This window comes from Psychrobacter alimentarius (genome assembly GCF_001606025.1).
Taxonomy (GTDB): Bacteria; Pseudomonadota; Gammaproteobacteria; order Pseudomonadales; family Moraxellaceae; genus Psychrobacter; species Psychrobacter alimentarius.
This window is the reverse complement of sequence record NZ_CP014945.1, coordinates 519,042-576,712: the sequence shown is the minus strand read 5'-3', so window position 1 is coordinate 576,712 and position 57,671 is coordinate 519,042. Positions and strand designations below refer to the sequence as shown.

General features: G+C 42.6%; 48 protein-coding genes (2 of these 48 cut by a window edge). 26 read left to right on the top strand and 22 right to left on the bottom strand.

What is annotated here, in order from left to right; translation table 11 throughout:
- From polA to A3K91_RS02420, 3 genes are all read left to right on the top strand, one after another.
- On the top strand, positions 1-867 hold the end of the coding sequence (gene polA / locus A3K91_RS02430; RefSeq protein WP_062843859.1) for a DNA polymerase I. 2,112 nt of this gene lie to the left of the window's left edge; the window shows 867 of its 2,979 coding nt (coding positions 2,113-2,979); its start codon lies off the left edge, out of view; its stop codon occupies positions 865-867.
- Positions 868-1,088: 221 nt separating this feature from the next.
- Positions 1,089-1,610: a hypothetical protein gene (locus A3K91_RS02425; RefSeq protein WP_062843858.1), complete on the top strand. Its 522-nt coding sequence runs from the start codon at positions 1,089-1,091 to the stop codon at positions 1,608-1,610.
- A 181-nt stretch (positions 1,611-1,791) separates the two neighbouring features.
- Positions 1,792-2,580, top strand: a complete 789-nt coding sequence (locus A3K91_RS02420; protein WP_062843857.1) for an SDR family NAD(P)-dependent oxidoreductase — start codon at positions 1,792-1,794, stop codon at positions 2,578-2,580.
- A 69-nt stretch (positions 2,581-2,649) separates the two neighbouring features.
- Here A3K91_RS02420 and A3K91_RS02415 read toward each other — a convergent pair whose 3' ends face one another.
- Positions 2,650-3,936: a right-handed parallel beta-helix repeat-containing protein gene (locus tag A3K91_RS02415; RefSeq protein WP_062843856.1), complete on the bottom strand. Its 1,287-nt coding sequence runs from the start codon at positions 3,934-3,936 to the stop codon at positions 2,650-2,652.
- A gap of 163 nt (positions 3,937-4,099) precedes the next feature.
- On the opposite strand from A3K91_RS02415, the gene A3K91_RS02410 reads away from it, so the two are divergent.
- A complete protein-coding gene (locus A3K91_RS02410) occupies positions 4,100-4,447 on the top strand; it encodes a hypothetical protein (RefSeq protein ID WP_062843855.1) in 348 nt (115 codons plus the stop codon).
- Positions 4,448-4,560: 113 nt separating this feature from the next.
- Here the strand turns inward: A3K91_RS02410 and A3K91_RS02405 are convergent, their stop codons facing one another.
- Positions 4,561-5,412, bottom strand: a complete 852-nt coding sequence (locus tag A3K91_RS02405) for a BPSS1780 family membrane protein (RefSeq protein WP_062843854.1) — start codon at positions 5,410-5,412, stop codon at positions 4,561-4,563.
- Positions 5,413-5,595: 183 nt separating this feature from the next.
- Entirely contained in the window at positions 5,596-6,615 is a 1,020-nt protein-coding gene (hemH, locus tag A3K91_RS02400; protein ID WP_062843853.1) for a ferrochelatase, read from the bottom strand.
- A gap of 474 nt (positions 6,616-7,089) precedes the next feature.
- On the opposite strand from hemH, the gene metX reads away from it, so the two are divergent.
- The 4 genes from metX to trhO all read left to right on the top strand — a co-directional run bounded on the left by metX (position 7,090) and on the right by trhO (position 11,363).
- Complete coding sequence (gene metX / locus A3K91_RS02395) at positions 7,090-8,448, top strand: homoserine O-acetyltransferase MetX (protein WP_062845823.1); 1,359 nt, start codon at positions 7,090-7,092, stop codon at positions 8,446-8,448.
- Positions 8,445-9,062, top strand: coding sequence for a methionine biosynthesis protein MetW (metW, locus tag A3K91_RS02390; protein ID WP_062843852.1), 618 nt, complete (start codon positions 8,445-8,447; stop codon positions 9,060-9,062). The genes metX and metW overlap by 4 nt, the downstream gene beginning before the upstream one ends.
- A gap of 403 nt (positions 9,063-9,465) precedes the next feature.
- Positions 9,466-10,047 carry a tetratricopeptide repeat protein gene (locus A3K91_RS02385; RefSeq protein ID WP_062843851.1) on the top strand — a complete coding sequence of 194 codons (582 nt, stop codon included), beginning with the start codon at positions 9,466-9,468 and terminating at the stop codon, positions 10,045-10,047.
- 281 nt (positions 10,048-10,328) lie between these two features.
- Positions 10,329-11,363: an oxygen-dependent tRNA uridine(34) hydroxylase TrhO gene (trhO, locus tag A3K91_RS02380; protein WP_167541805.1), complete on the top strand. Its 1,035-nt coding sequence runs from the start codon at positions 10,329-10,331 to the stop codon at positions 11,361-11,363.
- Between the two features lie 86 nt (positions 11,364-11,449).
- Here the strand turns inward: trhO and uraH are convergent, their stop codons facing one another.
- The gene (gene uraH, locus A3K91_RS02375) at positions 11,450-11,881 is read right to left on the bottom strand and encodes a hydroxyisourate hydrolase (RefSeq protein ID WP_084387230.1); all 432 of its coding nucleotides are present in this window, start codon (positions 11,879-11,881) and stop codon (positions 11,450-11,452) included.
- 391 nt (positions 11,882-12,272) lie between these two features.
- Positions 12,273-13,499: a phosphoglycerate dehydrogenase gene (serA, locus tag A3K91_RS02370; protein ID WP_062843849.1), complete on the bottom strand. Its 1,227-nt coding sequence runs from the start codon at positions 13,497-13,499 to the stop codon at positions 12,273-12,275.
- Positions 13,500-13,876: 377 nt separating this feature from the next.
- On the opposite strand from serA, the gene A3K91_RS02365 reads away from it, so the two are divergent.
- Positions 13,877-15,319: an FAD-binding oxidoreductase gene (locus A3K91_RS02365; RefSeq protein ID WP_062843848.1), complete on the top strand. Its 1,443-nt coding sequence runs from the start codon at positions 13,877-13,879 to the stop codon at positions 15,317-15,319.
- Positions 15,320-15,434: 115 nt separating this feature from the next.
- Here A3K91_RS02365 and A3K91_RS02360 read toward each other — a convergent pair whose 3' ends face one another.
- Positions 15,435-16,064: a BLUF domain-containing protein gene (locus tag A3K91_RS02360; protein WP_062843847.1), complete on the bottom strand. Its 630-nt coding sequence runs from the start codon at positions 16,062-16,064 to the stop codon at positions 15,435-15,437.
- 552 nt (positions 16,065-16,616) lie between these two features.
- Between A3K91_RS02360 and A3K91_RS02350 the strand changes: the two genes are divergently transcribed.
- The 5 genes from A3K91_RS02350 to A3K91_RS02330 all read left to right on the top strand — a co-directional run bounded on the left by A3K91_RS02350 (position 16,617) and on the right by A3K91_RS02330 (position 23,970).
- Positions 16,617-18,254: a carbon-nitrogen hydrolase family protein gene (locus A3K91_RS02350; RefSeq protein ID WP_062843845.1), complete on the top strand. Its 1,638-nt coding sequence runs from the start codon at positions 16,617-16,619 to the stop codon at positions 18,252-18,254.
- Positions 18,255-18,374: 120 nt separating this feature from the next.
- Positions 18,375-18,926, top strand: coding sequence for a protein disulfide oxidoreductase (locus A3K91_RS02345; RefSeq protein WP_062843844.1), 552 nt, complete (start codon positions 18,375-18,377; stop codon positions 18,924-18,926).
- 743 nt (positions 18,927-19,669) lie between these two features.
- Complete coding sequence (ileS, locus tag A3K91_RS02340) at positions 19,670-22,519, top strand: isoleucine--tRNA ligase (protein ID WP_062843843.1); 2,850 nt, start codon at positions 19,670-19,672, stop codon at positions 22,517-22,519.
- Positions 22,512-23,138, top strand: coding sequence for a signal peptidase II (gene lspA / locus A3K91_RS02335; RefSeq protein ID WP_084387229.1), 627 nt, complete (start codon positions 22,512-22,514; stop codon positions 23,136-23,138). The genes ileS and lspA overlap by 8 nt, the downstream gene beginning before the upstream one ends.
- 220 nt (positions 23,139-23,358) lie before the next feature.
- Complete coding sequence (locus A3K91_RS02330) at positions 23,359-23,970, top strand: O-acetyl-ADP-ribose deacetylase (RefSeq protein WP_084387228.1); 612 nt, start codon at positions 23,359-23,361, stop codon at positions 23,968-23,970.
- Between the two features lie 167 nt (positions 23,971-24,137).
- Here A3K91_RS02330 and A3K91_RS02325 read toward each other — a convergent pair whose 3' ends face one another.
- Both A3K91_RS02325 and A3K91_RS02320 read right to left on the bottom strand, forming a co-directional pair.
- Complete coding sequence (locus A3K91_RS02325) at positions 24,138-24,797, bottom strand: DUF1294 domain-containing protein (protein ID WP_062843842.1); 660 nt, start codon at positions 24,795-24,797, stop codon at positions 24,138-24,140.
- A 142-nt stretch (positions 24,798-24,939) separates the two neighbouring features.
- Positions 24,940-25,257: a hypothetical protein gene (locus A3K91_RS02320; RefSeq protein WP_062843841.1), complete on the bottom strand. Its 318-nt coding sequence runs from the start codon at positions 25,255-25,257 to the stop codon at positions 24,940-24,942.
- 287 nt (positions 25,258-25,544) lie between these two features.
- Here A3K91_RS02320 and A3K91_RS02315 point away from each other — a divergent pair, with 287 nt between their 5' ends.
- Together A3K91_RS02315 and A3K91_RS02310 are read left to right on the top strand one after the other, a co-directional pair.
- Positions 25,545-26,042, top strand: a complete 498-nt coding sequence (locus A3K91_RS02315) for an FKBP-type peptidyl-prolyl cis-trans isomerase (RefSeq protein ID WP_062843840.1) — start codon at positions 25,545-25,547, stop codon at positions 26,040-26,042.
- 51 nt (positions 26,043-26,093) lie between these two features.
- On the top strand, positions 26,094-27,134 hold the full coding sequence (locus tag A3K91_RS02310; protein WP_062843839.1) for an aldo/keto reductase: 1,041 nt from the start codon (positions 26,094-26,096) through the stop codon (positions 27,132-27,134).
- A 249-nt stretch (positions 27,135-27,383) separates the two neighbouring features.
- Here A3K91_RS02310 and A3K91_RS02305 read toward each other — a convergent pair whose 3' ends face one another.
- Positions 27,384-28,184, bottom strand: a complete 801-nt coding sequence (locus A3K91_RS02305) for a lysophospholipid acyltransferase family protein (RefSeq protein WP_062843838.1) — start codon at positions 28,182-28,184, stop codon at positions 27,384-27,386.
- Positions 28,185-28,628: 444 nt separating this feature from the next.
- On the opposite strand from A3K91_RS02305, the gene hflX reads away from it, so the two are divergent.
- From hflX to A3K91_RS02285, 4 genes are all read left to right on the top strand, one after another.
- Complete coding sequence (hflX, locus tag A3K91_RS02300; RefSeq protein WP_062843837.1) at positions 28,629-30,095, top strand: ribosome rescue GTPase HflX; 1,467 nt, start codon at positions 28,629-28,631, stop codon at positions 30,093-30,095.
- A gap of 308 nt (positions 30,096-30,403) precedes the next feature.
- Positions 30,404-30,838, top strand: a complete 435-nt coding sequence (locus A3K91_RS02295) for a hypothetical protein (RefSeq protein ID WP_062843836.1) — start codon at positions 30,404-30,406, stop codon at positions 30,836-30,838.
- A 16-nt stretch (positions 30,839-30,854) separates the two neighbouring features.
- A complete protein-coding gene (locus tag A3K91_RS02290; RefSeq protein WP_062843835.1) occupies positions 30,855-31,544 on the top strand; it encodes an LrgB family protein in 690 nt (229 codons plus the stop codon).
- 350 nt (positions 31,545-31,894) lie between these two features.
- Positions 31,895-32,707, top strand: a complete 813-nt coding sequence (locus A3K91_RS02285) for a lytic transglycosylase domain-containing protein (RefSeq protein WP_062843834.1) — start codon at positions 31,895-31,897, stop codon at positions 32,705-32,707.
- 170 nt (positions 32,708-32,877) lie between these two features.
- On the opposite strand, the gene tsf is transcribed toward A3K91_RS02285, so the two are convergent.
- The 10 genes from tsf to A3K91_RS02235 form a co-directional block, all read right to left on the bottom strand.
- Positions 32,878-33,759 (bottom strand): translation elongation factor Ts, encoded by an 882-nt coding sequence (tsf, locus tag A3K91_RS02280; RefSeq protein ID WP_062843833.1) that lies wholly within the window; start codon positions 33,757-33,759, stop codon positions 32,878-32,880.
- A 203-nt stretch (positions 33,760-33,962) separates the two neighbouring features.
- The gene (gene rpsB / locus A3K91_RS02275) at positions 33,963-34,751 is read right to left on the bottom strand and encodes a 30S ribosomal protein S2 (protein WP_062843832.1); all 789 of its coding nucleotides are present in this window, start codon (positions 34,749-34,751) and stop codon (positions 33,963-33,965) included.
- 457 nt (positions 34,752-35,208) lie between these two features.
- On the bottom strand, positions 35,209-35,658 hold the full coding sequence (locus tag A3K91_RS02270) for a chemotaxis protein CheX (protein ID WP_062843831.1): 450 nt from the start codon (positions 35,656-35,658) through the stop codon (positions 35,209-35,211).
- A gap of 38 nt (positions 35,659-35,696) precedes the next feature.
- Positions 35,697-36,146 (bottom strand): chemotaxis protein CheX, encoded by a 450-nt coding sequence (locus A3K91_RS02265; protein ID WP_062843830.1) that lies wholly within the window; start codon positions 36,144-36,146, stop codon positions 35,697-35,699.
- A gap of 30 nt (positions 36,147-36,176) precedes the next feature.
- Positions 36,177-36,539 carry a response regulator gene (locus A3K91_RS02260; RefSeq protein WP_062843829.1) on the bottom strand — a complete coding sequence of 121 codons (363 nt, stop codon included), beginning with the start codon at positions 36,537-36,539 and terminating at the stop codon, positions 36,177-36,179.
- Between the two features lie 62 nt (positions 36,540-36,601).
- Complete coding sequence (locus tag A3K91_RS02255; RefSeq protein WP_062843828.1) at positions 36,602-38,797, bottom strand: ATP-binding protein; 2,196 nt, start codon at positions 38,795-38,797, stop codon at positions 36,602-36,604.
- 12 nt (positions 38,798-38,809) lie between these two features.
- Positions 38,810-39,685 (bottom strand): transporter substrate-binding domain-containing protein, encoded by an 876-nt coding sequence (locus tag A3K91_RS02250; protein WP_062843827.1) that lies wholly within the window; start codon positions 39,683-39,685, stop codon positions 38,810-38,812.
- 331 nt (positions 39,686-40,016) lie between these two features.
- Positions 40,017-41,276 (bottom strand): multidrug effflux MFS transporter, encoded by a 1,260-nt coding sequence (locus A3K91_RS02245; RefSeq protein WP_062843826.1) that lies wholly within the window; start codon positions 41,274-41,276, stop codon positions 40,017-40,019.
- Between the two features lie 266 nt (positions 41,277-41,542).
- Positions 41,543-42,355, bottom strand: a complete 813-nt coding sequence (locus tag A3K91_RS02240; RefSeq protein WP_062843825.1) for a crotonase/enoyl-CoA hydratase family protein — start codon at positions 42,353-42,355, stop codon at positions 41,543-41,545.
- 127 nt (positions 42,356-42,482) lie between these two features.
- Complete coding sequence (locus A3K91_RS02235) at positions 42,483-46,019, bottom strand: hybrid sensor histidine kinase/response regulator (protein ID WP_062843824.1); 3,537 nt, start codon at positions 46,017-46,019, stop codon at positions 42,483-42,485.
- Positions 46,020-46,447: 428 nt separating this feature from the next.
- On the opposite strand from A3K91_RS02235, the gene cysM reads away from it, so the two are divergent.
- The 6 genes from cysM to A3K91_RS02205 all read left to right on the top strand — a co-directional run bounded on the left by cysM (position 46,448) and on the right by A3K91_RS02205 (position 54,622).
- Positions 46,448-47,386, top strand: coding sequence for a cysteine synthase CysM (gene cysM / locus A3K91_RS02230; protein ID WP_062845819.1), 939 nt, complete (start codon positions 46,448-46,450; stop codon positions 47,384-47,386).
- 138 nt (positions 47,387-47,524) lie between these two features.
- Complete coding sequence (locus tag A3K91_RS02225) at positions 47,525-48,349, top strand: 3'-5' exonuclease (RefSeq protein ID WP_062843823.1); 825 nt, start codon at positions 47,525-47,527, stop codon at positions 48,347-48,349.
- Between the two features lie 72 nt (positions 48,350-48,421).
- Positions 48,422-49,963 (top strand): 23S rRNA (uracil(1939)-C(5))-methyltransferase RlmD, encoded by a 1,542-nt coding sequence (rlmD, locus tag A3K91_RS02220; protein ID WP_084387226.1) that lies wholly within the window; start codon positions 48,422-48,424, stop codon positions 49,961-49,963.
- A gap of 384 nt (positions 49,964-50,347) precedes the next feature.
- Positions 50,348-52,900: a RelA/SpoT family protein gene (locus A3K91_RS02215; protein WP_062843822.1), complete on the top strand. Its 2,553-nt coding sequence runs from the start codon at positions 50,348-50,350 to the stop codon at positions 52,898-52,900.
- Positions 52,901-52,955: 55 nt separating this feature from the next.
- The gene (gene mutM, locus A3K91_RS02210; RefSeq protein ID WP_062843821.1) at positions 52,956-53,882 is read left to right on the top strand and encodes a bifunctional DNA-formamidopyrimidine glycosylase/DNA-(apurinic or apyrimidinic site) lyase; all 927 of its coding nucleotides are present in this window, start codon (positions 52,956-52,958) and stop codon (positions 53,880-53,882) included.
- 284 nt (positions 53,883-54,166) lie between these two features.
- Positions 54,167-54,622: a hypothetical protein gene (locus tag A3K91_RS02205; RefSeq protein WP_062843820.1), complete on the top strand. Its 456-nt coding sequence runs from the start codon at positions 54,167-54,169 to the stop codon at positions 54,620-54,622.
- 122 nt (positions 54,623-54,744) lie between these two features.
- Here A3K91_RS02205 and mscL read toward each other — a convergent pair whose 3' ends face one another.
- The 3 genes from mscL to A3K91_RS02190 all read right to left on the bottom strand — a co-directional run.
- Positions 54,745-55,188: a large conductance mechanosensitive channel protein MscL gene (gene mscL / locus A3K91_RS02200; protein WP_062843819.1), complete on the bottom strand. Its 444-nt coding sequence runs from the start codon at positions 55,186-55,188 to the stop codon at positions 54,745-54,747.
- Between the two features lie 268 nt (positions 55,189-55,456).
- Positions 55,457-57,307 carry a translational GTPase TypA gene (gene typA, locus A3K91_RS02195; protein WP_062843818.1) on the bottom strand — a complete coding sequence of 617 codons (1,851 nt, stop codon included), beginning with the start codon at positions 57,305-57,307 and terminating at the stop codon, positions 55,457-55,459.
- 360 nt (positions 57,308-57,667) lie between these two features.
- Positions 57,668-57,671 carry the final stretch of an OmpA family protein gene (locus tag A3K91_RS02190; protein WP_062843817.1) on the bottom strand. 1,274 nt of this gene lie beyond the right edge of the window, so 4 of the gene's 1,278 nt are visible here — the last part of the coding sequence; its start codon lies off the right edge, out of view; its stop codon occupies positions 57,668-57,670.

Below are 57,671 nucleotides of genomic sequence, written 5' to 3'. Positions count from 1 at the left end.
AGCGAGACCGATCGTGTCCATACCAGTTATCACCAAGCCTTGACCAGTACGGGCCGTTTGTCTTCTACAGAGCCCAATTTACAAAACATTCCGATTCGTACGGCGACCGGTCGCTTAATTCGCCAAGCGTTTATTGCACCAGAAGGTCGCGTCATCTTGGCCGCGGATTACTCACAAGTTGAGTTGCGTTTGATGGCGCATTTTTCAGGCGATAATAACCTTACCCATGCGTTTAATGAAGGGCTGGACATTCACGCGGCGACCGCTGCTGAGGTGCTTGGCAAGGATGTCGCGGATGTCACACCAACGGAGCGCCGTAATGCCAAAGCCATTAACTTCGGCCTACTGTATGGTATGAGCGCTTTTGGTCTTGCCAAGCAGTTGCAAATGAGCCGCGGTGAAGCGCAAGATTACATCGATATGTATTTTGAGCGTTATCCTGGTGTCAAAAACTACATGATCAACACGCGTGCCAGTGCTTATGAGAAAGGCTATGTCGAGACCATATTGGGCCGTAAGCTCTATACGCCAGATATCAATCATAGCAACCGTATGGTCAAGCAAGGCGCTGAACGTGCGGCGATTAACGCGCCACTACAAGGCTCAGCGGCTGATTTAATCAAACTTGCCATGATTGCAGTCGATAAAGTATTACCAAAAGATCAGGCCAAAATGTTACTTCAGGTACATGATGAATTGGTGTTTGAAGTTGATGCCGATAAGGTGGGTGCAGTCAGTCAGCTGATTACCCACGCCATGCAAGATGTATTGACCACAACAGCGGTAGACAAAGGCTGGAATATCGACTTTGCTGTGCCATTACTGGTCGAGACGGACAGTGGCCAAAACTGGGATGAGGCGCATTAATCACTGACTTAAATTGGCTTGGACATAGGTTGTATTGTCTATATTAACAATGCCTTATGACTCGTTAGTTATATTAACCAACAGCATGTGATCAACGTTGACGTTATAATGACCATTGACCAAGCCGGACGTAGTTGAATGAGTTTTAACCTACAGTGAGCCTTTGTGCTCACTTTTTATTTTTTAAGTATTGGGAGTTTATTATCACAAGCCCTGAAAGCATGATCGAAATTCCTGGTAACATCATTTTAGTTATCTGCTTACTACGTTGCCTACACTATTTTTTGCAGAGCCACATCAGACGGGCGCAAACTTTTTGGCTGGCAGGCGTGCTGATATTTGTTACTGCGATACGCCGAGAGCTAAACTATTTACCAGATTTATTTGTTCCAAATAACTTTACCTTGCTCAGCCGCTCTTATGACTGGTGGGAAGATATGGTTCTCACAGTCATTTATTTAGTAGTGGTAGGCTTGTTGATCCACTCGTGGCGCTACCTTTGGGCTTTATTAAAAAAAGCCCCTTTATCTCTATATGGCAGTGTCGCCGTACTGGCAGTCGTGCAGTATATGGGTGAAAATGCCATATTATTCCCTAAAGATTTTGGTGTTTTCGTCGAAGAGATTTCGGAGACTATCATCTATGCTGTTGCCCTCATATATCTGTGGCGATTGAACATAAATGACTATGCAAATCAACAAAAGGAGGCAAGCGAGCTACACTATCAAACGTCTACGCGATAAATAAGAGCTTTAATCACACTTTTATCTCATGTCAGTTACAAACAGGATTTTTAATAAAACCAACATGCCTGCATAAAATAGAGACAGATGGATTTGTTATACTAAATATCAGTCCGAGTGATAAGGCATTGAATGCCTGCTCTCGATTTGTTGATAATAAATAATAACTGAGTCTCTTGTTATGAATATATTGATTACAGGCGCATCACGTGGTATTGGTCTTGCGACTGCCAAGCAGTTAGCAAAAAAAGGGCATAATGTTGGGTTGTTTGCCACCAATACGGCGACTCTTGAGCAGGCCATTAAAGACAAATCCTTTAAAAAGTCAGTCAAAAAACATCAGGTCATCACAGGTCAACTTGACGTGACTCAGCCTAACTCATGGGATAATGCCATCAATCAGATGCTTGAGCGATTTGGTGGCATTGATGTCTTAATCAATAACGCAGGCGTGTTGGTCAGTGGCGCACTGCCCACAACCGATCTCGATGAACAACTGTCTCTGATTGATGTGAATTGTAAAGGTGTGCTGATTGGCTGTCACAAACTTGCGCCGCATCTGGCGGATAGTCAAGATGGCAAAATCATCAATGTCTCCTCTGCATCTGCAATCTACGGCCAGCCCGAAGTGGCAAACTATGCTGCCAGTAAGTTTTTTGTACGTGGTCTCACTGAAGGCCTAAATATCGAGTATGCAAAGCAAGGTATTAAAGTGATTGATGTGATGCCACTTTGGGTCAAATCAGACATGACCGCCGATATTAACGTAACCAGCGTAGAGCGCTTAGGTATCAATTTGACTGTTAATGACGTAGCAAAAACCTTATGTAAACTTACCACACGTCCCAATCGCAAGTTAAAAAGCGTGCATTACACTGTTGGCATGCCAGCCAAAGCCTTTCAAACACTGGCGCAAATCACCCCTGATCCATTGATACGCTGGGTCAATACTAAGATTGGCGCCAAATAAACGGTCTGTGCGCGTCTCGCCCTTTCATCACAATCAACAAGTCTCAATAATTAATAACTCTCAAAACGGCTACTTAATAAGAGTGGCCGTTTTGCTTGCTTCTCGAATCTTTATTGCTTGCTCCGTGGTCTTATCGACAAACACATTGTCTTTCATCATCGTCCCTTTTATCGCGCCTGCCCGACTCTCTTCACGTATCTCAGAGCCAATGCTGATAGGCAAATCTACGGTTGCTGCAAATTGATTGCCGCTCACAAGTGTGTTGTCATCTTCGATAATAATACCCTGTTCTACTTGCTCAAAACGATTATCAATCACCTGATTGTCTTTGGCACTATCTAAGTGATAGCTGGTAAATGGGGTTTGTTTAATCAAATACGCCCCGCATTCAAAGCCCTTTAGGTTGCGGGATTGTCTTGAGGCTATCCAAACCCCAACTGGCTCTTCTTGAAAAACGTTATGACGGATCATATTGTCACGACTCGACTCGGTGCGCTTAAAATGATTACTGCGCGCAGGGTCATTGGCATGCTCAAAGCAATTACGATATAAAAGCACACTACCTGCGCCATTATGGATAAAACGATTATGCTCAATCAGGTTGTTACTAGAGGAATCAACCGCTATTGCCTCACGATTGGGCTTAAAATTTCGAAAGCCATTGCCTACAAAAACTGAGTTTTTAATCACATTATCGCGGCTACCAAACTCCAAATACAATCCTACTGTCCCTGCGTTTTGGATATACACTTTATCAAAAGTAACACCATGTACATGGTCACCCACGAACATGCCGCTATTGATACTGTTGCGGCTAGTGACATTACTGACTCGAATATCACTTGGCGCAAGCGCTCGATTAGCAGCAGGTGCAATCAAACCGCGCGCATAACGCTGGTTAGGATTACTATATTGACGAATATGGAGGGCGTGACCATAGCCATCTATATGACAATTGGCCACAGCAATATTATTGATAGCACTATCGGTCTTAGGCCTGATGGTAATGGCACTCGCCTTTGATGCATCATTGGCAGTAAGGCTGAGCATCGCGCCTTGACAATCAAGGGAGCTGTCCGAGGTATTGAGCTCAAACCGTATCGATTTTTTTGTCAGGTCGCAGCCTTGGCTGATGACACTATGGCCTTTTACGATCACTGTCTGATTAGGAACTAACGCTGCACAATCTATCGTCGTCGTGGCAGTTGGTAAATGAGCATCGATAATAAGAGGCAGTTTTATATCAGCATCATAGTCAGAACCAGTATAGATAAAGGGCAAACGCTCGCATGCCGTCATGACAACAGTGGCAGTTATCAGAGATAAGGGGAGGAAGAAATGACGAGTGGCTACCATATATGACCTTTTTGATTGTTTGGCCGTCTTACATTTTTTGAACATGCTGTGACACCTTACCACTATTCGCCATTATCATAACCCGTCAAACTACCCTTGATAAACAAAATCATCTATTTCTAATCAATATCTATTTTTAATTAATAATAATAAGGAAGCTTCCATGGAAAATTCAAAAACCCCATTACCAGAAGAGATGGATCATATTGACGGTAACACGACTAGCAATAATGACTCTGAAGATCAGGACAATCAACTGGTCGACTTAGACAATCCAATGCTACACACGATTGACAACGATGATGTGATTGATAACAGTGCTGGGTTTGATAACTCAGAAGTGGGCACGGATGCCACGCAAGGTTTGACGCCTATACATCGCCAGAACCTTGATGAATCACGTGTTGATGAACTGCTGGTACAAGACAATCTTGATGACAGTCATTATCCTGATACGATGGATATTGCAGACAGAGAAGCAGCAGAGCGTAGTAATGATGATGACTTTTAAAAATAAATAAAATGTTTGACGCGCGTATATACTAAAAAAGCCTGCTTTATAAAATAAAGCAGGCTTTTTTGTGGCGTATAGCAATATGTCAATGTGATGAGAAAACGGAGAAATCAAGTCGTCGCAGATAGAGGCTGATCGGTCCAAACGTCACGGTAGCTTGTATAATAGGTAATCATACCAATTGGTACTAACACTAACATGCCGATTCCCAATGTAAGGGTAAATACCAACAAAGCAATAATCGGCCCTACTAGGAAAAATACAAATAAAGGTCCGATATTTTTTAACGATCCTTTGAGGCTCATTTTCATTGACTCGATAGGACGTATATCGTGCAATACGATTAAGGCAGGTGCAAACCAAACTGCCATAGATAAAGGTATAAAGATTAGTATGGCGACCAATGAGGCAAGTAACAACGCTATGATAGTGCCATTACTGATTTGGTCGGCCGATAGCACGCTATTGATACTGTCCGAACTACTCAGCACATGAGCTAAAGCCACAAATATAATCCCTGCGGGTACAATAGCAATAATAAGGGCAACAACGTACAGTAAGAATAAAATAATCAGCGGCCCTGAATGTGTACCAAATGCTGAAAAAAGATGATTGAATCTCAGCTCTTTACCACTTACTTGCGCAGCGCAGCCTTTTATTATTCCGCCAATAAACACAAAAGAGATAATAGAAAAAATAAGATTGATAACAGGAATCGCGCTCGTGACCGCCATGATGATCAAATACACTACCACCATTCCTATCCATAACAAAAATTGCTCTTTAAATAGGGCAAAAGCGTTGGTGATCCAACTGATACCCCAGCCAGCGCTGCCAGATCTAGGCTCAGCTAATAATTGCGGCAATAACTTGCCATACTCATCTACTGGCGGTAACTCTGGTGGCAGTGCATTATTTTTTTGTAGTGAGACCGTATTGGGTGTACCACTAGAGATAGACATATTAACCCTCAAAAATAACCATAAATATTGCCATAGTTTTGCACATTGCTGATAACAATCTCAACTTTATTTCACTATATCTATTCAGATAAAAGTTATCCTAACAAAAAAATACCGAACCTCAGACAGGCTCGGTATTTTTACTCATTATCTTTGTGTCAGGCTGGCTATCAACTGATTTATTTATGCCCAACCATCCAAGGTGCCTGCCCAACCTTTAACCAATGGCGCACTTAACGCTTCGAGCAAATCAATATGCGCTTCATCCAAGTTCAACGCTGGAATATAATGATACTCCTGCCCGCCTGCCTCCAAAAAGTTATCACGGTTTTCGATCGCAAGCTCTTCTAGTGTCTCTAAACAATCGGCTGAAAACGCAGGACTAATTACTTGTACTGAGCGCACGCCAGACTTGCCCCAGTCCTCTAACACTACGTCCGTATAAGGCTTCACCCATTCTTGTTTGCCAAAGCGTGACTGAAAGCTGATAATCCATTCATCTGCTTGCAAACCTAGTGTCTGCGCCACTTGCGCTGCCGTACATTTACAACGACTGGGATACGGATCGCCTTTGTCAGCATAAGGCTGCGGAATACCATGAAAGCTAAACATCAGCTTTTCAGGCTTGCCATGTTTCGCTTGAAACCGACGTATCGAGTCTGCCAATGCTTGAATATATAACGGATGGGCGAAATAATCTTTCACAATCGTATAATTGGGTAGATTGCGTTGCTTAAGCGTCCATTTGGTCAGCGCATCATATACCGCACCGCCTGACGACGCGGAGTACTGCGGAAATAAAGGCAATACGACAAAATGATCAACGCCTTCGCTACGCAGTGTATCCATCACATCCGGTAAACCTGGATTACCATAACTCATGGCAGGATGTACAGAGACACGAAATGGCGCAACGCTATTGGCCAAGCGTGGCTCTAACTGCTCAACTTGACTCTTTAGAATCTTACGAATCGGTGAATCTCCTTCCCAAATACTGGCATAAGCCTTTGCCACACGTTTAGGACGGCTGGGCAAAACAAATAGGTTCAGAATAATCGCCCATAAGAACTTTGGGATTTCAATCACACGAGGGTCTGACAAAAACTGTTTCAGATAACGACGTACCGCAGGCGCGGTCGGCTCATCTGGTGTACCAAGGTTAACTAATAGGACAGCAATACGTGGAGGCAGTTCAGGTTTCATAGCAGCACTATTTTATTGGTTAATTAAAAAATACAAGATGACAGGCAAAGTAAGTCGATAACAGATTATTAAGTCAGTGTTAAACCAACGCCATGTAAGTGTAGCATTTTATCTATTAATAACGCAGGGTAAAAGTGTGCTGACACAATTTGATACTCAGTGTTTGATCATACCTTTTTCACTTGCATCATTCTGCCTCTATAAAAACTCAGCTCGAAAAGCTGCATGAAGGTTGTACTCATATGCGCATCACCATACAATAGGCAGGCCTGTGGTAATGAAAAGTGGGTAAAAAACAGTGTAGGTAAAAACGGTGTCAGTCAAATATTCTATCGACATCTTGCCATTTTATTTTAATGATAATTGTAGTCTTGCGAGGTAGCTTTGAACGCACGCCCTGATAATACCAGTGACCTTCTTCCTAAAGAAACAGTCCATTCAACTAATGCGGTTAACTCTGTAGGCTCCGTAGGTATCGTCACGCCCCAGATTTTTCATTTTGCTGAGCCATTGACCTTAGAGTGCAATCGTACGCTGCCCTCGTTTGACTTAATAGTCGAAACCTATGGTACGCTCAATAGCGATAAATCAAATGCGGTGCTTATTTGCCATGCCCTATCAGGCAGCCATCACGCCGCGGGTTTTCATAGTAACGATGATAAAAAAGCGGGTTGGTGGGATAATATGATTGGCCCTAATAAGGCCATCGATACCAATCAATTCTATGTGGTCTGTGTCAACAATATTGGCAGCTGCTTTGGCTCTACTGGTCCAACCACCATCAATCCAGACAGCGTTCATGCAGATGACGATACAAGCGAGCATAGCGAATCTCAAGTATACGGCCCTGACTTTCCTTTGGTCACTATCAAAGACTGGGTAAAAACTCAAGCCATCCTCTCAGACCGACTTGGTATTGACATTTGGCACGCTGTCGTTGGCGGCTCAATGGGCGGCATGCAAGCGCTCCAATGGTCGGTGGATTATCCAGACAGGCTGAAGCGCTGTGTGGTCATTGCCAGTACGCCCAAGCTGTCAGCACAAAACATCGCCTTCAATGAAGTGGCGCGTCAGTCCATTCTCTCTGACCCTGACTTCAAGGATGGGCGCTACTTGCAGGCAGGTACTTACCCTCGTCGCGGTCTGATCTTAGCAAGAATGGTGGGTCATATTACTTATCTGACTGATGATGCCATGAAGGCCAAATTCGGTCGTGACTTAAAGTCTGGCAAATTTATGTATGGCTACGATGTTGAGTTCCAAGTTGAGAGCTACTTGCGCTATCAAGGTGAGCGTTTTAGCGAAAACTTCGATGCCAACACATATTTACTGATGACCAAAGCGCTAGACTATTTTGACCCAACACGTGGCTATTTGACATCTGATTGTCCTTCAGCACCGTCTACAGAAACGACAGAGCCTGTAACAGAACTTGAAGACTCAATTGGTGCATCAGTCGAAGCGTCCAAAACAGCCACTCAAATTGAGCTAGAGGACGATTTAGCCGTTATCAGTAATAATGAGCACAACCGTCAGCAAGAGCTGACAGCGCTTAAAGCGGCATTTGCCCACACACAATGCCAATACTTGGTTGTGTCCTTTACCACTGACTGGCGTTTTGCCCCAGAGCGCTCGCAAGAGATTGTTGATGCCTTAATGGCAACAGGAAAACCCGTCAACTACATCAACGTCGACGCGCCGCACGGTCATGACTCATTTTTATTCGACATCCCGCGTTATATGGGCGCTGTCAAAGGGTTTTTAACGGCGCCATTTATTGCAGACCGCCAGCCAAAAAACAATCGCCAGCAACCAACAGGAGCACGCTCATGAGAATGGATCATCAACTGGCTGAGCGCTGGATTGCGCCGCAGTCACATGTGCTAGATTTAGGCTGTGGTAATGGGGAGCTGCTCGCACATTTGCAACAACATCGCGGGGTGACGGGCTACGGACTTGAGATTGATGAAGAAAAAATCAATGATGGTATCGCAAAAGGCCTGTCTATTATTGAACAAGATCTCAACGACGGTCTAGCGCGTTTCGCTGACAATAGCTTTGACACAGTTGTTATGGCACGGGCACTACAGGCAGTAAAAGCACCTGATGTCTTGTTACTCGATATGCTACGCGTTGCTCGTGAAGCCGTTATTACCTTTCCGAATTTCGCCCATTGGCAAAACCGTCTGCATTTGGGACTAAAAGGTCTGATGCCTGTCTCAGAAGCGCTGCCTTACGAATGGTATAACACACCAAACATTCATTTATGCACCTTTAAAGATTTTGAGCAATTGTGCGCCAAGCACGATATTCATATCATCAACCGCTTTGCGGTCAGTGATTCTGAAAAAGGACATACTCCCTTGATGAAAACCTTGATACGACAAGCGCCCAATTTATTAGCAGATGTCGCTATCTATCGCGTTACCAAACAAAAACCAGAATAACAATAGCAGCCAGTCAATAAAATATAATTGAAAACAATAAGCGCCAAGAAATTCTGCAGGTACAATTCTTAACCTTAATAAAGTTTGGTTTTATTATTACAATCAAGTAACTCTATGATTTTATTAAGGTCAAACAGGTATAGATAGGAATTGAATCGTGTAATTAGTATTTGAGTTTCGTAAGTTTGGGTGTTAAGCTAGCGAAATAGTGTCAGCAGTACCGCCACGGCGACCATTTATGGGTCCAATGTTGGTCCATTGCAACACTACCATGATAAATTATATTGCTAATGATTAGGTAAGTTGATACTGCAAGATTTCACCTAATTGTTACTGCCGCTTAATTCGGTTCAGCGGTACAACTTTTTCTTTTGCTTATTAACTGCCTAATATTGGAGCTGCTATGAAATTATTAAAAGCTGCGTTGTTTACCGCGTTGTTTTCTTGTGCGGGTATTGCAAACGCTGAGTTAATATCAAACGTGCCACTTGATACCTCACGTTTTGAGCTAATGCCTGTCAGTGAGCTGTCTGCCAGCGCTGCTCAAGGTAATGATCACGCTCAATTTTATTTAGCCAAACGCCTACAAAAAGGCCAAGGCATTGCCCAAAACACTCAACAAGCTATCCAGTGGTACACCAAAGCGGCAAATCAAGGTGTCGCTCCTGCTCAGTTGAACCTTGCCATCATGTACTTGCGCGGTGAAGGGGTACAACCAAACCTACAACAAGCTCGTATTTGGTTAGAAAAAGCAGCAATGCGCGGCGATAACCGTGCCAGCTATACGCTTGCCTTGTTAGATGAAAAGCAAAAGAATTTGGTTGATGCCTATAAATGGTACGACTTGGCTGCCCGTGATGGCATGCTAGATGAAAAAGTTCGTAACAAAGCTCGTGGCAAAATCGGTCAATTGGCATTGAACTTATCAAGTGCTGATATTGCTAGTGCTCGTAGTAAAGCAGATACGTGGTTCCAGAGTAAGTAAACTCAACGCTTACGCAGTGAATATAAAAAAGCCCAGTATTTTACTGGGCTTTTTTGTGTTTGGTTAGCCCTTATTTTAGTCACTATTTATAAAACATTTCTATATAACCCATTCAAAACCCTACCAAAATTTGCTACACTACGCGCGCATTGGTCAATTCCACAATTGCGCCAGTGTTTTTATCACCTCAAAAGACTTAACGTATTGCACTGGGTTTGCGACCCAGCCAGCAGGAGAAAGACATGAGCACCACTCAAAATAGTAGTATCCAAGAAACCACTATGCCTAATGACAAATCGGCTCCCGCCTACGATAGCGTCACCAATAATATCGTGGTTGCAGCCCTTTATAAGTTCACACGCTTTGCCGACTTTGAGCAATACCGTGAGCCAATTTTAAATACTATGCTCGATAATGACGTTAAAGGTACGTTACTCATTGCAAGCGAGGGTATTAATGGTACGATTTCTGGTACACGTCAAGGCATTGATAACGTCCTTGACTATCTGCGCAGCATTGAAGCCATTGGCAGCTTTACCTTTAAAGAGTCTTATACCAATGCTCAACCATTCTACCGCACCAAAGTAAAACTCAAAAAAGAAATCGTGACCATGGGCGTAGAGAATATTGATCCGCTACAGTCCGTTGGTCGTTATGTCAAACCTAGCGAGTGGAATGCACTAATTTCAGACCCAGACGTTATCCTGATCGATACACGAAACGATTATGAAGTGAAAATTGGGACGTTTCAAAACGCGGTCAACCCAAACACGGAAACCTTCCGTGAGTTTCCAGAATATGTCGCCAAAAAGATGGACCCAGCCAAACACAAAAAGGTTGCGATGTTCTGTACAGGCGGCATCCGCTGTGAAAAATCCACTGCCTATATGCGCGAGCAAGGATTTGAAGAAGTCTATCATCTAGAAGGTGGCATCTTAAAATATCTAGAAGAAATCCCAGTCAGCGAATCGATGTGGCAAGGCGATTGCTTTGTGTTTGACAACCGTGTGTCGGTCAATCACAACTTAGAAAAAGGCAGCTATGAGCAATGTTTTGCCTGCCGTATGCCCATTACTGCTGATGATATGCAAAGCCCCGCCTACATCAAAGGCGAATCATGCCCGCATTGCATCGATAAAGCAACGGATGAGCAAAAAGCCCGATTCCGCGAGCGTGAGCATCAAATGCAGTTAGCACAAAAACGCGGCGAAGCTCACATCGGTAGCGATGTCATGGATGTCATAGAAAAACGCAAAGCCGCCAAGATTGAAGCCCGTCGTCAAGCTGAAGCGGACGAAAAAACCAAAACAGAATAAATTTGCTTCTAATTGAACCAAAAAAAACACCTCAGTTAATGATTTAGCTGAGGTGTTTTTTTGTCTTTATTTTCACTCAATACAATTTAGCTACCACGATACGTACTATAGCCGTATGGCGATAAAGTGATTGGCACATGATAATGGTTGTCGCCTTCAATGTTGAAGTTGACTTCAACATAAGGATAAAAAGACTTCAGACCTTGATTACGAAAATAAGGAGTTGTCTCAAAGATAAGCTTATAAGTACCATCGTGCTGAACACCATCTTGATTCGGTAAAAAGTTGCCAATACGTCCATTGGCGTCCGTTTTTTGAGTATTCAGTAATTTCCAACCGCCTGCCTTATCTTGCATCATTAGCTTCACATTGACATTTGGCGCAGGTTTACCTGTACTGATATCCAAAATATGACTGGATAGCTGGTAGTTTTCTTGATTACCCGCAGCATGGCTCGCCACCGCAGTAGTAGCCAACACACCTCCAAAGGCAATCGCTTTTAGTAAGTTATTATTCATAAAGCCTCTTCTCAACACTATGTTGTTCAATAGATTATTTTTAGATTAGTTAGCAGCTTTTGTATTAGACTTTTACAAAAACCAGTCGGAACTAAGATGATAAATATAATGAATCAAAGAATACATAGGTAGGTGTTTTGCTTTATATATTTAACGATATTTTGTATATTTATTTAACTATCGTCTTACAAGGTTCATAAAAATTTAACTTATATAAAGTAGAAATATTGGGCATCATATAAATAAGCTAAAAAGTTCTTATGACGCAGAAATAGGTGTCATTGGAACTATAACTGCCTGTTTAAAACTTTTTTAAAATAAAAAAATAGCAGGCACTCATAAAATGGCCTGCTATTTTTTACTGCTAATTAAATTAAAATATAAGTACTGCTTAGAACAGAATACGTACGCGGATCGTTTCTTCTACATCTTTTAATTGATCTAGCGCTGCTGTCGAATCGTTATAATCGACATCCATCACCAGATAACCCACATCGCCTTCTGTCATCAAGCTCTGCGCCAAAATATTGATACCAGCTTCTGCAAACAGACGGTTGATCTGAGATAGTACGCCTGGTACGTTTTTGTGAATATGAAGCAAACGGTGTGAATTTTCTTTGAACGGTACAGAAACTTCTGGGAAGTTGACAGCCGTTGCCGTATCACCTTGGTCAGAGTATCTCACGAATTTATCAGCCACTTCTAGACCAATATTGGCCTGCGCTTCTTGCGTTGAACCACCGATATGCGGCGTCAAGATCACATTGTCAAACTTACGTAATGGAGACTCAAACTCTTCGTCCGCAGATTTTGGCTCTTTTGGGAACACATCAATCGCCGCGCCCAATACTTTGCCAGACTCAAGCGCTGCTGCAAGATCATCAATCTCAACGCAGGTACCGCGAGCCGCATTGATAAAGTAGCTGCCTTCTTTCATCTGCGCGAACTGCTCTGCTTTCATCATATAACGCGTGCTTGGCAAATCAGGTACATGCAATGTCACGATGTCAGCTGTTGATAGTAGCTCTTCTAAGCTGCCAACCTGAACGGCATTACCAAGTGGTAATTTGGTCACAGCATCATGATAGATGACTTTCATACCGAAGCTTTCTGCTAGGACAGACAATTGCGAGCCGATAGAGCCATAGCCGACGATACCGATCGTCTTACCACGGACTTCATGTGAGTTAGCCGCAGACTTACCCCAGCCGCCACGATGGACGGTCGCGTTTTTTTCAGGAATACCGCGGTATAGCATGATGGCTTCGGCCAATACCAGCTCTGCCACTGAGCGAGTGTTTGAATATGGTGCGTTAAAGACAGGAATGCCAAGATCGCGAGCCGCGTCCAAATCTACTTGGTTGGTACCAATACAAAAGCACCCAATACCGATCAGCTTATGCGCATGCTCAAGTACCTCGCGTGTCAATTGCGTACGCGAACGAATACCAATGAAGTGGGCATCTTTAATTTTTTCGATGAGCTCATCTTTATCAAGAGCATGACTGATGTTCTCGATATTATGATAGCCTGCCCCTTCCAATACTTTTAACGCATTGTCATGTAGACCTTCGAGCAATAAAAACCGGATCTTATCTTTTTGTAGTGATAACGCCATGTGAGAACTGTCCTATAATTGTCTTATAAAATTATCTGATGGATAATCCATGATGAGTGAAACGAAAACAGTCTAGATATCTTACACAAAATCCGACCTTGATGTTAGCAGATTACAGCAATTATTGATGATTAAGCCTGAAAACTTTTTATGCTATAGTGAATCATTTGGTTCGCAATGGACTTGCTTATCTTTTACGACTGTCTCGGCTCGTCTGAGTAAGCACACTCGAATCGCTCGATAATTATCAATATAACCAACTTCCAGTTATACACCCACAACCATATAAACATAGTTATATGGGTTTCGTTATATCAATTTAGCGATATAATAATCTTCTTTATGCATAGCGCTTACGTTTATACTGAGATTTGACCATGACTTCCTTATCTAGCCAAAGCACATCTGAAACCCATACGATTGCTGTCCAAACGATACTGAGTACCTTAATCGATACGCATCATTTCGATTCCAGCCAAATCAAAACCGATGCTGAGAGCTTAGAGCACTGGGGCAAAGACTGGACCAAGCATTTCACGCCCAATGCCGCCGCCATCGTCTTTCCAAAGACCACCGAACAAGTACAGACCATCGTCTTACTCGCTAACGAACACAACGTCGTGATCACCCCAAGTGGTGGCCGTACTGGACTCTCAGCGGGCGCAGTCGCCGCCAACGGCGAAATCGTCGTCAGCATGGATAAAATGAACCAGATTGGTGAGTTTTTTCCTGCCGATCGCATGGTTGAGATTGAAGCCGGCGTTGTCACCGAACAGCTGCAACAATTCGCCGAAACCAAAGATCTCTACTACCCTGTCGACTTTGCTTCAGCAGGCTCCAGTCAGATGGGCGGCAATATTGGCACCAATGCTGGTGGTATTAAAGTCATCCGCTATGGTATGACCCGTCAATGGATCATGGGCCTGACTGTCGTTACCGGTCGTGGCGATATCTTGCATCTCAACCGCGGTATGGTCAAAAACGCTACTGGTTATGATTTGCGCCAACTTTTCATTGGGGCAGAAGGCACACTTGGCCTTGTGACTCATGCACAGATCAAGCTTGAGCGTCAGCCACAAGACTTAAACGTCATGGTGCTGGGTATGGACAACTTTAGTGATGTGATGAATGTGCTCTCTGCCTTCCAAGCAAAGATTGATTTAACTGCCTTTGAATTCTTTGATGAGGTGGCGATTGATAAGCTGATGGCACATGGACAAGTGCAAGAGCCGTTTGAATCACGCACCAAGTTTTATACCTTGCTAGAGTTTGAAGCGCCGTATGAGCCGATTATGGAAAAAGCCATGACAATATTTGAGCAGTGTTTGGAGCGAGGCTGGGTCGTTGACGGTGTCATGAGTCAGAGCTTATCGCAAGCGGCCGAGCTTTGGAAGCTGCGCGAATATATCTCTGAGACCATCTCAGTATTCACGCCTTATAAAAACGATGTATCCGTACTGATTAGCTATGTGCCTGATTTTATCACTGAGATTGATCACATCGTCAGCAGCAACTATCCTGACTTTGAGGTGTGCTGGTTCGGTCATATTGGCGATGGTAATTTGCATCTGAATATCTTGAAGCCTGAAAACATGAGTAAAGATGATTTCTTTGCCGAGTGCCAAATCGTCAATAAGCATGTGTTTGAGACGGTACAAAAATATGGCGGTTCCGTATCAGCGGAACATGGCGTAGGCATGACTAAGAAGCCGTATCTACACTACAGCCGCAGCGAGGCTGAAATGAGCTACTTACGCAACATCAAAAAAGTCTTTGATCCCAATAATATTATGAATCGTGGGAAGGTTTTTGATATGTAATTGGCAGTAGGATTAGATTGAGATAAAAAAAGACGCTATACCAACAGGCTAGCGTCTTTTTTGTGCATTATATAAAGTATCAGTTTATGAATAAAAAGGAGAACACCTTATTATTTTACAAATACAGTAGTACCAACCCTGCCACAAGTAACAAACTTAAAAACCCTTGCACAATCAAAAAAGCTTGATGCGGCGCCGCAATATGACGGAACATGTTGCCAAGCGCATTATAAGTAATACCTGCTGCCTGAATGTGAGGTGGATTGTCAAAGGTTTTGATAATTTGTAAGAAATGCTCTGTACGCTCAGGTGACCAATCATGGGGAAAAAATGGCAAATAGGGTGACAACTGCGCGGCTTGTTTCTTTGTCGCGGGTGACCACAACCAACGCTCTAAGAACAGCAAACGCATACGCCAGTCAGTAAAGCTGCGGTGATCTATAGTCTGCAATAGTAACGTCTCAACATTCTTATGACGATTATCGGCAAAAATACGTTGTTTTAATGCAAATACGTGAGCTTTCTCCCCTTCAATACATTGCAAAAATTGACCATTGCCATAACATAAGATACCAGTAATACCATGCTGCTGATTATAATCACGCGCATGACGTTCTACCTCTTCAAATATAGACGTGTTCAAACGTGAGCCTAGGGTCAAACTGCTGACATAAACCAATTGAATCAGCGTTGAGTCTTGTACTTCATCACCCATGTTGCTTCTATTTTTGTAATTCGTGGGCATAATAAACCATCCTAAAAAACCATCCTAAAAAACCATCTTATAACGGCGAAATGAAACAAACCAAACAAAGTAAAACGATGCCCAAAAGGAACATAGGATACTGACTCACAAAAACGTAGCAAATAGTTACCACGTTAGACTTTTATTGATGAGGTAGCTTGTTATGATAGCGAGCAGAACGAAACGTATTTGGGGTAAAGGTACTAAGAAATGCTATTCAACAGAGTTATCAGGTCAGATTGAAAGAGTATTTAGCCAACTCGCCATAGACATTAAATATCTATCAACTCTGGTCGGTAAAGATAGTCACCTTTTAATCAGTTTGACTAAAATATCTGTTAAACCAGCGACAATTACAATAAAATTTATGCACTAAATGAGATAGAATATCATTATAACGTATTGTAAATGCAGCAATAAATCATTGTAACGATAATACTCTGTCAATGAAATATATTTATTGCATCTGTTACACAAAGACTTGTTATTTTGAATCTTATGCCTCCTTTTTCAATATTGTTATAACCCGTAAAATGCAAAAACAGGAAAATTATGAGTAAAATAGAAAAGTTAGATGACTTTCATCTTACGATTGCTGAGATTAAGAAAAAAGACTATCCGCAATTAAAAGCGCTGATGGATCGCGTTTATGTCAACTTGGGTGGCGCTTGGTCAAAGACCACCATTCACACCTTAATTGATGCCTTCCCTGAAGGTCAGATTGCCTTATTTGACCACGATCAATTGATCGGTATTGTCTTATCCATGCGCGTTGATTATGCTAAGTTTTCAAACCCGCATACCTATGATGATTTGATTGGTCAAAAAGAGATTATCAGAGACAACCCAGAAGGCGATGCTATCTACGGCTTGGACGCGTTGATTGATCCTGAATATCGTGGTTATCGCTTAGGTCGCAGGCTCTATGATGCCCGTAAAGAGCTGTGCCGTCAGCTAAACTTCCGCGCTATTTTGGCTGGTGGACGTATTCCCAACTATCATCATCACCAAGATCTGACGCCTGGTGAATATATTGACGCTGTTGCGTCACGTGAAATTCATGACCCTGCGCTCTCTTTTCAGTTATCGAACGGCTTTATCGTCAAGCGTATTTTGACCGCGTATCTGCCAGATGATGCGCAGTCCAAAGGTTTTGCTACCCTACTTGAATGGGCAAATATTTACTATGAGCCACAAGATTATAAGCCCAATACGCGCAAGTCCGAAGTGCGTATTGGCGGTATTCAGTGGCAAATGCGCGAGGTTGAATCCCCTGAAGAGCTGCTGCAGCAGGTTGAGTTTTTCGTTGACGTTATGGCAGATTACAACTCAGACTTTGCTTGCTTGCCAGAATTCTTTAATGCACCATTAATGGGTCTGTGTGAGTCAACGGATCAAAATGTCGCTATTCGCTTTTTGGCCGGTTATACCGAATGGTTCAAAAATGAAGTCTCTCATCTGGCGGTCAGCTATAACGTCAACGTTATCGTAGGCTCGATGCCATTACTTGATGAAGACGACACGCTTTATAACGTCAGCTATCTATGTCGCCGCGATGGTACGGTGGAAGAGCAGCGCAAAATTCATATTACCCCGCATGAACGTAGCGCTTGGGTCATCGAGGGTGGTGATGAGGTTAAAGTATTTGATACGGATGCTGGTCGCATTGGTATCTTGGTTTGCTATGATGTTGAGTTTCCAGAACTTGCTCGCTTGCTCGCGCTTGACGATATGGACATTTTATTCGTGCCTTTTTGGACAGACACCAAAAACGGCTACTTGCGTGTGCGCCACTGTGCTCAAGCACGAGCGATTGAGAACGAATGCTATGTCATGATTTGCGGCTCAGTCGGTAACTTACCGCAAGTTGAGAGCTTAGACATTCAATACGCTCAGTCTTCTATATTTTCGCCATCAGACTTTGCGTTCCCCCATGATGCGATTATGGCAGAAACCACGGCGAACACTGAGATGATTTTCTTCTCAGATGTGAATTTAGATAAACTCACTCACGTCCGTAACGAAGGCTCGGTACACAATCTGATCGACCGCCGTGATGACTTGTTTAGCCTAAAATGGAAACGAAAGTCAAAAATATCAGCGAGCAAGTTAAGTGATGAAGAACGTCGTGAAAACTCAGGTAGCGTCTTATTGGGCGATCCGTTACAAGACCGTGCACAAAAACCTTAATCGGTTAAGATAGGAACGCTAATATAAGATACGAGAACCTTCTCACTTGATAATACGGCTGATCATTCAGCCGTTTATTTTTATCTACTCAAAAACCTAAGAGTGAAAAAAGCAGCTACTATGACGACTGATATCGGCAAAAAAAAGAACACGCTCAAAAAGACACCGAGACAAAAAGCGTGGTCTGTATTAAAAACCGTCCTGCTATACGGTCTGATATTTGCTGTAGTATATACTGCCATTAATTGGTGGCGTCAGCCGGTTATGCCTGCCAACCCACAATTACAACTGACAGATTACCAAGGGCAAATGGTTGATTTGGCAGCGCTGAGTGACGAGAAACCTACTCTAGTATATTTTTGGGGTACATGGTGTCCTGTTTGCCGGGTTACTTCTCCCACAATAGACAAATTGGCGGCCCAAAATAATTATCCTATTGTCACTGTTGCTATCAAATCAGGGTCTGATCAAGAGCTACGTCGTTATCTTACTGAACACAACTATAGCTTTACGACTGTGAATGACCAAGAAGGTCGTATCTTTGCCGACTGGCAAGGACAGGTTACACCCTCTTATGTCATCCTAAATGAAGGTGAGATGAGTCAAGGTTTGACTGGCGTACAGCCACTTTGGTCGTTGAAATTGCGGTTATGGTTGTCCTCTATTTTCTAAAATTTGACTAACACTTTAGCCTATATTTAATATACTTTGATAGCCAATACACTTGAAACGTGCGCTACAGATAGTTTAAAAGATAATCAGTATTTAGGATAAATCACTGCATTCGTTTTGGATAAAGTCACGGTGTTGCGGGCCAGCTCTTTTTACCCTATCCTTTTTGTCATATAATAGCTGCCGTTACCTTTTTTACTGATTCTTATACGATTGATTTACTTTAACAAACCCTTATGCGGTTAGAAGCAGCTTTGCAAAGTGCTGAAGGTAAGAAGCATAAAATCAGTGATAAAAAATTATGTACGGTAAATGCTATTTAGGCTGGGATTTTTATCATCTTAAACACATCAGAACGGTATTTTATGACTGATAAATGTATTTTAGGTTGCATTCGCTTTGTGAGCATTTATTATTGACCTAACTGTATCTTAATCTGTCGCCAGCCACCGCTTGTTGTCAGCGTACACTGAAATCATTATGTGGATAGTGATATGCTATTGATATAAATTTTTTTAACATCTAACTTGTAGGCAGTATCCGACTTGCAAACAGGATTCCATGCTGTAAAACATAAATGTAGACAGCCTTACGTTGTTTTTAACATACCATCGCTTTTAGCGCACTATTGCTTTTAAAGCACTTTAGCACCATAAATAAGAGCACCACGACTGAGCATTTGAACTTATTTCAATATTGAACCCATCTTTTCACCCACTTCTACCTTTTAAAAAGACACCTTTATGACTGATAAAAGTACTGATACACCAAGCCACGATTATAAAGACACCTTAAACCTTGCCGATACGCCATTTGCGATGCGTGCAAACCTTGCCAAGCGCGAGCCTGATTGGTTGGCTGCTTGGGAAGCGGATGACGTGTACGGCAAAATTCGTCAAGCACGTGCGGGTGCACCCAAGTATATTTTGCACGATGGCCCTCCATACGCCAACGGTCAAATTCACTTAGGTCACGCGGTCAATAAAGTACTCAAAGACATTATCGTAAAGTCAAAAACGCTGTCAGGTTTTGACGCGCCATATGTCCCTGGTTGGGACTGTCATGGCCTGCCCATCGAACAAAAAGTCGAAGCCAAAGTCGGCAAAGTTGGTCAAAAAGTATCAGCAACTGAGTTTCGCGGTCTGTGCCGTGAATACGCCAGCACGCAGATTGAATTGCAAAAGGCGGATTTCAAGCGTTTGGGCGTGTTTGGTGATTGGGACAATCCTTATCTTACGATGAACTTCCATCAAGAAGCCAACATCGTACGTGCGCTTGCCAAAATCTATGAAAACGGTCACGTGACTCGTGGTATGAAGCCTGTCAATTGGTGCTTGGACTGTAGTTCTGCCTTGGCAGAAGCCGAGGTTGAATACCAAGATAAAGTTTCTGACGCCATCTATGTCAGCTTTGATGTGCTTGATACCGATAAAGTTGCAGCTTTGGCTGAACTGGATAACATTGCCGCGGTTATTTGGACAACCACGCCTTGGACATTGCCTGCCAACCAAGCCATCTCAGTACATCCTCAGCACGACTATAGTGTGGTCGCCACGGAAAAAGGCAATTTGCTCTTGGCAGATGACTTGGTCGAGACCGCTCTGACTGAGCTTAAATTGGATAACAAAGGCATTCTTGCAACCGTATCAGGCCGTGAGCTTGAAGGTCTGCGCGCCCAGCATCCACTCATTACAGAGCGTCAAGTGCCGCTTATCTTGGGTGAGCATGTGACAACGGATAGTGGTACAGGTCTGGTACATACCGCACCTGGTCATGGTCTCGACGATTATATTGTGGGTCTAAAATATAACTTACCAGTGGAAAACCCAGTAAGTGGTACGGGCGTCTACCTAGACAGTGCAGCGGTATTTGCGGGTGAGCATATTTATAAAGCCAATCCAAAAATCATCGCTGCTTTACATGAGAATGGTCATTTAATCAGCCATACCAAGATTGAGCACAGCTATCCGCATTGCTGGCGTCATAAGTCGCCGATTATCTTCCGCGCCACGCCGCAGTGGTTTATCAGTATGGAAGCCAAAGGTTTGCGTGAGCGCGCGCTTGCTGATATCCCAAAAGTTAACTGGACGCCAGCGTGGGGTCAAAACCGCATTGAAGCGATGATGAATGGTCGCCCTGACTGGTGTATCTCACGCCAGCGCACGTGGGGCGTGCCCATCACTTTCTTTACCCATAAAGAAACAGGCGAGCTACATCCAAACACGCTTGAGCTGATGGAAACTGCTGCACAAAAAATTAATGAAGGCGGTGTTGAAGCTTGGTTTGATGCCAGCTGTGAAGACTTCTTAGGAGATGAGGCATTTGATTATGACAAAGCGACCGACACGCTAGACGTGTGGTTCGATTCTGGTACGACGCACTTTGCTGTACTTGAACAGCGTGATGAGCTCACCAATCCTGCTGACTTGTATTTAGAAGGCTCAGATCAGCACCGTGGTTGGTTCCAGACATCATTGCTCACATCTGAAGCCATGTACGGTCGTCCACCGTTTAAGCAAGTATTGACGCACGGTTTTACGATTGATGCCAATGGTCGCAAACTATCTAAGTCTCTCGGTAATACCAAAGGCTTTGAACCTCAAGATGTGTTTGACACTTTAGGTGCTGATTTGTTGCGACTTTGGGTCGCCTCTGTTGACTATCGCTATGAGATGGCGGCGAGTAAAGCCTCATTCAAAGGTGCAACCGACCAGTATCGCCGCATTCGTAATACGCTACGCTTCTTACTGGCCAATACTGATGACTTTGATCCAGCGACCAACAGCGTCAATGTTAATGAGTTGGTGAGCCTTGATAAATTCATCATTGAGCGAGCCAAAACAGTACAAGCACAGATCATCAGCGCCTATGATGCGATGGACTTTCACCAAGTCACTCAGCATGTGACAGCGTTTTGTTCGCAGGATTTGGGCAGCTTTTATTTGGATATCATCAAAGACCGTCAGTACACCACGCAGAGAGATGGTCAGCCGCGCCGCTCTGCGCAAACGGCTATTTATCACATCGCCCATGCCTTGATCCGCTGGATCACACCAATCTTGTCATTCACCGCGCAAGAAGCTTGGGAAGTATTGCATGGCGCTGACAGCTACGTGTTCACTGAAGAGTGGTACACCTTCCCTGAGTTCGCGCTTAGCGATATCAGTGCTGATGATTGGCAACGAATCATGCTGGCCAAAGACATGGTCAACAAAAACATCGAAACAGCACGTGGCGAAAAAATCATCAATGCCAACTTGTCTGCCGACGTCAGTTTGTATGCTGATGGTGCGATGCAAGAAAGCTTAGCCAAGCTTGGCGAAGAGCTTCGTTTTGTCCTTATTACCAGCAAAGCAACCCTTCAACCAATGAGTGCCGCTCCTGCTAACAAAGTTGTCTTGGATGAGCAAACCGACAGCGATACAGAAGCATCAGCAGACTTAGTGGTCAATGTAAGTGCCGCTACTGGTACTAAATGTGTGCGCTGTTGGCATATCCGTGATGACATCGGTACAGATAGCGCACATCCTGAGATTTGCAGTCGCTGTGTGACCAATGTCAGTGGTGATGGTGAGGTACGCCACTATGCCTAATTCATCAGAGAACAATCTACCCCCTGTCGATGTCGATAATTCGCCCAAACCTGCCCATGCAACAACGGGCAGCTCAACCACGCCAAGAAGCCGCTTGACCAAAACGCCAAAAATGATTACTAATGGCAGTCGCGCGTTTATGTGGTATTTGTTGGCACTGGTGGTCGTAATTATCGACCAATGGACGAAGTGGCTGGCTGAAACCAACCTGACCTTTCATGAGCCAGTACCTGTCATTGAGCCTTTTCTCAACTGGACGCTCGCTTACAATTATGGCGCAGCCTTTAGCTTTTTGGCAGATGCTGGCGGTTGGCAAAAGTGGTTTTTTTCAGGCTTAGCGCTTGTCATGGCGTTATTTTTGATAGTTTATCTCATCAAAGCGCCTCGCAAAGCCACGCTTCTCTCTGTCGGATTGGCGATGGTACTTGGCGGTGCGGTTGGTAACTTGATTGATCGTTTGCTACATGGCCATGTGATTGATTTTATCCATGTGCATAATGCGGACGTTTGGCATTATCCAATCTTTAACATTGCTGATATGGGTATTAGTATTGGCGTGGCATTGATTGTCATTGATATGCTGTTTTTGGAAAAAAAGCGTGAAATGCCACAATCATAAGAAAATAACGTTTATATATACAAAAGGTGGGTTACGTATTCGTAATCCACCTTTTTTTAGCGGTTCATTTTGATGATGCAAGAGAATGGGTTTTATTATTCACATAACAGTCTTTAAAAATCACAACTTATTATACTCATACAATATACAAGCAAATGACAGCGACTAAATTAGAATATATAGGAAAAAACTGGAAGACATCAGAAAAAGGACGTTTTATATGACACATAATCACCCCACCCCTATTTTCCAAAAACAAATTAATACGCTTGATGACACTAATCATGAGCACCTTGAGCCTATCGTTACTTTAACCGTATTAAAAGCAGATATTACCACGCTAGGTGTCGATGCCATCGTCAATGCTGCCAATTCAAGCTTATTGGGTGGCGGCGGTGTAGACGGTGCTATTCATCGCGCTACAGGCCCTGAGCTGATTGAGTATTGTCGCACGTTGAATGGCTGTGAGACTGGCGATGCCAAAATAAGTCCAGCGTTTAACTTGCCTTGTCAGTATGTGATTCATACGGTCGGCCCTGTCTGGTATGGTGGCAATAATAACGAAGCAGCTTTGCTTGCCAGCTGTTATCAAAAATCTTTAGCATTAGCGACTGAGCAAGGGTTTGCCAGTATTGCTTTTCCGTCGATTAGTACAGGCGTCTATGGTTATCCATTAAAACAAGCGACTGAGATAGCAATTGATACTGTGAGGGCATTTGTATTAAGCAATCTTAAACAAGCGCATACGTTCTCAATTCGTGAGGTGATATTTTGCTGCTTTTCGGACAAAGATGCTGCCGTTTATAAACAAGTATTAGAGCAGAAGCAATAAGTGGATTTTTAGAATTGAACCACTAAAAAATAAGTGCAGGGCTACTGATATAAATTTCATGTAGCCTTTGTCTGCGTAGGTACAGCAAGTAAGGAAAATTTATACCAGTAGCACGTCGTCATCAATGTAACGATGTCATATCGAACGGATTATATAATCGGTAATGTCTACAATATGCCTTTTAAAAACTCTAAGCCGCCACCTGACAATACAAACAAAAATCCTGCCATATTGATGACAACGGTCAAATAATAGGTCAATCGAAACTCCGGTTTTTGTGACTTATGACGTAAGTAAGTTTGCGCCACCATTGCCCCAACCCAGCCGCCAAGCGCACTCATTAAATGCAGTGTAGACTCAGGTGTGCGCCAGTCACCATTTTGAGCCGCTGCCTTGTCTTTGGCATATATCGCATAGGTAATAACACCCAACGCTGCGTACCAAGCCACCACCAGCCAGCTTATTTTATGAGTGACCACCAATAAAATTAAGACCGCATAGAATCCAGCGCCGAGGAACAAGCGCTTTTTTTGTCCCGCTTCAAAATCTGCTTGCGCGCTACGTTTGGCATTACGCTGACGTATTTGCTGGTTTTTTTGTGCCATTTTTTGCTGTACAAATTGCAACTCTTGCACGTCTTTTGCCTGCAGGCGACCTTGATTATCTCGTCCAACAGTAAACACGACCTGCTCACCCACCTCAGGACGACGGCGCGCTTTAAACTCATTGATATGAAAAAAAACGGACTCACCGTGCTCAGTATCAATAAACCCAAAACCTTTATCATCTTGCCACTTTTTGATGTGACCTTGTTGCTTGTTTGCCATATCTACCTGCTTTTTATTATTAGTCGTTACTATGGATAGTATAGCTTGTTAATCAACTCATAAAAAAAGCTAAGAGTAAACTCTCAGCTTGTTTAGATCGGGCATGAAAGTATTTTAGATACTTATCATTAAAACAAAGACATTAACGACACTTTTTTTGTTCATATAGATTGGTCAAATTAGCACGGCGTTCTTTTGCAGCGTCAATAGCTTCTTCTGTATTAGAGTAAGTACCAATCAATGCTGGCCAAAATAATACTGCCGCGGCTACATTCTTGCCCGTAATTTTACGCTCAGCACGCGCATCTTTTTCAAATTGTTCAGCTTCTTCAATTTCACTAAGAATTTGTGTACATGACAAGTTGATATCGCTTACTTTTTTAGTCTGTACGACATGAGGAGTCGCACAACCTTGGGCTAATAATGCAAATACACCGATTACTAAAATAGCTTTTTTCATGGTTATCTCAAAGTTGTTTAAATTGAACCTTATAGAATAAAGTTCGCTGTGTTAACGAATAAAAAACATTTATATACAAAATAGAAACATAAGTCAACTTAAATTTACTTTCGTCAGTAATCAGTGAGGTTTTATTTCAGTAATTAAGTGGCTAATATATATGTTTCATACTCTCTCCATGATATAGCGGCATGTAACATACTGACTATGCTAGACTATTTATCTGCTATAAAAAACAGTTTCTAGTTCTAACCTACTTAACATAATTCACAAAAGAAATGATAACTATGACCGATTCGCAATTTATTAATCCCAATGAAGACACACGTATCACTTACGGTAGTCTTGTGAAGCTGCATTTTGAGGTTTCGCTAGAAAATGGTACGGTGATTGATTCAACCTTTAGCCGCGACACTCCTGTCAGCTTAACGATTGGTGATGAGAGCTTACTACCGGGCTTTGAACAGGTTTTGATGAATCTACGTGCCGGTGACACACGAACGGCCCATCTTGAGCCAGAGCAAGCATTTGGCGAATGGAATCCTGATAATATCCAGCATTTTAGCCGTCCTCAATTTGCGCTGGTCGCTGACAATCCTGAAATCGGTATGATGGTAGAGTTTGAAGACAAAGGCAAAAACACCTTGCCTGGTACGATTAGCGCCATCGATGACGACGAAATCGAAGTCGATTTTAATCATCCTCTCGCTGGACAAGACGTGCTGTTTAAAGTAAAAGTCTTTAAAGTGACTCCCCCTGGTGTTACAGGTATAAAGTTAATGTAGCCTTCCAAACGCCTAATAAACTATAAAAACGAATGCTAAAAGGATACTTGTATGCAATATACAACATTGCCCCAAATCGATGAAAAAGTTTCTAAAATCTGTCTTGGCACTATGACATGGGGTCAGCAAAATACAGAGTCTGACGCCCATACACAAATGGATATGGCACTCTCTGAGGGCGTGAATTTTTGGGATACGGCTGAGATGTATCCTTCGCCACCGGACAAGGACAAGCAGGGTGATACCGAGCGCTTCATGGGTACATGGTTTAATAAAACCAAACAGCGTGACAAAGTCGTTCTTGCCAGCAAAATATCACCGATGGACTTTTTGCGTGATGGGCAAACGCGCTTTAATGCCGAACACATCAGTAGCGCTATTGATGGCAATTTGGAACGTTTGCAAACTGACTATATTGATATTTATCAGCTGCATTGGCCTGAACGCCAAGCCAACTTTTTTAGTCAACGTGGTTATACCGAAGAAATGGCGGCCCAATCGCTAGACGACTTAACGCCTTTTTTAGAAACCATACAGGCGTTAAATAATGAAATTAAAAAAGGTCGTATTCGTGCTTATGGATTGTCAAATGACACTGCTTGGGGTCTGATGCGCTATCTTTGGGAAGCAGACAAAAACGGCCTTATCGCCCCACTTACCGTTCAAAACCCTTACAGCTTGCTGAACCGTTTATACGAAGTTGGCATGGCTGAAATAGCCCACCGCGAAAACGTTGGGCTGCTTGCTTATTCCCCGCTTGGGTTTGGCGTTTTATCTGGTAAATACCTTGGCGGTAAACGTCCCGCTGGTGCACGTCTTACCATGTACGATCGCTTTGCCCGTTATACCAACGAACAAGCCGTAGCAGCCACTGAGCAGTATGCTAAGATTGCGGCAGATGCTGGTTTGGATATGGCGCAAATGGCATTGGCCTTCGTTAATTCACGCCACTTTGTGACCAGCAATATCATTGGTGCGACGACGACTGAGCAGCTCAAATCCAACATCGACAGCGTCAATGTCACCTTGACGCCAGACGTGTTAGATGCGATTGAAGCTGTACATGCTCAGCATCCTAATCCGTCTCCTTAGAACGTTGTCTATCAGGCTTCTGTAAGTTGGTTTTAATTTATTTATGATTGGTTCATAATGAAATCAATGCGTGCATAGTCATGTGCGACTGGTATCAACTTTCTTTGCTTGCTGCTAAAAAGAGGCTACAAAAAATTCGTTCCAGCCGCACTAGATCACGTATAAAGTCACAAGAAAAAGGCGCAAACCGCGAGTATCATCACTGCGGTTTGCGCCTTTTTTGTGTTTATTTTTGAATAAAAAAAGACTCTACACGTTCGACTCTGTTGTTAACACCCGAGAATGCAACTCCGACAATCCTTCTTGCATACGCGCTTGCAGCAAATTGGTCAATTGGCTTTTATTCAGCCCCTTGGGGTCTATCGGCTCAAGTGGCAACACATAAGCAGTGACGTCTTTACTATCAAGTACCTTTTTCAGACTTTGCTTCATGGTCAGCTTTCCATAATAAGGCAGCGCATCACTCAACGTGCCGTCTTTATTCACATAAGCAATCACAAGCGGACGCACAGGCACATCGGCATCGATGGCGGCTTGTAGCAAAGTACCATGAATACGTTTGACCTTTTTACCATCGGTCGTGGTTGCTTCTGGGAAGAAAATGACCGAAAACCCTTCGGTTAAAAAGCTGGCAATTTGCGTGGCAACCGAACCTGCGTCTCCGGATCCGCGCTCAATAAACACCGTGCCCGCCGCATGCGCCAACTTCCCAAATATGGGCCAGTCACCAATTTCAGCTTTGGATAAAAAGAAAGCTGGGCTAAGTGTCCCCACTACTGGTATATCCATCCATGACACATGATTAGATACCCATAGGCCATGAAGCTGTTGTACAGGCTCAACGGCAACAACCTCTACCCCAAAAGAGCCGGCCATTTTGCGACAAAAGGTTTGGATGTAGCGTGGTAGCGTTTCGCGTGGTGGCTGTTTAAAAGCCCCAATGCGTTGGGCGGCGCGTAGTCCACCAGCGATCGTCGTGGTCATACCAGCGATTTGTTTGCCGCGACCCAATTGCTGTTTGAGTGAAAAGCCTGACTTAGATTGACTCATCTGTGCCCCTCGTGGTTAAAAAACTTGTGATTATATATCTAAAACGAGCGCCATGAGTATAACAAAATTCGCTCAATCAGTGATGATTTGTGCACTGAATTATAAACTGCTTTTGTGAATATTGCTTCTGTGAATAAAAAAGGCCACCTCTTTCTTCCAATGCTTATTTTATTGTTGATAAAAACGCCAATAAGATAATCAACCTCTCCAATGACAAAGCATTCACTTATCAACTCTGTAACATAAAATCATCACTAATTGTCTCAATACGCTTTAATATCAATCAATAAGACCACATATAAACAGCTATCTGAACGCTGCGTTACTATTTTGATGCATTGATTACAGGCTTAATAGAATGAAAAATCTCATTCTTTTGAGCGCTGTATTATCAGGCACTAGTATTGTGGCGATTTATTTACTTTATTGAATAGGTGATACTCTTTGGATTATTTTGAAAGACATGAAGGTGGCGAGCGCGCCATTATAGTACATTTAGACATTCGTCAGATTCAAGATCCTGATGATTTGAGTGAGTTTGAGTTATTGGCAGATTCGGCAGGCGCAGATCGTTTGGCGCTGGTTACAGGCTCACGTCAAAGACCTGATGCCAAATACTTTGTGGGTAGCGGCAAAGCAGAAGAGATAGCAGAATTGGTTCGTGAGCATGATGCTGATATCGTCCTTTTTAATCATAGCTTATCGCCTTCTCAAGAGCGTAATATTGAAGCGCTGGTCAAATGCCGCGTGCTTGACCGTACCGGTTTGATTTTAGATATCTTTGCTCAGCGTGCCCGTACTTACGAAGGTAAGCTACAGGTGGAGCTTGCTCAGCTCAATCATTTATCGACACGCTTGGTACGTGGTTGGACGCATTTGGAGCGTCAAAAAGGTGGTATTGGCTTACGTGGACCGGGTGAGACTCAGCTTGAGACGGATCGCCGCTTACTACAGACTCGCGTCAATCAGTTAAAAAGCAAGTTAGAAAAGGTGCGTCAAACACGTGCCCAAGGCCGGGCGCGCCGCCAAAAATCTGATGTACCGACCATTTCGCTCGTGGGTTATACCAATGCGGGCAAATCGACTCTATTCAATCGTTTGGTTGATGAAAACATCTATGCAGCCGACAAGCTATTTGCCACATTGGATCCAACATTACGCCGCTTAGATTGGCAAGGTGTTGGGCGAGTCGTTTTGGTAGACACCGTTGGTTTTGTTCGTCACCTGCCACATGAGTTGGTCGAATCTTTTCATGCCACGCTAGAAGAGACGTTAGAGGCGGACTTGCTGCTACACGTGATTGACTCGTCTAGTGAAGACATGCATGAACAAATTCAAGCAGTAAAAGACGTATTGGCTGAAATTGATAACGATGTACCAGTACTTAATGTTTATAACAAAATTGATTTAACCGATGAACCTGCGCATATTGGTTATGCGAGTGAAGGTAAACCCAACCGCGTTTATGTGTCTTCTAGAGAAAATCTCGGTATGGAAGGTCTAACACTTGCCGTTCAGCAGCTGCTGACGGGTAAGTTGACTACCTTTGATTTGACCTTACCTTATAGTGCGGGTCACTTTAAAAACACTTTGTATGAGTTGGGCGTTATCTTGGAAGAGAGCTACGATGATAATGGTCATGAGTGCTTGACCATTCGTTTGCCAAGCGAGCGCTTACGACAACTGCTTGGGCAAGCCGACTTAGATCCTTTAGAGGTATTACCGTTGGCACAAGCAACCTTGCTGATGCCGGTACTTGAAGAGTTCGAAAAACCTGATGACGAGGAAGAGCAGACGTTAACAGAAGCAGAAGAACAGGCCTTTGATGAATTTAATTCGCTAAATACCACTACTGCCAACTCAGACGACACTGGTACAAAAGCAGCACCTATTACTGATTCTCAGATTTAAGTAGTGATATACTAAACAATGCCTATTATTTGAAATAGCTGTCGCAGTCACATCTAGACGATATCATTTGATATCGTCTTTTTTGTTTTGCCGTTTTTTATCTGATATATCGCTTTTAGTTTTCATACCTTTTTAAGATAATAGAGGACGCTGCTTTTTTATAGACTTTATTAGTCTATCTGCTCTCTATATAATCGTTCGTAGGTGGCTTAATAAAGCTTAATTTATTAAATGCATTTTTTAGAGCAAGAGCGTTTCTTTTGAATCGCATACCTGCACTATCTATATTTGACTTGGCCAGAATCTTTATGAAGTCTACTCCCTCATCCAGTTTACCTTTATGGCTAGCTGTCATAATCACACTGGCAATGGTCATCTTCGTTCGTGAGTCGGCAGTGATTATTTGTCAGTGGGCAGGTATCGAAAAAGCGGCCAATATTGTTGGCTTGATCGCGATGTTTATCATTTTAATCACATGGCGATTGCTCAAAGGGCTACCTAGCTGGTTGACGCATGCCAGTAATACCTTGCTTGTCGATAGTGGCTTTGCTTTCTTGCCAGTTTCTGCTGGAGCAGGACTGTTGCTGTTTGCCTTAGGAGATGAGCTGTGGGGCGTGATGCTTACGATGATTATCAGTACGTTGATTCCACTGTGGGGACTGGCCATACTTGCCAATCGTTGGTTAAATCATAAAAACGATAGTGATAGCACCACCATCGATCAGCAGAAGGGACAGCTGTGAGCTGCGTGGAGATGTCATGATTACTGATAACGTGTTGCTAACTACGCTTGCCGCCATATTACTGACCTTAGCGGCTCATGTGATTGCTCGAGTATTGGCACGCAAGCTGTCATGGTTGCCGATGGTCATTACCGCCCTTGTCTTGGTGCTTGTATTCTTGTTTTTATTGCAATGGGATTATAATCATTATTATAGTGCTGCCAAGCCTGTATTTGATCACCTATTGGGATACGTCACCGTACTATTAGCAGTCCCCTTAGCAGCGATGAACTTTAAAGGATTACCGATCAAAAAGCTTACGCTGATCGTTGTCCTTGCAAGTGTTATTGGTGCTTTATTACCGATGTCATTGGCATACCTTATGTCATTAAGTCACGACACTATATTGGCCTTTGCTACTCGTTCAGTGACCACGCCTATTGGTTTGAGTGTGGCAGACTTGATTCGAGCGCCATTGCCAATGGCAAACTTGATCATTATTGTCTCAGGGCTACTTGGTGGTACTTTAGCGCGTTTCTTATTTCGCGGTATCGACGATGATCGAGCCAAAGGGTTGGCACTTGGATTGGCAGCCCATGCGTTTGGCACGGTAGAGGCATGGCAAATCAGCCATACTGCTGGGCGTTATGCTGCTTTTGGACTGGCAGTAAATGGTTTGGTTACTGCGGTTTGGGTGCCTATTTTCATTGGGGCACTCAGTGGTTAAGTAAATAGATATGTTAGGTTCACATATTTCTATTTTTTAAGCTTATTCGTTTACTGACATATCTACTCCCAATATCATGTTGATTTGTTTATAGTTATTTAGCAGATAATACCTATATTTCGCGCTTATTTTGACAATCAAATGTGTTGAAAAGTTATTATATGTTATAGTAAGCCACTATTATTTTTTGTATCTATCGCAAGTGGTTTTTAGTTAGACGTGATTTTTGTTAGGTGGCTATATGCCTTATAGCTGCAAAATCCTACAAACATAATGACCGCTTAAATGCGCAAAAAAACACGCCTATAAGCAAAGAGATTTGCTATTACTCTATAAAAAGTGATGACCCTATGATAAATATTGCAACCTTAGTTAATCGCTGCTTACCTCCTGCCCTACTCACCACTCTTCTTCTATCTGGTTTTTCTGTTGCTGCCCAAGCAGGCAATATGTATATTTATAAAGACAAAGGTGGGCAAGTTCTCCTTACCAACGTCAATCCAAGTGGTAATTTTGATAAATTTACGAAAAAAGTAAAAGTCACTTACTACAAAGACTCTAAGATGTATGATGGCAGTAATAGCAGCAATAATTATGGTAGCAGTGCTGCCAGTAATAGCAGTAGCCGTAACGCGTATGACAGTTATATCCGTGCGTCTGCTGAACGAAATGGTGTGGATCCCGCACTCATGAAAGCCATGATGCACACAGAGTCGGCATTTAATCCGAATGCACGTTCGCCTGTCGGGGCGCAAGGACTTATGCAATTGATGCCTGCCACCGCTCGTCGTTTCAATGTGAGCAATCCTTGGAACCCAGCTGACAATATAGAAGGCTCTGCTAAGTACATCGCATGGCTCATGCGCCGCTTCAATAATAATGTCGAACACGCTGTGGCTGGCTATAATGCTGGTGAAGGCAACGTCGATAAATACGGTGGTATCCCTCCTTTTAAAGAGACTCGTAATTATGTCCAAAGAGTGATGAGTCGCTACCATAGCCTGTACAAAAATGATGCTGGGCTTTCTGGTGGAGGTATGAGTGCCAATAATCAGACGACAAACAGGACGATGAGTGACGGCATACAAAATGTCAGCTATGCAACTGGTAGTAACATCAACAGTGCCAGTTATACCAACTCGGCTTATGCAGCACTACGCTAAACTCAGCTTTAAAATCCGAACACAAAAAAGCCCGTTAATTGATTAACGGGCTTTTTCTTATTTTACTGAGCAGCTTTATCTTACAGGTATTACATGAAAGATAAAGCCAAACTGCGAATGTTAAATAACTTGCATTCAACATTCTTAGTCGTTTTCAGTAAAATTAATACTTACTTGTTAGCAGCCTGAGTTGCAGCAACTTCAGCGGCGAAGTCTTCTTGCTTCTTCTCGATGCCTTCACCAACTTCTAGACGTTTGAAACCAAGTACTTTTACGCCTTCAGCTTTTAGGACATCACCAACTTTTTTCTCGTTGTCCATGACATATGGCTGACGTAGAAGAGTCACTTCTTCTAGGTATTTACGCAGACCACCTTCGATCATTTTTTCAACGATATTATCAGGCTTGCCAGACTCTCTAGCTTTCGCTTCGATGATGTCTTTTTCGCGTGCTAATAGGTCAGCTGCAACGTCTTCGTCAGCAACCGCAACAGGATTGAACGCAGCGATATGCATCGCAAGGTTCTTACCAGTGTCAGCATCGCCACCTTCATAAGAAACGACCACACCGATACGTAGGCCGTGACGGTATGAAGCAATGTTATTACCCTCTAGGGTTTCAACACGGCGAATCTGAATATTCTCACCGATTTTTTGTACCAATGATACACGTGCTTCTTCAACCGTTTGACCATCGCCATAAGGCAATTCAGAGATAGCAGCAACATCAGTGACGTTGTTTTCTAATGCAAGATTGGCCACTTTTTCTGCGAATGCAGTAAAGCTGTCATCTTTTGCAACGAAGTCAGTTTGGCAGTTAACTTCTAACAAGAATGCTTTGTTATCGCCTTGTGCGATGATGATAGCGCCGTCAGCTGCGATGTTACCCGCTTTTTTAGCTGCTTTTGCTTGACCAGATTTACGTAGGTTATCAATGGCTACTTCAACATCACCATTTGACTCTTCTAACGCTTTTTTACATTCCATCATGCCAAGACCAGTACGGTCACGCAATTCTTTTACCATTTTGGCAGATACTTTTACTTCTGACATAAGAGTTACCTCAGTATTGTTATGTATGGGAGTGCTTAACTTATACTTAATATGTTTACTGTCTATCAATAAGAAGGCATGACGAGTAAAACTACATCATGCCTATTATAAGCTTACTTATATGCTGTTAATAACCTTATATGGATAGTGATAAATAAACTATCAAGACATCCTTACAAAGTTAAACCCTTTGGGTCAGCTATTTATTCTGCTGGAGTTGCAGCTTCTTCAGTGTCAACTGATGCTTCTTCAGTAGCAGGCTCTTGCTCAGCTTTACCGCCAGCTTGAGTTTGTGCATATTCTTTACCAGCAATGATTGCATCAGCCATAGACGTTACATATAGAGATACAGCACGGATTGCATCATCGTTAGCTGGAATGATGTAATCAACGTTGTCTGGGCTAGAGTTTGTATCAACGATACCGATAACTGGGATACCCAAGTTTTTGGCTTCTTTAATAGCGATCGCTTCGTGATCTACGTCTACAACGAAGATAGCGTCAGGTAGGCCGCCCATGTCTTTGATACCGCCCAATGAACGCTCAAGTTTTTCCATATCACGAGTACGCTCTAATGCTTCACGCTTAGTCAGCTTAGCAAAAGTACCATCTTCAGATTGCTTTTCAAGCTCTTTTAGACGGTTGATTGACTGGCGTAGTGTTTTCCAGTTAGTCAACATACCACCTAACCAGCGATGGTCAACGTATGGCATGCCAGCGCGAGTCGCTTGCTCACGAACGATACCGCTTGCAGCGCGCTTAGTACCAACAAACAATACTTTGTTTTTCTTAGCCGCTAAGCCATTTACGTAAGTCAATGCTTCGTTAAATGCTTTTACAGTGTGCTCTAGGTTGATGATGTGAATCTTGTTACGGGCACCAAAAATATATGGACCCATTTTTGGATTCCAAAAACGTGTTTGGTGACCAAAGTGAGCGCCAGCTTGTAGTAAGTCGCGCATTTCGATTTTGGTTGGATTCTTTGTAGCCATGTTAAAATGTCCTATTGATTGGGTTATGCCTCCACATCACAAAAACTGCCTATCTAGCGACACGCATCTGCCAATAGTGAGTGCTCGTTGAGACCACACTACCCTGTTGCAAATTAATCAAGTCGCCAAACACCCAGCAATTTTTTGCCATGATGTGTGTGTCATTGGTTGGTTTAAAAAAAGCTATTGTCTGATCTAAGAAAAACTTAAATCCAAACGATAAAAAGAGTGATGAAAATAGCTGTGCCGTATTTTATCATATAATCTATTCAAATCTCCAGCAGTTTATCGTTGTGGTCTTCTCCAGATAGACATAAGATATAAAGGAGTTAAATGACAAAAAGCGACACAGAGTGTGTCGCTTTTTTTAGTGGGCAATTTGTGCTTAGATAGCTCACACTTAATCAATTTAGTCAGGCAATCATTGAGTTTTAGAGACTAGAAAGCTGAGTTTAGATTAGGCAATACAGATCCCAATCATGGCCTTGTAATTACGCCAAGTGAATGGGGTAATATAGCTTTGACGGTCTTTTGGTAGATAAGACACGCTAGGAGCACCTTCAACGATGTGCGGCGGTGAAATAATAAACTCTGACCCAAATTCAGTACGAGCATTACCAGAAATAGTATTGGCCATTTCACCCAACAAATCTTTCATCATCGTGATAGAAGAGTCCGGCTCTTCCATCACTTTTATTACCTCTCGTAACATGACGCTAGGCGCACTCACATACACACAGCCCTCAAGAGGCCCTGATATCTTAATAACACCGCTATAATCATAACCTATAGCGCTCCTATTATGGCTTAGATACGGCGTATCAATGTCTACTTCTGATCCATCAATCTGTACAAAAAATGCGTTAATTGAGCTTAAAAACACGCCCAGCTTTTCTATTTTAACCATAATATATTAATATCCATCTTTATTACGCGGCAGGACAGTTAGTCCTGCAAACAAACTACGATCTCGCCAACTTGAGCATGCCAAGTGATGGGAATGATAAAAGAGCGCTCATCATTCGGCAGTACGATACTTTGCGGAGAGCCCTTGAACACGAATGGCACAGAAATATGAAACTCTGAACCGAATTCTTTGCGTGCATTACCTGCGATCGTATTGGCGACTTCACCAGCCAAATCTATGTAGTTCTCATCACTTTTATCGGTTTCACCCATATTGTCTAATATAGAAGACAACAACTGATGGGTTGCCGAAAAATATACCACGCCTTTTTGTCCACCAGATATACCAATCACACCAGTATAATCATGAACTTTGGGCTGTTTATTTTCTAACAAATATGGGGTATCAGCGACAAGCTCTTCTCCCCCAAATTGATTAAAATAATTACTAATAATGCTTAAAAAAATCTGTAGTTTTTGTTCTTTCATAATCACATCTACTTAGGTCGTTGAATAGTATTAGTCTTGCATCAGCTCATACAAAGCCTCCACAAGCTCCTCCTCTGAAAATGGCTTACATAAAAAGCCGCTTGCACCCAACGACAACGCCTCAATACCTGTAGATTTATCAGACAACGCTGATACCACTAAGATACGGACGTCAGGATCAATCGAGATGATTTTTTCAATACATTCAAGACCATCCATTTGCGGCATGGTCAAGTCCATAGTGATCACATCAGGACGATGTATATTAAATTTTTCAATGGCTTGAACACCGCTGGTGGCCGTAGCAACCAACATAAAATTTCCTGAATCATACGCGCGCTGAATACGGTTTCTGATAATGTTCGAATCATCAACAATCATTAACTTATGCATAACTTATCTATTACCTTTAATAAAGTGCTTGTCGTCCTTGACAATATCCCTGCTATTTTTAATTAAGCTTTAGGTAAAGTAATGACAAACCGTGTCATCTGACCCAGTTCACTATTTACATTAAGCTTGCCGTTATACTCTTTGACTTTTGCTTTGATGATGTCGAGACCGACGCCGCGGCCACCATCTTCATCTGCATGCTCTTTGGTAGAAAAACCTGAAGAAAACAGTTGCTTCAATAGGTCATTTTGGCTGAGCTGATTTGCCTCTTCCATACTGAAACGACCTTCTTTGCTTAATTTTGTACGGATACCGTCATAATCAATGCCCTGACCATCATCTTGTACCATTAACAAAACGTCTGAACCGCTGTCTTTCACTTCTACATCAATGGTTCCTACGGCATCTTTACCCGTGGAATGACGAACGCTTGGTGCTTCGATACCATGAACTACCGCATTACGTAGTAACTGAATGCTGATCTCTTTGATTGGCTTCACCAGATGGTCTGGTATGTCCGCTTGCGTTAGAGTATCGCTTTTCAGTTGTACCTGCTTGCCTTGTCGTGCTGCGATATCTTTTGCAAACTCTTTATAAAAAGACAATTGATCATCTTTCTCATCATCCAAATCAATACTCTGACCATGATCAGCGTTTATGTTACTGATAGTATGGTTGGATTTATGATTCTCAGTGATACTGGTTTTTGCAAAGCTATCGCTGATTGGCGCTGTTGCAGGCTTTACACTTGGCGGTGCTGAGCGGTTGATACGTTCACCCAAAGTAGCAATGGTATTTGACAGGCTGAGCAAGTCATCCAAATGCACGGCTAACGGTAAGAAGTCATTGCCCGATAGTTGACCTTGATTCTGCAACGCGTGCAACTTGTCTTCTGCATCTGAAGCAATCTTAGTAAAGCTGTGCAGTTTTAACGCAGAAGCCTCACCTTTTAAGCTATGCATTTCACGGTAGATGGCTTTTAACTTGCCTTCTAATTCGTATTGCGAGCTACCAGGGTTTTTCAAGATATTGTTCATCTTCTCGATATGCGTTTGCGTGTTTGCAATAAACTCGTTAATAATTTTCGGGTTTACATTCAAGATGGTGGTTAACATCTCAATTTGCATGTCGTTTTCGGTACGTTCTTTTTCTAGACGCTGTTCTAGATAGACGGCATCTGATACGTCGTTCACGTTGACCAAAATACGCGCAATGTTTTTGTCATCGTAAACACGTGAGAATTTAAAGTCCAAGAAGCGATCATTGAGCCCTTTATTACCAGAGGTATTGTGGAGCATGACTTTGTGCAAAGGATTGAGAGAATCCACCAATTTTTCTTTGACTCGTGGATTGTAAAGCTGCTCAATAAACTGCTGTGTGGTCTTTAGATCTTTATCTGAGATACGACCACGCAGTACATTGGTAAAGTTTTCTCCAGCCAATCTATCAGCACCGATAATATCGTTCAGTGCTCGAGAATGCTGTTGACCAATGCGCAAGTCTTTATCAAGCAAGAATAGACCCGTATTAACCGTTTCCATAATTTCTTGAGTTTCACGACGAGCGGCAAGTGCTTCAGCATCCGTTTCACGTAAACGACGTACGAAGAAGAATACGAAGATCAAGAAGTAAGCAAAAATAGCAAAAACCCCAATTGCCTGAATAAGACGAATCGTAGATGCTTCGCTCTCTGCACTATTGAACACGTCATCTGTAAGATTATCTAAAGAATCGTTCATCAGCAAACTTGATGTTTTTGCCTGCTCAACCGCTTGTGTCAACGCGTCAGCAGAGGGAACCATAATATTATCAGCATCTTTTAGATATGTCTGAATTTTAGGTTCTAACGCTTTCCACTGCTCATTGGCGGCAGTAATATTTGCTTGGGCATCACTATCAATCTTCGGTAGAGTATAACTTCTGCCTTCGGTATCAGTAATCGTTCCACCTTGTTCAATAGCCGCGATAGAGCTGGTAATTGACGCCGTGTTTTTCTCCAAACGCTCTAACACACGTTGTATATGAGGAGAGTTGGTATCTTCACCGTAACTGGCATCTAAATCGAAAAGGTCTTTAATTACAGCCTGGGCACTATTCGCCACTTTGTTGGTCTGGTCAATCAGAGCCGTATTTCTTTCTAATAAACTGGACGTATAAAACGTAAACGCTAGCAAAGCACCAATCAAAGATAGGAATAGTGCAATTGAAATAATCAGACCTTGATAGCGCTTATTGTCAATATTAGGTGTGGTTGCCATCTTTAGAATTCCTTAACTCGATTGCTTAGTAGTATCAGAAGCACTCTTAGCGGTAGAGACATTTTCACCCAACCAGCGTCCTTCGATCTCTTTAAAGGTCCCATTCGCTTTTAGCTTGACAATACCTTCATTTACTTGATTGATAAGCTTACTATTGCCTTTCGCCATCAAGATTACTTGCTGAGCGGCTGGATTATCCTGACTTTCATAAGGAACAACTTTGACGTCATATTCTGGATGGTTTTTTGCCGTATATTGCAAAATAGGCAAGTCATGCAATATAGCATCTACCTTGCCTTGTACGAGATCCTCATACATCAAAAAAGGAGTGGTTCTGCTCGTTAAACTACCGTAACTACCCATTGCTTTAAGCTGATCTTCTTGCTTTGTGCCTTCCACAATCCCTACATTCTTACCTTGCAAATCTTCTAAACTGTTAACATTCAAACCATCTTTAATATACATGATTGCTGCTGGATTAAAGAAGTAAGGTACTGATAAGCCGTATTTTACGGCTCGGTCGTCTTTGTAAGAAATACCTGCAATGCCCAAATCTCGACTACCCGACTCAACACTGTCAAACAAGTTTTGCCACGTTTCTTTATAGAACTCGACCTTGAACCCCTGCTCTTCGCCAATAGCACGAATAGAGTCAATATCAATGCCCTGCATGTTGCCATAATCATCTTGGAACGAAAAAGGAGGCGTTGTACCAGTTGTTGCAACCTTAACAACTGGTGCAGTATCAGGTAGTTTGCTCACAAAGCTGTCTTTATTTTCTGTTGCTGATGTACCAGCTGCACTAGCGCTTTCTTGAGTGGGTGAGTTACCGCAGCCAAACAGGCCAACGCTCAACAAAATGGGTAACGCTCGATATAACTGCATCATAATCTATCCTTGAAACCTAACGTTGTTATACATATTGATAAATGACAATCTAGCAAGGTTAAGTAATATCTCTACATATTTACTTACAGAAAGTTACGTTAGATAATACTTATCTAATTTTACTATTGCAATAATTATGTCCAGTTATTGCGTATAATTTCTCTAATAAAGCAAAAGAAGCCAAGGTTTATATTTACTAAGTAATATTTTTTAACAGACAGGTATTTAGAGAGGCATTTTAAAGACGTAGAGGAATATAGCAGCCATAAAAAAAGCATTCATACATGATGAATGCTTTTGCAATATAAAAGAGAGATATGGATGTTTTACATCAATCAGTCTCATCAAGGTTTAAATTACGATCAATCTTCCAAACGAGGAATGTACCTAAACTCATTAATGCAAACATAGCAATACCAACTTTTAGGACGGGATTGACTGGGAACAGGTTTAATAATAAGCCCCCAAAAATACCGACCGAAAACATGAGTGAGCCTTGTAGTGCACTGGCCATACCAGCGCGACGCTTTTGAAAGGCCAATGCGATGGCAGAAGCGTTCGGCTGGGTCAAACCCAGTCCTGCAATACAAAAGAAAATACAAGCAAGTACCAATGGCAGCCACGCATCCGTACCCAATATCAAACCAATGGTAAATAGGACGCCTGCAGAAACAACTTGCATCATCGCGCCAAAGCGCAAGATACTTAAAATACGAAAACGGTTGGTCAGCCACTGGTTAAGCTGAGTCAAACCGACAAATCCCGCCGCATTCATACCGAATAACCAGCCAAAGTGCGTCGCTGAGACGCCATAAGTGTCCATAATTAATTCTGAGGCGGAGCTGATATAGACAAACATTGCGCCCATAAGCAGGCCGCCACCGATCGCTGGGTAGTTAAAAGTTGGATCTTTCAACAAATCCCAATATTGGCTCAAAACTTCTCTAGCAGGACGCACATTGCGATTTTCTTCCGTCAAAGTTTCAAAAAAGAAAAACTTGGTCAGTAATAAATTAAGCGCACCAAAGGCTGCCAAAAACCAAAAAATAGAATGCCAGCTGAAAAATTTCAAAAACAATGCACCAAGTGAAGGGGCAAGTATTGGCGCTAAGCCCATCACCAGAATCATGATAGAAAAAGCTTTAGCAGTTTGTTTGGCAGTCAAACGATCACGAATTGCCGCCCGTGTCACCACAGCGCCCACACAAGCGCCAAGTGCTTGCGCTGTACGTCCAACAAATAATACGTACTCGTTATTGGTTGTAGCACAAATAACCGAGGCGATTACATATAAAGTCATACCGATATATAAAGGCTTAACGCGGCCAACACGATCACTGAATGGTCCATAAAACAGCTGACCGAATACCAAACCCAAAAAATACGCCGGAACAGAGTTGGCCATAAAAGCCGTTGACACGCCAAAATCATCACCCATAGACGGGAGCGCAGGCAGATACATATCAATAGATAACGGTCCTACCGCTACGATAAGTCCAAGCATCATAATCCATGCAACAGGCAAATCAGCAGAGCGCACTCGTTCAGAAGCAATGGGTTTATTGGGTAGAGAGGATTTTGGAGCAGACATATTCAGACCATTTTATATAGTGTTAGTTTTATGATTTATACTTTCTTTATTCACCGTTCTTTATTTATTATTTTGATAAGCTTTATAAACAACAGCCCGCAATTATAAGGCACATTTACTTATATCACCGTTACTTTTATATTAGTCAGCAGATACTTTTATATCGCATTGATTACTTGTGTTTCGATAGACGGATGACACCAACCAACCCGTCTCTACTATTCAGCTCATTTGTCACCATATTCACCTTCTCTAATGAAAAATCTTCAATTGAACTGACGCTTGGCAAATGCGGTACTGGCTTGCTTGGCTTTTCTAAGCGCCAGCTTACGATTGTGACCCAGCATCATTTTAAGCTGCCATATTTTTTCTTTATATAACGTGATTTTAGGTTGTTGATACATGGCGTTGATGATACGTTTACTTGCCAGCACTGCATCGGGAGAACGCTCGGCAAATTCAGCGGCGAGTGCCTGCGCCTGCTCAAGTGGGTTATCACTACAATGACTGATGATACCGTGTGCCATACCTTCATTGGCATCGATAATGCGTGCACTCATTGCCAGCTCTTTTAGTACATCTTCTCGTACAATCCCAAAAGCAGATTGTGTCAAACCCATATCCGGCACTAAGCCCCATTTGGCTTCCATAATAGATAATTGGCAATCAGAGTGACTGATACGCACATCACAAGCCAGCGCTAATTGTAAACCTGCACCAATACAATAGCCTTCCAAAACAGCAATAACAGGTACTGGTAATTCACGCCAAACCAGACAAACACGTTGAAAGGCACTCTGCCATGGTTTGACAAGCTCCCAAAAGGCAAACGCTTTATTCTTTGGATGATTCAAATCGCCCAAATCGATACCTGCACAAAATGTTGCTTCTGCGCCTTTTAAAATGACGGCACGTATGGTTTTGTCTTTACCGATACGACCTGCCACGGCAATCAGCTCATTGATTAGCTGAAAACTCATGGCGTTCTTTTTGTGTGGACGATTTAAAGTAACCGTCAATATCTGGTTGGTGATGCTGACTTGTAACGTCTCATACTGATAAGTGGCAATCGCGTTCATAACAGTCCTTATTAAAGAATAGAGATAGAGTAGATACTGGCAATGTTAGCAGGCTTCTATTTGTTCTACCGTAGCAATAATTGACTGCTTCGGTAAACTCGCTAGCCGAGCATCAAACCTATCCAAGTTATATCATCTTCCATGTCATGTCGTTTTCACTCAAACGATGATAGTTCAGCTGCGGATAAGCAGACAGATCTAATGTTTGTAAGTTATTTAATGCGGTTATTAGTGCCACATAATAAGGCTCAAGCATGGCAAACTGTGCAGGTGTAATATGCTGGAGGTTCAATAAACACTTATCCTCTAAGTCTTGACTGGCCTGACGCAGTTGCGGCACACCCGTATAACGACTCCCGCCCAATATGCGATGAGCAATTTGCGCCAGCATATGACGATCACGGGCTTCCCATGCTTGCGTCAATGCCTGCTTTTCATCATTGATGGTATCCAGCATCATAATGATGAGTTTGGCTGCCAAATCAGGTTTGTTTGCTGAGCGAGTCAAGGCGTCTTGCCAATCTAATATTTCTAAAAGGTTGAGGTCATCCATCCGCGAATGGTTTGGATGTGATTGATGATTGCTAAACCCTGTTGTTTCTTGCTCATACTGTGCTGACTCTATACTTGCTGTGGCTTCATCATCGAAATTATCTGCCGTAGCATTCGATGGATGAAGTAATGAGGTAGTGCCCTGCTTTTGTAAGCGTAAGCTTTCATAACGTGGCTGAGTATCACGCGGCGTCTCTCGTCTATAATCCTCACGTGGCTGACTATCACGCAAGTAATCATCACGAATTTTTTTCAAAGATAATGGCCGAGTTATTTTGCGCTGAGTGACCATCTCAGAGCTGCTTTCTTGACCATTCTCATTATTCTGGATCAATGGATAAGCAATCATGGTAGAGTCTGAAGGCCATGTCGAATATTCGCCAATATCTATATTGCGCTCAACGTTCTCATGGAAATAGCCATCTGGAGAAGATCGATTTTGCAAGTTTGTAAACGCAGTTTTACTCTCTTGCAAGTCGATACCTTGTAGGGTGGTATCTGGCAATGCCGTTAATTCTGGCGTGGTCGTCGTACGTCCCAGCCATTTTTGTAATACTTGTAATAACTGCGGCTGACTAATGGGCTTACCCACATAGTCATTGATACCGCTCGCAATCAGCTTGTCTCTCTCATCAGCCAAGCCATGAGCGGTCAACGCAATAATGGGTACGCGGTTGTCATCACTTTCAATCGTACGAATTTGTCTGGCCGCTTCGTGCCCTGACATACGCGGCATTTGGATGTCCATAAAGATTAAATCAATATGACTCTTGTCCTGAGCAGCTCCTTTTTCTTCACTACTCGTTTCTTCGGCATAAAGTGCAGCAGGTGATTTTTTGCTGATTTCATCGCGAGCTTCGGCTTTGGAGAGCTGGGTTTTATTTGAGAGGCTTTGCTTGCCACTCTTTGCTATTTTGAGGTTTTTGGTGTGCTGCTTACTGATGATTTCTATAGCATCAAAACCGCTACTTGCTGTAATCACCTGAATACCAAGCTCACTAAGCAACGCATCAAGCACCAGTAGATTGGGTAGATGATCATCGACGGCTAGCACGGTTACGCCTTTCCAACGTGGCTCTTGCATATTTTTTGGAACACTGCGATTTTGCGTATCAAGCATGGCATAAAGCTGACGCTTGTCTAAAGGCTCGTAGAGAATATTGGCATGATATCTGTTTAATAATGCCTGATCAGCCGCCACCTGATAACCAAATACCGCAAGCTTGCCTTGATAATGTAGTCGAATTTGCTTAAGTAACGCCATCATATCGTCTTGAGTATCATCATCAACAATGACCCAATCCCAAAAATTGCCACGCTCTTTTAAGGATTCAAGGACGCCTGGTAAGGAATTGGCTTGCGTCAGCTTGATTGGCAGATACTGCAAACTGGCTTTGAGTACCTGTATCGACGCAGTATGATTGATCCATACCAATACGTTAAACTCGTCAGTGTCACTTGCCAATGGTGCCAATACTGGCAACTCAATCGTTTGTCCAGTAGCAGCTTCCAATACATCGACATGCGCTGGCATACGAAACCAAAACGTTGCACCCTGATTGGCGATGTTCTCTTGCGCATTGTCATGAAACCCAATGTCACCGCCCATCAATCGCGTCAACTGCTTAGAGATGACCAGACCCAATCCTGTACCGCCATATTGACGAGTGATTGATGGGTCGCCTTGACTAAAGCTTTGAAACAGCATTTTTTGATCGGCAAGCGAGATGCCTTTACCACTGTCTTGTACGCTAATCATCAGGTAATTGTCACGGTGATCGTCCAAGCTGACACGTACTACCACATCCCCACTGTCAGTAAATTTAATCGCGTTGCCCACGATATTGGTCAATACTTGTTTGAGACGTAGCGCATCGCCATTAATACGCATCGGTACATCATTGTAAAACAGCACTGCCATGCGCAGACCTTTCTCCGCCGAGACCGGTGAGAGCATATCGACCACGTCATAAATGGTGTCATAGAGATCAAACTCATGGCGATCCAGCACCAGCTTGCCCGCTTCAATCTTAGAAAAATCGAGAACGTCGTTCACCAATGCCAATAAATGTGCTGAAGATTTGCGTATGGTTTGTACATACAAGTCTTGCTCAGGATTTAACTCACCATGACGCGCGAGCAGATTGATAAAGCCATCAATACTATTTAAGGGTGTACGTAATTCATGACTGATATTGGCCAAGAATGCTGACTTGGCTTGGCTGGTCGAAATAGCGGCATCACGGGCATTACGAATCGAGATGTTTTGCATTTCCATCTCATCAAACGCGAGTCGTAGATCGTCCTCTGTTTGTTCGGCATGATCTTTAAGTTCTTGAAAACTTCTGTGTAAACGACGCAATGTCTTCACCAAGTCTTGTTGCAACAAATTCAGCTCGCCATCCGATTCAACAGGAATGGGCTGGTATAGGTTTTCGACATCCGTACGTTGCAGCTGCAAACGTAGCTCATAAATAGGTGCTATCCAGCGCTTTGAATAAATATTCAAGCTTAGCAACAAAATCAGTATGGTAAACAAGCCCGTAATCACTAACGCCATGGCAATACGATAACGCGCAATATACAGCGGCTCATTGTCCATATCTACTAGCAGCCACAGTTTTTGCCCGTCAAAATCCCCTAATAGACTGCCATAAGCCGTACCAATAGGTGTGGGTTTTTGCGACAAAAAATTCTCTTTTACATCGACATCCAGCAGTGGCCATTCTTCATTTAGCCCATATCCCACCGCCATGAGTACTTGATTGTTTTCATTGATAATAGCAATACGCTGTACATGTTGTTCAGACTGCATACGACCCAGCTTATCTCGAATGCCCTCAAGCTTGGTCGCCTCTGTTTCATCGACATTCGCTTCGTTATCTGATTGCTGCGTTTGCTCCAATAGCTCAGGAACCAGCTCGGCAATGACTGGCGTATGACGAATCAATACTGCTTCAGCCAAGACCTCTTGTTCTGAATTGCTGGCACGCATGGTTTCGTAAAAGACCAAAATGCCGCCGACCGCCGCTAGTACACAAATTGGTAAAAACACCAATATGATGAGCTGACCATAGGCGCTGCTGGTATCAAAACGTTTTTTGTGTGCCATGCAATCTTTACTCTCTAATAGGTTTTTTGCAATGTATAGATAGCAGTGATAAGTTGCTTTTACTCATTGAGTATTGTAGGTATTTTAACAGCATTAGTGAATGATTCGTTATTAATAACCGATTGCAACGGTGTCTATGGCTACAATCATTTTTACAGCTAAATATAGATAAAGCTTGCTCATTTACCAAAATCTCTTGATGCCCTCAGCGTAGCCAAAAACAAAGTGATATAATGACGCAACTTCTTGCGCATCATTAGTTTCATAAAATCACTTTGCTACAATTAGCTGATAAATCATTAGCTTATACGGATAAGTACCATACTAAAGCGTGAATTTTAGCTCCATAATTATCATTAAAAAACGTATACGACTGTTTGAAAATACATTTCAAAAACTAATAAGGATACTGTATGTCCACTACGGCCATGTCAAACGCCAACTTTATCACTCAAGTGACTGCCCTTGCCGATTGCGTCGGTCAGACACCATTAGTCAGATTACAGCGTCTGCCTGAGCAAGAGCAAATCACCAATGGGGCAACCTTATTGGCCAAACTTGAAGGTAACAATCCAGCTGGCTCAGTCAAAGACCGTCCTGCTTTTAATATGATTTATCAAGCAGAGCAACGCGGCGATATCAAGCCTGGTGACACCTTGATAGAAGCCACTAGTGGTAACACAGGTATCGCTTTGGCGATGGTGGCTGCCATGCGCGGTTATCCGATGACGTTGCTGATGCCAACCAATTCAACGCAAGAACGTAAAGACGCCATGATTGCTTATGGGGCAACCTTGATCGAGGTAGATGAAGGCATGGAGGCAGCACGTGACTTAGCGTTGCAAATGCAAGCAAATGGCGACGGTATTGTATTAGACCAGTTTAACAATCCTGATAACAGTGAGGCGCACTACTTAACCACAGGGCCTGAACTATGGGCACAAACTGAGGGCAAGATTACTCACTTTATAAGCTCAATGGGCACGACAGGTACGATCACAGGTGTGTCACGCTACCTGAAAGAACAAAACCCAGACATCAAAATTATTGGTCTTCAGCCTGATGAAGAAGCTTCTATCGCTGGTATTCGTCGCTGGCCTGCGGCTTATATGCCAGGTATCTTTGACGCAGATTTGGTCGATGAGGTCATGGATGTCGATCAGCGTATTGCAGAAGTTTATATGCGCAAACTTGCCAAGACTGAAGGCATCTTTGCAGGTGTGTCTTCAGGTGCAGCAGCATGGGCCGCCGCTCAAGTAGCCAAAGAAAATCCTGATGCCGTTATTGCTTTTATCGTATGCGATCGCGGTGATCGTTATTTATCGACCGGTCTATACAATGTTGATGACAACGTAGCAGTCAATTAATGCAAAGTTATTTAGTGCAAAGTTAGTTAATGCCACAGGCACTACCGATCAGTATGGTTTATTTAATATAAAAGACGTTAACGCAGCAACGCTTTTATAGTAGGTTAACTATAAGCTTATAAATAGTCAGGATTACTTATGTCACAAGCCTTACCATCTGACCCTATCTTAGTGTTTGATATCGAAACTGTTGCTGATATTGAGGCAGCTCGCCGTATTTATCCTCAATTGGCCTCACTCAATGATGCTGATACATTAAGCGCATTGACGGCGATACGTACCCAAGAAGCGGGACATGACTTTATGCGCTTACCACTACAGCGTATTGTGTGCATTTCTGCGTTGTATATCAAGGATGGTAAGTTGTCGTTATTTTCATTAACGGCCGATAAGTTTAATGAAAAAGACATTCTTACCAAGTTTTTTCGCGCATTCAGCGACCTTGAAACACTGCCTCAGCTCATCAGTTGGAACGGTTCAGGCTTTGACATTCCAGTACTGATATATCGTGCGATGCAGTATGATTTGTCAGCGCCGTGGTTATTTGAAGAAGGCGAACGTATTAAAAACATGCGCTTTGATAACTACGTCAATCGCTTTCATACTCGTCATCTCGATTTGATGGACAGATTTAGCCAGTATGGTGCCAGTCGCCGTGAAGCTATGGATGTGGTCGCAAGCTTGTATGGATTACCTGGTAAAACAGATGTCGATGGTAGCATGGTTGGCGATCTTGTGAGCAATGGCGATTGGCAAACGCTATCAATATATTGCGAATCTGATGTCATGAATACTTGGCTCATCTATCTGCGCTGGTTGCGTTTGACCGGTCAGTTGTCTTCTTCAGGTTTTGAGTTTTGGCAGCAGCAAAGCCATAACTACTTAGTAAAATATACTCATGCGGATGGCAGTGCGCGCCACCAAGATTTTATTGCTGATTGGTCATCAGCACCCCACTCATAAAGACCATTATCACTAGTAATGGCTTTTGTACATATTTTTCAGTTCTTTATCACTTATTATTAAGGCAGGTTTATGCAACCCACCGATTCAAAAACACCGACAGCGCTTGATGCGACGCAAAAAGCCAGTGACACTCAAAATATTGCAATTCCCCCTAATAAGAAAAAATCCAAGCCTTCCTCAAAGACACGTCGTCGTCTAAAAGAAGCAGAGCCATTGCCTTTCACTATTGATGGCTTATCGCACGATGGTCGCGGTGTTGCCGTATATGGTAATGGGTTTGGCGTCGCGGATGGTCATGCTGAAGAAAAACATGGTAAAAAAATCTTTGTGAGTTTTGCATTGCCAGGCGAAAGTGCTGTGGTCAAATTGACCAATGTTCGTAATAGTTTTGAAGAAGGCGATGCCATTAGCATTACTGCCAACCCAAACCCTGAGCGTGCCGTACCACCCTGCCCGCACTTCGGCGTTTGCGGTGGTTGTAATTTGCAGCACTGGGCACCTGAAGGGCAAATCAATTTTAAACAATCTGTATTGGCTGAAATGCTCATGCATCAAGCAAATGCAGCGCCCGACCATTGGCTTGAGCCAGTCGTTGGTGACCGCCTAGGCTATCGCACCAAAGCTCGACTTGGTGTTCGCTATGTTGTCAAAAAAGAAACGGCCTTGGTCGGTTTCCGTGAGCGCTCAAGTAATTTTTTGGCTGAGTTAAATGAGTGTCATATCTTAGATCCGCGTATTGGTTTTGAGATTGAGAATCTCAAAACCTTGATTGGTACGTTAGAGAGCCGCGATAAGATCGCTCAGCTTGAGTTGGCAATGGGTGAGCAAATCCCAGAGCTACCAGATGGCAATCAATCTGTCGCTCTTATCGTCCGTAACTTAGAGCCATTATCAGATGCTGATATCGATAAGCTAAAAGCATTTTTTGCAGCGCGCAATTGGCAGCTGTACCTACAATCTAAAGGCGTTGATAGTATTGAACGTATTGCTTTGACAGACGCTGACGACATGAGCCAGCAGTTTGGGCGCTTGTATTACCAGCTACCAGAGTATGATCTTACTTTTGAATTTATTCCTACTGACTTCACCCAAGTGAACTTGTCTGTCAATCGTCAAATGACCAAGCTTGCTTGTGACTTGCTGGACTTAAAAGCAGGTGAACGCGTCTTGGATCTATTCAGCGGTCTTGGTAATTTTAGCTTACCATTAGCCCGACTTGTTGGAGAAACAGGGTCGGTTGTCGGGGTGGAAGGTAGTGAGGCAATGACTTTACGTGCAGCAGATAATGCACGTCGCAATGGCATCAACAATACTGAATTTTATAGTCAAGACTTAACGCAAGACTGCACTGATAAGCCATGGGCCAATCAAGGCTTCGACGCACTATTAATTGACCCGCCACGCTCTGGTGCATGGGAAATTATGCAGTATTTGCCTAAGTTTAATGCTGAGCGGATCGTTTATGTTTCTTGTAATCCAGCAACGCTTGCTCGTGACACCAAAGCTTTATTAGAGCAAGGATATCGTCTGACGCACGCAGGCGTGATGGATATGTTCTGCCACACAGGCCACGTTGAATCCATTGCTCGATTTGAAAAGATAGCCATTTAATATTTCGTTCAACCCACTGCCCCCATCAAAACAATAAATAGCCGTTTTTCAATAACTTACGCTTATTTCAAACCTATATTAAGCTGAGCTAATGAGTAACGGCTGTTTACCCTAATGTCGTACAGACATTACATAGCCTCGCTTGATTTGTACCCTTAAAATGAGATAATAACCAACAATCTTCCTATATTTGTTTAGTCAAAGCATAGTGAATATTCATACTCGTAGCTTTATATATTGCACGTGCGCTTTTTAGTTGCCAAAAATACAGATTTTTAGCAGTTGGACTGGTTTGTGGCTGGTATTTTAACCATCTACCCATTCAAAGTGTTTACATTGTAGATGAAGTTATGTTCAATTCAGGATAGCTAAGAGGAGTCGGCTATGGTAAAAATTCGTGAAGGATTGCCGCTAGTGGATGGACAGACCACACAAGCCGATAGTGCAGCGCTTGCCGCACAACTGGTCGCAAGCCAACGTTCTCATCAGTCTGCCAACAGCTATGCGCAAATTCCACTCGATATCAAATACCAGCTGTCTACCAATAAATTACACACGACGTTTGATCGCTCGGCATTGCATTCTTTTCATAGTGACGATTTAAAGATTGAAAACGATTATGCTGATAATTCCTTTATCAGTAAGAAGCTGACCTTTTCAGAAAAAGACCTTGAGACCATTGATTTAGATCAAGTAAATATTGATGTGCCAACGTGGTTGGACAATGTTGCCAAACGTATTGGGCAAGAGTCTGTACCCAATCTTAGTGCGGCTTGTGAATTTATCCGTAATCATATGAATACCAGTGAGTCTGAGCGTTCAGGCGCCTATGTTACTGGTATCGGTATGACTGACATCTTAACCTACTTGTATCAAGATGAGGACGCACTGGTCGCAGCCATGCTGTACCGTAGCGCTCGTAAGTCCGTGATAAGTCTTGATGATATCGAAAAGAAATTTGGCACTGACGTATCAACCCTTGTTAAAGATACATTGGCCATGGGTAAGCTGTCTGAGATCATTGAAAGCAATAAACGCTTAGAAGACCATTTCGTCAACAATCAGCGTGATCAGCTCTCAAATATTTATAGCATGCTGATCTCTGTCACCAATGATGTGCGCGTGGTTTTGATTAAATTGGCAGAGCGTACTTTCGCTATGCGAGAGTTGACCTTTTCAAAGGAAGAGCGTCAGAATCGCGTGGCTCGTGAGGTCATGACTATTTATGCACCACTAGCCCACCGCTTGGGTATCGCTCAACTCAAATGGGAGTTAGAAGATTTGGCGTTTCGTTACCTTGCGCCTGATCGTTATAAAGAAATTGCAAAACTTTTGTCGGAAAAACGTAGTGAGCGCGAATCTTATATCCAGCGCGTACAAAAAAAATTAAATGACGCTTTGATAGAAGCCAATATCGAGGCTGAGCTGTCGGGACGTGTCAAACACATTTATTCTATTTACCGAAAAATGAAGCTGAAAGGTTTATCGTTTGATCAGCTTTACGATATTCGTGCACTGCGCGTATTGGTCAATAATCCGGCAGATTGCTATCATGTGCTTGGTTTGGTGCATGGTTTATGGCGTTATATTCCCGAACAGTTTGATGATTACCTTACTAACCCTAAATCTAATGGTTATCGTTCTCTACATACCGCCGTTATTGCTGAAAACAAATCTCTTGAAATACAGATTCGTACGCATGAAATGCATTTTGAAGCTGAGCTTGGCATGTGTGCCCATGTCAATTACAAAGAAGGTCTAAAAAACAAAAAAGACAATTATCTCAACCAAAGAATCAGCTCTCTTCGTCAATTGTTATCGATCAATAATGAAACGCGGAACCAGTTGCGCTCCTCTTTACTGACAGGTGAAGAAATAGATGAGATGGGTTTTGATGAAGAAGAGCAGCTCGTTGATTTTGATGAGCTTGAACGCATCTATATTTTTAGTCGCGATGGTGATATCACCGAGCTACCAAAAGGTGCGACTGTGCTTGATTTTGCCTATTATGTGCACACGCAAGTGGGTAATCGTGCACAAGCCGCTCGTGTCAACCAGCGCTACGTGCCACTGACCTATCAGCTAAAAACGGGCGAACAAGTTGAAATCATCACTAAGGCGTCACGTGAGCCAAACCGAGATTGGTTAGTCGCTTCGCTCGGTTACATTCATACCAACCGTGCACGCTCAAAACTGCGCCAATGGTTTAATAAACAAGACCGTGATAAAAATATTGAGATTGGACGTCAAATGCTCAGTAAAGAGCTTGAGCGTCTGTCAGTGCATCCCAACAGTATTGATTTAAATGATTATACTCAACATTTTAATGTCAATAACACAGACGATATCATCGTTGGATTGGTCACAGGCGACATTGGTCTCAATCAACTGACCAGCCATATTTCTCGGCAGCTACACTTAGAACCTGAGAAGCCGCCAGAAGATTTTGTCCTCAGTGTAGATACTAGAGATGTCAACAAACTCGATGCTTATAAAATCCGTATTGACGGTTTAGATAACATCGAGGTTCATCTTGCGGGTTGTTGTCACCCTGTACATGGTGAGCCGATTGCAGGCTATATCACTTTATCACGTGGTGTTAGCGTCCATAATCGTGGTTGCCCTGAGTATTTACGCCTTATCGAGCGTGATCCTGAGCGTGAGATAGCAGCGGCATGGCGCGTTCAATCTGGGCGCTATCAACCAGTAGATATTCATGTAGAAGCATATGACAGACGTGGCTTACTACGCGATTTGACCCAAATTATTGATAAAGAAAATGTCAATATTCGTCAAGTCGAGACGTTAAGTAATGACGATAATATCGCCTTTTTGAAGTTTCATATCGAAGTCTCTGGACTGGCGCATCTGTCTAAGCTTTTAGCCAAATTAGAGCAGCAGCATGGCATATTGCACGCCCGTCGTGCCGTTGCTTAAACACCGAATTGAACCACAATCTATTCATTCCAACTTAGAGTTATCATAAAATATTATGCCTGAATTGCCTGAAGTAGAAACCACGAAAACCAGCCTCACCCCACTATTGGGGCAAAAGATTACTAATATCAAAATCTTTCAGCCGAAGCTGCGTTGGGTAATGCCAGATGATTTAGACGCGCTAGTGGACTATGTATTAGATAGTGTCGAGCGCAGGGCAAAATACCTGATACTCAATTTTTCATCTACAGTATCAAATATTACCCGGCAAGCTGATAGACCAAAAACGCGTCAGCTTTTGATTCATTTAGGAATGTCGGGCAGCTTACAACAGCTCAGTTATGGCACAGACAAACGCAAACATGATCATTTGGTCATCGAATTTACTAACACTAATAACGAACGATCACAGTTACACTATTATGATCCTAGACGTTTTGGGTCAGTGTTATGGTATCAGGATTATGGCAGTAAACTGTTAGACCATCTCGGTCCCGAACCACTTTCAGATGCATTTACGGCAGACTATTTATACCATTTTATCCAACGTACCAAGAGTACCGAGAACAATAAAGCTGTCGAGACTGCCATATCAAACAAACCATCACGGCCTATTACGCGCCCTATAAAGTCAGTCATTATGGAACAACAGGTTGTGGTTGGCGTTGGTAATATTTATGCGACAGAAAGTTTGTACTTATCTGGCATTCATCCCGCTACTCCTGCTCATCATTTGTCTTATGATCAAATAACAACCTTGGTTGGACATATTAAAACTATTTTGCAAAAAGCAATTAAACTTGGCGGTTCTACACTACGAGACTTTACCGTTGCTGATGGTCAAACGGGGTATTTTCAGCAAACCTTGAACGTCTATGGTAGACAAGGTGAAGCCTGTTTACACTGTCAAACGATACTCGAAAACGTCAAACTCAATGGTCGAGCCAGTGTTTACTGTGCTCTGTGTCAGCCATTGATTTAAACGCTACCTAGAATCTCATTACTAATTGTTTTCTGAATAAAAAAGACAATATTATCACCAATCGTTTTGAATCAAATATTTATATTTTTTTCACTGATGAACGATTACACGTATTTTTATTGCTTATTCAGGCGCATCTTGCTTTAATATAGTAGACACTTACATAAATAGTGCATATGATTGATTTTTCTGTAATATCCAATTTATTGATGTTGTTGTTATTCTTCTGAGTAGAAATAGCGCCAACTAATAATCCTACCAATTGCGAATTTTGGGATATCGTTATGATTGTCAAAGCCAAGAAGCCACAGACAGTAAAGCAGAAATTTTTTACTGTTGCTGCAAGCTTAAGTTTACTGGTCATGAGTATGCAGCCTGCCTTGGCAGCCATAGAAATCGACGAGACAGATTTTGGCCCTTCTTATGGCACAATGATGGTTGATACTATCGTAGGTAAACCTCTTCAGCTGGTTAATGCCGTTGCTGGTACGGCTGCTTATATTGTCAGTCTACCTTTTTCACTGATCGGCGGTAATGCAGATCAAGCACAGCAAAAGCTTTTTGTAGAGCCTTGGGACGCGATGGGTCGTTGCCTTGGATGTACTGTTGCTGAAGACAATTACTATAAGTCACAAGTAGTCAGCAATGACAACCTTGTACGTATTGTCGTCGATCGCCCGTCAGAGATTCTAATCAACACCAACGATAATGTCGTCGTTACGCCTGTCGTGAATCCTTAACGCGTTGCTAGATGGTTGAAGTTTTATCTGGCACATTTATATCTGCACACTCAGTATCTGGATAAACAAAAAAAGGCTAACATTACGTTGGCCTTTTTTTGTCTCATATCAATAAAAAATTCTTATTTATGAATGATGGTACTGCTCAGTTTATCACTAATCTCACGAAGCAACTGTACTTCTTCTGAAGGCTGTTTCACTACTTCTTTAACTTCTTCTTTACGGCGCATTTTATTAACTATTTTGACCATCATAAAAATGATAAAAGCCAAAATTAAAAAGTTAATAAGAATGGTAATAAAACTTCCGTAAGCTAGCACTGGTACACCCGCTTGCTTGAGTACATCGTAATTCCTAGCAACGCCCTCAGGCACATCACCTAAAACTAAGAACATGTTCTTGAAATTGATTTCACCACCTGCTATGAAGGCAACAATCGGCATCATAATATCTTCAACCAAAGACTTTGTGATAGTCGCAAAGGCTCCACCGATAATGACACCGACCGCCAAGTCCATCACATTGCCTTTTAGAGCAAACTCTTTAAACTCAGAAACCATACTCATCATTTTCTCCTCAAAGTATTGATTTACGACCAGATAAGGGTCTAAATACTCGCCTTAACATTACGCTTAAAGAACAATAGCCAAAAACACTACTACTGTTGATTCTTCTATTTACAGTATAGAAGAATTACAGCCCAAAAAAAAGCAGTATAAGATGAACTATATTTCGTTCATTCTATACTGCTAATCTTTCAGCTATTTAGATACCAATCTTAAAAAACAGTAGTATCGGATACCACTCCAATAGATAGTCATCTACTGTTTGATATTAAGCACCTTTTTTGCTACGACCGTGACGCTTACGCTCGCTTTCAGTGAGGTAGCGTTTACGGATACGAACAGCTTTTGGTGTTACTTCAACCAATTCGTCATCTTGAATAAACTCAAGTGCTTGCTCAAGCGTAAACTTAACAGCTGGTGTCAATGTCAATGCTTCGTCAGTACCACTAGCACGAACGTTGGTTAACTGCTTAGCAGTGGTAGGGTTAACAACCATGTCATCGTTACGCGAGTTAAGACCAACAATCATACCTTCGTAAACTTCAAGCTGTGGCTCAGCAAACAATTTACCGCGCTTCTGTAGGTTAAACAGTGCGAATCCTAAGCAAGTACCATTTGCCATAGAAACCAATACACCGTTAGAACGACCACCAACATCACCGATCTTTTGCGGACCGTAATGTGAGAAGCTTGACGTCATGATGCCACTACCTGAAGTCAGCGTTAAGAACTCTGAACGGAAACCAATCAAACCACGAGCTGGTATCGTTGCTTCAATACGCATACGACCTTTACCATCAAGCTCCATGTTGGTCATCTCGCCTTTACGCAAGCCAACTTGTTCCATGATAGAGCCTTGATGCTCTTCTTCAATATCGAAAACCACATTTTCATAAGGCTCTTGAAGTTTACCATCTACTTCTTTCACGATAACTTCTGGGCCTGATACACCAAGCTCAAACCCTTCACGGCGCATGTTTTCGATCAATACAGATAAATGTAGCTCACCGCGACCTGAAACTTTAAATTTATCAGGAGATTCAGTATCTTCAACACGTAGTGCTACGTTATGAATCAGTTCACGCTCAAGACGCTCACGAATATTACGTGACGTCACAAACTTACCATCACGACCAGCAAACGGCGAATTGTTTACTTGGAAGTTCATAGAAACCGTAGGTTCATCTACTGTTAGTGCTGGTAATGCTTCAACGTTGTTAGGATCACAGATTGTGTCTGAAATATGCAGTGCATCAATACCAGTAATACAAACGATATCACCTGCTTGTGCATCTTCTACTTCAATACGATCAAGACCGTGATAACCCATAATCTTAAGGATACGGCCGTTACGTGTTTTGCCATGCTTATCAATGACAGTGACTGGCGTATTCGTTGAAATCTTACCACGCTGAATACGGCCAATACCGATAACACCAACGAAGCTATTATAGTCTAGACTTGAGATTTGCATGCGAAATGGCGCATCAGCATCCACTTGTGGTGGCTGTACAACATCAACAATGGTCTTGAAAAGCGGCGTCATGTCATCAGCTAAAGCGTCTGCTTCTAAACCGGCAATACCATTCAAAGCTGAAGCATAAACAACTGGGAAATCCAACTGCTCATCACTTGCGCCTAGATTGTCAAACAAATCAAAAATTTGATCCATTACCCAGTCAGGGCGTGAGCCAGGACGGTCAATTTTATTGATAACAACAATCGGCTTTAGACCTTGCTCGAATGCTTTTTGCGTTACGAAACGAGTCTGAGGCATTGGACCATCAACAGCATCTACCACTAGAAGTACGCAATCTACCATCGACATTACACGCTCAACTTCACCACCAAAATCGGCGTGACCTGGGGTATCAACGATGTTGATACGATACTCAGTTTCTGAAGTTTGATCTGTCCATCGAATGGCTGTGTTTTTAGCCAAAATAGTGATACCACGTTCTTGCTCAATATCACCTGAGTCCATTGCGCGTTCAGCAATGTTTGCGCGGTCACCAAAAGTACCAGATTGATGTAATAGCTTATCAACCAAAGTCGTCTTACCGTGGTCAACGTGGGCAATAATTGCAATGTTACGCAGGTGTTTGATATCGTTCGCCATATAAAATGCTCGTTTTGTCTTAAAAAAGTGCAGTAGCAGTAAGCGCCGCTGGATAAACGTTTTTTATAAATCAGATAGAGATCGAAGGTTTATTCACGATAGAATTTACAATAGGTAAAATATTTAGAATAAGATAATTTCAATACAATCATATATCTATACTGATAAATTCATCATACAGATAGCTATGCTAATGTACATTCTGTCAATCTACAGAATGTTTCGGGAGGTAGTATAACATTATTGCTTCATAAATTTATGTAATAACTTACTTTTCTGAATGTATAAATAAAAAAAGCTACCCATTAGGTAGCTTTTTTTGTAACTATATATTTAACAATATAATCAATCGATTATTACTTAC

Excerpts from the sequence above, each read along its gene's own strand:
- serA (WP_062843849.1), bottom strand. The coding sequence starts at position 13,499 with ATGGCGTTATCACTACAAAAAGATAAGATCCGGTTTTTATTGCTCGAA.
- A3K91_RS02235 (WP_062843824.1), bottom strand. The coding sequence starts at position 46,019 with ATGGCACACAAAAAACGTTTTGATACCAGCAGCGCCTATGGTCAGCTC.
- A3K91_RS02320 (WP_062843841.1), bottom strand. The coding sequence starts at position 25,257 with ATGAAAAAAGCTATTTTAGTAATCGGTGTATTTGCATTATTAGCCCAA.
- cysM (WP_062845819.1), top strand. The coding sequence starts at position 46,448 with ATGTCAAACGCCAACTTTATCACTCAAGTGACTGCCCTTGCCGATTGC.
- A3K91_RS02345 (WP_062843844.1), top strand. The coding sequence starts at position 18,375 with ATGACGACTGATATCGGCAAAAAAAAGAACACGCTCAAAAAGACACCG.
- rpsB (WP_062843832.1), bottom strand. The coding sequence starts at position 34,751 with ATGGCTACAAAGAATCCAACCAAAATCGAAATGCGCGACTTACTACAA.
- A3K91_RS02410 (WP_062843855.1), top strand. The coding sequence starts at position 4,100 with ATGGAAAATTCAAAAACCCCATTACCAGAAGAGATGGATCATATTGAC.
- hemH (WP_062843853.1), bottom strand. The coding sequence starts at position 6,615 with ATGAAACCTGAACTGCCTCCACGTATTGCTGTCCTATTAGTTAACCTT.
- A3K91_RS02385 (WP_062843851.1), top strand. The coding sequence starts at position 9,466 with ATGAAATTATTAAAAGCTGCGTTGTTTACCGCGTTGTTTTCTTGTGCG.
- A3K91_RS02270 (WP_062843831.1), bottom strand. The coding sequence starts at position 35,658 with ATGGTTAAAATAGAAAAGCTGGGCGTGTTTTTAAGCTCAATTAACGCA.
- A3K91_RS02305 (WP_062843838.1), bottom strand. The coding sequence starts at position 28,184 with ATGAGTCAATCTAAGTCAGGCTTTTCACTCAAACAGCAATTGGGTCGC.
- A3K91_RS02425 (WP_062843858.1), top strand. The coding sequence starts at position 1,089 with ATGATCGAAATTCCTGGTAACATCATTTTAGTTATCTGCTTACTACGT.
- A3K91_RS02260 (WP_062843829.1), bottom strand. The coding sequence starts at position 36,539 with ATGCATAAGTTAATGATTGTTGATGATTCGAACATTATCAGAAACCGT.
- A3K91_RS02330 (WP_084387228.1), top strand. The coding sequence starts at position 23,359 with ATGACACATAATCACCCCACCCCTATTTTCCAAAAACAAATTAATACG.
- A3K91_RS02420 (WP_062843857.1), top strand. The coding sequence starts at position 1,792 with ATGAATATATTGATTACAGGCGCATCACGTGGTATTGGTCTTGCGACT.
- A3K91_RS02245 (WP_062843826.1), bottom strand. The coding sequence starts at position 41,276 with ATGTCTGCTCCAAAATCCTCTCTACCCAATAAACCCATTGCTTCTGAA.
- A3K91_RS02365 (WP_062843848.1), top strand. The coding sequence starts at position 13,877 with ATGACTTCCTTATCTAGCCAAAGCACATCTGAAACCCATACGATTGCT.
- A3K91_RS02250 (WP_062843827.1), bottom strand. The coding sequence starts at position 39,685 with ATGATGCAGTTATATCGAGCGTTACCCATTTTGTTGAGCGTTGGCCTG.
- A3K91_RS02265 (WP_062843830.1), bottom strand. The coding sequence starts at position 36,146 with ATGAAAGAACAAAAACTACAGATTTTTTTAAGCATTATTAGTAATTAT.
- A3K91_RS02310 (WP_062843839.1), top strand. The coding sequence starts at position 26,094 with ATGCAATATACAACATTGCCCCAAATCGATGAAAAAGTTTCTAAAATC.
- mutM (WP_062843821.1), top strand. The coding sequence starts at position 52,956 with ATGCCTGAATTGCCTGAAGTAGAAACCACGAAAACCAGCCTCACCCCA.
- A3K91_RS02315 (WP_062843840.1), top strand. The coding sequence starts at position 25,545 with ATGACCGATTCGCAATTTATTAATCCCAATGAAGACACACGTATCACT.
- A3K91_RS02290 (WP_062843835.1), top strand. The coding sequence starts at position 30,855 with ATGATTACTGATAACGTGTTGCTAACTACGCTTGCCGCCATATTACTG.
- mscL (WP_062843819.1), bottom strand. The coding sequence starts at position 55,188 with ATGAGTATGGTTTCTGAGTTTAAAGAGTTTGCTCTAAAAGGCAATGTG.
- A3K91_RS02295 (WP_062843836.1), top strand. The coding sequence starts at position 30,404 with ATGAAGTCTACTCCCTCATCCAGTTTACCTTTATGGCTAGCTGTCATA.
- A3K91_RS02415 (WP_062843856.1), bottom strand. The coding sequence starts at position 3,936 with ATGGTAGCCACTCGTCATTTCTTCCTCCCCTTATCTCTGATAACTGCC.
- uraH (WP_084387230.1), bottom strand. The coding sequence starts at position 11,881 with ATGAATAATAACTTACTAAAAGCGATTGCCTTTGGAGGTGTGTTGGCT.
- A3K91_RS02225 (WP_062843823.1), top strand. The coding sequence starts at position 47,525 with ATGTCACAAGCCTTACCATCTGACCCTATCTTAGTGTTTGATATCGAA.
- A3K91_RS02350 (WP_062843845.1), top strand. The coding sequence starts at position 16,617 with ATGAGTAAAATAGAAAAGTTAGATGACTTTCATCTTACGATTGCTGAG.
- A3K91_RS02405 (WP_062843854.1), bottom strand. The coding sequence starts at position 5,412 with ATGTCTATCTCTAGTGGTACACCCAATACGGTCTCACTACAAAAAAAT.
- A3K91_RS02255 (WP_062843828.1), bottom strand. The coding sequence starts at position 38,797 with ATGGCAACCACACCTAATATTGACAATAAGCGCTATCAAGGTCTGATT.
- A3K91_RS02215 (WP_062843822.1), top strand. The coding sequence starts at position 50,348 with ATGGTAAAAATTCGTGAAGGATTGCCGCTAGTGGATGGACAGACCACA.
- A3K91_RS02325 (WP_062843842.1), bottom strand. The coding sequence starts at position 24,797 with ATGGCAAACAAGCAACAAGGTCACATCAAAAAGTGGCAAGATGATAAA.
- rlmD (WP_084387226.1), top strand. The coding sequence starts at position 48,422 with ATGCAACCCACCGATTCAAAAACACCGACAGCGCTTGATGCGACGCAA.
- A3K91_RS02240 (WP_062843825.1), bottom strand. The coding sequence starts at position 42,355 with ATGAACGCGATTGCCACTTATCAGTATGAGACGTTACAAGTCAGCATC.
- A3K91_RS02285 (WP_062843834.1), top strand. The coding sequence starts at position 31,895 with ATGATAAATATTGCAACCTTAGTTAATCGCTGCTTACCTCCTGCCCTA.
- metW (WP_062843852.1), top strand. The coding sequence starts at position 8,445 with ATGAGAATGGATCATCAACTGGCTGAGCGCTGGATTGCGCCGCAGTCA.
- A3K91_RS02360 (WP_062843847.1), bottom strand. The coding sequence starts at position 16,064 with ATGCCCACGAATTACAAAAATAGAAGCAACATGGGTGATGAAGTACAA.
- A3K91_RS02205 (WP_062843820.1), top strand. The coding sequence starts at position 54,167 with ATGATTGTCAAAGCCAAGAAGCCACAGACAGTAAAGCAGAAATTTTTT.
- tsf (WP_062843833.1), bottom strand. The coding sequence starts at position 33,759 with ATGTCAGAAGTAAAAGTATCTGCCAAAATGGTAAAAGAATTGCGTGAC.
- typA (WP_062843818.1), bottom strand. The coding sequence starts at position 57,307 with ATGGCGAACGATATCAAACACCTGCGTAACATTGCAATTATTGCCCAC.
- trhO (WP_167541805.1), top strand. The coding sequence starts at position 10,329 with ATGCCTAATGACAAATCGGCTCCCGCCTACGATAGCGTCACCAATAAT.
- lspA (WP_084387229.1), top strand. The coding sequence starts at position 22,512 with ATGCCTAATTCATCAGAGAACAATCTACCCCCTGTCGATGTCGATAAT.
- ileS (WP_062843843.1), top strand. The coding sequence starts at position 19,670 with ATGACTGATAAAAGTACTGATACACCAAGCCACGATTATAAAGACACC.